This window comes from uncultured Draconibacterium sp. (assembly GCF_913063105.1).
GTDB lineage: Bacteria > Bacteroidota > Bacteroidia > Bacteroidales > Prolixibacteraceae > Draconibacterium.
On record NZ_CAJXYQ010000002.1, the window covers coordinates 288357 to 346027 of the forward strand.

The window sequence follows — 57671 nt, forward strand, 5'->3', positions numbered from 1 at the left end:
AGAATTGGAAAACGGTAATAAAATTAACGACCCCGGGCAGCAAGAACGGATTGAGCACCTGTTTAACAAGTACAACACTACTCGCGAGCGTCTTGTGCGAACCGGCAGTTAAGGTTTGATGTGTTTGAAACCAATAAATCAACAAGAAACTATGATTAAAAGAACCGGTGTTGTACTGCTACTTTTTGTACTTGCAACTATTGCCGGGGCACAAAGCGTCCAGAAGCCAAACATTATATTCCTGATGATTGACGACTGCAGTGCCGTTGAATTTTCGTGTTATGCCACCGAAAATCATCCTGCCGGTAACCATACCCCGGTAATCGATAAACTTGCAAAAAGTGGGGTGCAATTTACTACCTGTTGGGCATCGCCCTTGTGTAAACCAACGCGTGCCATGTTAATGAGCGGGAAATATGGCGCGAATACCAAAGTTTATGGCAACAAATTGAACCGCACTGATAACGATTTTGCCAAACAACACAAGCCGTTTTCAAAAGTTTTAAAAGATAATGGTTATGATACGGCTATTTCCGGAAAGTGGCATTTACCGGGCAATGCCGGACAAAACGAATACGGTTTTGATGAGTATTCGTTACTTGGCGGTTACTTTACTCCGTTTGAGAAAGAAGTTGTTTGGGATGGGCTTTGGTTTTCGTGGTCGAACGCTGCAGAAACCTTTTATGATACGGCGGTGATTGGTAAAAATAATCAAAAATACCCGGCGCTATACTGGAATGGCTGCGTAATTGAAAACGGAAAACTATTGCCCAGCGACTCTGATACTTTTGGTCCCGATTTGAATCAGAAATTTGCAGTGGAATATATTTCCCGAAAACGCGAAAATCCTTTTTTCCTTTATTATCCAATGGTTTTGCCACACGATCCCTGGCTTGGCACACCCGTTCAGGGTAAGCCGGGAGAAAGAACTGAGCCGGGAATAGATCCGCTGATTACCCGTGTGGAGTATTATGTGAATGAATTGGTAATCACCTTAAAAGAACAGGGCTTGTACGAAAATACCATTGTTTTTTTAACAGCCGATAATGCAACCCTGGCAAACGGAAAAGGAACCTGTTCGGAATTGGGTGTACGTGTGCCACTGATTGTTTTTGGTGGCCCGGTAAAAGCCAGGGGACTCAGCAATATAATGGTAGATTTTACTGATATGTATCCAACCGTATGTGAAATAGCAGGAGTTAATGTGGCCAACATGAATGAGCTGGATGGATTAAGTTTTAAAGCCGTGCTTGATGATAAACCTTTTCAGGAAAAGGAATTCGTTTTTAGTTTCCTTGATTTGGAACGTACTGTTCGCAACAAAGATTACATGATGGATGGCAGCGGAGGAATATGGAAATGCAGCGAAAACGGCAATATTTTGGATTATAAAGCCCTTGTTGAAACTGCTGAAACAAAAAACATCAGAAAATCATTTCTGCAAATAATTGAAAAATATGAATTGCCAACAAACGATTTTTTTAGTGGACAACGATTAGAGTCGGCAAAGCGAAATATTCTATGGCCAAGCCATGACCCGGCAACGGTTCGAGCTGTTAAAAATGGTGACAACTGGGTAAATCACGAACGACGAACAAGAGAATAAGCTAAAACAACGGATTAAATGAACAAGAAACTTTTTCTGATTATTGCTTTGGCAATACTGGCTTATGTAGGAATTGCCCAGAAAAAATACACCACCGACTGGGAAAACCTGAAACAACACAAGGCAGTACCCGAGTGGTTTGCCGATGCCAAGCTGGGTGTTTATTTCCACTGGGGCGTTTATTCGGTACCGGCAACCGATGGCGAATGGTACCCGCGCTGGATGTATGTTCCCGACCGCGACCCGAATCTTTGGGGAGGTAAAGTGTACAAAAAACACCGCGAAGCCTATGGCGAGGATTTTCATTACCACGATTTTATCCCCATGTGGAAAGCTCCGAATTTCGACGCCAAAGAATGGGTGGATATGTTTGAGGGAATGGGAGCCAGGTTTATTGGTTCAATCGCCGAGCATCACGATGGGTTTTCGCTGTGGGAAAGCGATGTAAACGAATGGAATTCGGTTGAAAAGGGGCCCGGAATTGATGTTGTAAAAGCCATTGGCGACGAAACAAAGGCACGTGGTTTGAAATTTATGGCTACATTCCACCATGGTTTCCATAATATGTTTTACCCCAAACCTGATATCTCTTATTTACGGCCGGTAACTTTAAACAAATACAACTATGTTTACGAAAATTGCGAGGTTCCGCAAGACGTAAAATACCGAACGCTTTACTGTAACATGGATTACAACGAGGCGAAGGATTTGTGGCTGGGCAAATTAAATGAAGTAATTGATGAGCATTGCCCCGATTATATTTGGATGGATTTTGGGCAGCGTTTTATTTCGGAAGATTACCGCAAGCAGTTTTTGGCTAATTATTTTAATAAGGCGCAAGAAGAAGGTAAAGAGGTAGTTGTGAATACAAAAGGCGACTTTTTCCCTACGGAGTTAGCGGTAGTAAATGTAGAGCGCGCAACCATGGAAGACATTACCCCGGAAGTGTGGATTACCGACTTTATTTTGGGAAGTAGCTGGTGTTACAACAAAGAAAAACGTACGGCCATCGACCCGAAAAAAGCCATTCGGGCTTTGGCCGAGGTGGTGAGTAAAAACGGCGTAATGTTGCTTTCTGCCGGGCCAATGGCCGATGGTACCATCCCCGAGGAACAGGTAAAAGCTATGCAAGGCATAGGCGCCTGGATGAAATTATATGGCGAGGCTATTTATGATACTCGTCCGTTTGTGGCTTTTGGCGAGGGTGAAACAAAACTGGTTCGCGACCCGGCAGATGCCTGGAACGAATATGGCGCCATAAAAAAAGGCATCTGGAATTTGAATGCCAAAGACGTGCGTTTCACTCAAAAAGACGATGTGGTGTATGCCATTCAACTGGGATGGCCGGGCTCACAAGCTGAAATAACATTAAAAACCTTTGCCGAAAAAGCTAAAGATGTAAAAATCAAAAAAATTTCGGTTTTAGGATGCAAAGAACAAATTAAGTGGAAAAAAACAGGGGAGGGTTTAACTCTTACCTCACCTAAAAACCTACCCGCTGAAGCAGATGCAGCATTGGTTTATAAAATTGAATTAAAATAGTTTATAACTCCCGTATGGGAAATGCCTTGTTTTAGGAGCAGAAGCCGAATGATGGACTGAGTCACAAAGAAGGGAAAAATCGAAACAAATGAGAATACTTTATTCATTACTTTTAATCGTGTTGTTTACATTTCAACTCCATGCTAAAAATTACTTCGTTTCCAAATCTGGTTCCGACGAAAATGCCGGAACACAGGAAGCTCCGTTTTTAACCATTGCCAAAGCTTCATCGCTTCTAGTTGCCGGCGATACCTGTTTTATTATGGCCGGAACCTACCGAGAGGAAGTAAAACCCTTGCAAAACGGTGAACCCGGAAATCCAATTGTATATACCAGTTTTCAGAATGAGTTAGTGCTTATTTCGGCCACCGAGGTGCTGAATAGCTGGCAGGTGCACCAAGGTGATATTTATAAGGCTTCTTATAAAATGATTTTGGGCGATAAAAACAGGGTGTTTTGTGGCGGCGAGGCGATGGATTGGGCACGTTATCCAAATAACTCGGATAACGACAGGTACACCGTTGAGGGCGCTGAAGTTTCTGGTGGTTCGGCTTCAACCATCGAAAGTTCGCACCTTGATGGAACAGATTGGACAGGCGGCTACGTTTGGTACCTGGGGGCACATTCGGGTGCCAGCTGGACAAGGAAAATTACGGCCTCGCAAGCGGGAAAAATTACCTTCACTGCGGTGGATATTTCAAAATGGCCTTTTAGCACCCACAATCCAACCGTTTGGCGCGAAAACGAGGGCAACCATCGTGGGCAGTTTTTTGTTTTCGGTAAGTTGGAAGCGCTTGATAAAGAGCAGGAATGGTATTACGACCAGACCAGCGAAACCGTGTATTTTCAGGCTCCCGGGAATGTAGATCCGACTAGTTTGGAAGTTGAAGTAACACAACGTGAAAGAACTTTCGATTTTAATAGTAAGAATTATATCCACGTTGTAGGTTTGAATGCCTTTGGTGGCAAAGCCGAAATTACCGGAACCGACTGCGAAATTAGGGATTGTACTTTCAAAAATTGTTTACAAGTGCTTGACGATTTAAATAATACCTCGGCTCAGGTTGGTAATGCACCTGTACATGTGCGGGCGGCACGTACACTCATTCATAACAATGTTATTGACGGAAGTTCGTTAAATGGTATTTTTATTCAAGGCTGGAATGGGGTTACCGAGGTTACCATCAGTAATAATTTAATTAAAAACTGTAACACGGTTGGCATTCATGCTTCGCCGCTGCGTTCGGCTGCTACCAATTCAAAATTTATCTCGAATACAATACAAACCTCTGGCCGCGATGGCATTTACTGTGGTGGCACAGGTTGCGAAATTGCTTACAACGATGTGTCGGATGTGATGCGAATAAACAACGATGGCGGCCTGTTTTACGTGGTTGGAAATGCCAATGATAAAAACAACGAGGTGCACCACAACTGGTTTCACGATTCGTGGGGGCCATCATATGCCGACGGACGCTGTGCCGGAATTTATCTCGACAACCATAGCAAAGGTTACTCGGTTCACCATAATGTGGTTTGGAACATCACCTGGGCCGGAATTCAGATAAACTGGGATAACTGGAATATTGATATTTATAATAACTCGATTTATAATATCGGTGGCGATGAAGATGGTGTAATGGGGCGCTGGGCCAATGGCTTTACCATTGATGATTTGGTAATTAAAAACAATTACGGCAGCCAGGGCGAATGGATTGGCACCGATATTTCTACAACAACAAATATTATTAGTGCCGGGTCGCCATTTCGCTCGGTAGCCAACCACGATTTTCGCCCGGCAGCCGGTTCTGCATTAATCGATGGCGGTGAAGTTATTTCAGGAATTACCGATGGTTACCAGGGAACTGCTCCCGATATTGGTGCCTACGAAGATGGCCTAACTCCCTGGATTCCCGGGGTAAACTCGCAAATGGGGGGCGAACCCGATACGCCCGTGGGAATAAGAAGCAATATCGATAACCCGAAAAAACTGATGATTTACCCGAATCCTTTAAAGACAGGGAGTTTGAATTTTCGTTTTCCGGGTTTTACAGGAGAGAAGGAAATTTCGATCTATAATAATCTGGGGCAAAAAATTTATAATAAGCAGTTAAACCAGAATGAAACAAAAATTTCGAGAAATACTTTTTTAAACTCGGGTGTTTATTTGGTAAGGGTTGAATCGGAAGATGAATCGGAAACGCAGAAGATTGTGGTGAATTAGGATTAAAAGAAATTTTGAAAAAATGAATAAAATGGTTTTGATAAACAAGCTAAAAACTATTGTAGCATTAATACTTTTGCTGCATATATTCTGCTGCTCGGCACCAAAAGAAGAACCCCAAAAGAGTAAACTGCAAACCTTAAAAGAACAGTTTATCGAACAGCGTTTCGGTATGTTTATTTGTTATAACATTATGTCGTACGGAGCAAAGTGGGGCGAAGAGAACTATCCGATAGACACCTTTAATCCGGAAAAACTGGATTGTAACCAATGGGCCGATGCTGCAATCTCGGCAGGAATGAAGTTCGGTTTGTTAACCACAAAACACCACGAAGGATTTTGTTTGTGGGATAGTGAATATACCGATTACGATGTGGCCTCAACACCTTACAAAAAGGATATTGTAAAACAATACGTTGATGCTTTCAGGGCAAAAGGACTGGGTATTGGTTTGTACTACTCCATTGGAGATAATACGCACGGAATTAAAAAAGGTGAAATTACACCCGAAAAAGTTGAGTTTGTAAAAGGACAAATTCGCGAATTGCTAACTAATTATGGCGAAGTTGAGTATTTTGTTATGGATAGCTGGAACTGGAGCATCGGACATAAAGATATTCCATATAAAGAAATTCGTGATTTAATTCGTGAGTTGCAACCCAATTGCCTGATAACCGATCACACACACTTGCAGGCACCTTATCACATGGAAATTCCATATTTTGAAGGGCCATTTGGGGCATTTCCTCCCGAAGGAAATATTATGGCTTCGGCATTGGGGCATTGCAGTGTAAAAGGAAATGGCTGGTTCTGGAGCGAAGCAACACCCAATGGAATGAAAGAGAATGATGGGGTAGATGTAGTGCTTGATAAACTTATAAAATGTGAAAGCCGTTATTGCAATTTTATGCTGAATTGTATGCCCAACCGCGATGGTTTACTCGATGATATTTACATAAATATGCTGGCCGAAATAGGCGGGAAATGGAAAGCTGATGCAACCCGCCCGACTCTTCCTGATCAAGGGCCGCAAATTTGGGAAACTATTCCTATAAAAAATGCAACAGCAAGCAGTGGTAACGCTGACAACTTATTTGATGAACGAAAAGCACAAGGTGGGAATTATAATGATTGGGAAGCAGATTCCGGTCTGCCACAAACCATAATTATTGACTTGGGAAGTGTGCAACAAAATGTTGATGTGCTTACCATTGTAAACAAACACATTTGTAAACCCGGCCCCGAAAGAGCCCTTGAAGAGGGAAATGTACTGAAATATCAACTGTCGGGGAGTGCCGATTACCAGTATTTTGAAAACGCCGTGATACAAAATGAAATCCGAAGTGCCGGTTATACCGATATTGGCTTTTCTCCGGCAAACTGGCGCTACCTTAGACTTGAAATAGTGGAAGCAAAAGGCAATACCGTTGTTATTAATGAACTGGAAGTAGGCAAAAGCCAATAACAATTGTGGCTAAGTGCTCCAAAAAAACTGTTCTTGTTTTAAAATAGGAACAGTTTTTTTTTAAGGATTGGCTTGCTGCTAATTTATCCCCCTTTTTTGAAGGATTTCACTACCACCACAAAAAGGATAAAAGGCTAATTTTGCGTGAACAACAAAACAGTAACCAGCGCTTGCTAAACCAATTGGTTTTAAGGTAGAGCACATTGGCGCAATAACTAAAACAAAATGCAAAGGATTTGCCTAACCCTGGATCTAAAAAACCAACACGAATTGATTGAGAAATATAAATTTTACCATGCTGCCGAAAATCATTGGCGCGAAATTAACGACGGTATAAAAGCTGCCGGCATTGATGTTATGGATATTTACCTGGTTGACAACCGAATGTTTATGATATGTGAGTTGGCAGACGGAAAGGATTTTGAAAAGTGTTGGAAAAATATCGGACAATATCCGCGCCAGGACGAATGGGCAGAATTAATGAATAGCTTCATTCAGGCTGTTCCGGGGCATAAAACCGAATGGGTTAAAATGCATAAAGTATTTGAATTAAAATAAGAACAAAGAAAGCGTGTAGCCAAATTATTTTTATAAAAGAATAACTTATAACCATACAATTTAAACCTATGACATTAAAAAAAATATTCATTCTGCTTGTAGCCCTTGTTGCTGGTTTAACTGGTATTTCTGCTGTAAAATCAAAACAAACAAAACCAAATATTATCATTGTAATTACCGACGACCAGGGTAAAAACGACCTGGGCTGCGAAGGTAATCCGTACATAAAAACTCCTAACATCGATAAGTTTTACAATAATGCCGTACGTTTTAATAACTTTCATGTATCAACCACCTGTGCCCCAACACGCGGAGCCCTTTTAACAGGCCGACACACCGATCGTTTAAATGTTTTTCATACCATATCGGGGCGCTCTTTGCTTTTTGAAGACGAAGTACTTTTACCCCAGATTTTAGCCCAAAACGGCTATGCTACCGGAATGTTTGGAAAATGGCACCTGGGCGATAATTATCCGTTTCGCCCAATGGATCGTGGTTTTCAGGAAGTTGTTCGGCATGGTGGAGGCGGGGTCGGTCAAGGTCCCGATTACTGGGGAAACGATTATTTTGACGATACCTACTGGCACAACGGCGAAACTCAGAAATACGAAGGTTATTGTACCGATGTTTTTTTCGCTGAAGCCCTTAAGTTTATGGAACAAAATAAAGAAAAGCCATTCTTTGCATACCTTTCAACCAATGCGCCCCATGGCCCCTTTAATTGCCCGGAGGAGTATATTGATTTATACGAAGGTGATGATAGCTTACCCGAATACATAAAACGTTTTTACGGGATGATTACCAACATCGATGATAATTTTAAAACCTTGCGAGATAAGCTTGCTGAATGGGGAATTGCAGAAAATACCATTCTTATTTTTATGACCGATAATGGTACCGCCGGAGGTCAGCGAATGTACGACGCCGGAATGACCGGCCACAAAGGCGAGGTTACCGAAGGCGGACACCGTACTCCATTTTATATGCAGTGGCCCGCAGGCGAAATTAGTGGAGGAAAAGATATTGATGAGCTTACCGCCCATTACGATGTGTTACCAACACTGGTTGATTTACTGCAGTTAAACTTTACACCAGCTAAGCCACTTGATGGAAAAAGCCTGGTGCCTTTACTGAAAGAAAAGATAGAAAATTGGCCTAACCGTGTACTGTTTATGGATACCCAGCGCATGCTAAACCTTACCAAATACAAAAACTACACGGTAATGGATAAAGATTACCGCCTGGTTGATGGCGATAAGCTGAATAACGTTACCACGGATTTAAAACAATCCGATAACATTATTAATCAACACCCCGAAGTGGCGGAGCGTTTGGCTTTGGGATACGAAAAATGGTGGCAATCGCTGGTTGACGAAGGCGTAAACGAGCGCTACGCCTACATAAAAGTAGGAACTCCATACGAAAACCCTTCACGCATAATGTCGCACGATATGCTAACGGGTAATCTTGGTCATGCCTGGCATCAGTTCGGAGCGATTACCGCAACACAGGCATCGGGATTCTGGAAAATTGAATTTGTTGAAGATGGCGATTACAAAATAAGTTTGCGTCGTTTTCCGCGCGAATCAGGATTGAAAATCAACGCCACTTTTCCGGCAGAAGAAAAAACACGACGAATTGAAAAGCCCGCTCCGGCAAGTACCAAAGACGATTTTACAAAAGCTTTTTTGTACGTGGGCAAACACAAAATAACTGCCGACATTGCAAAAGATGCTGAAGAGGTAAGCTTTACACTTGATGTTTCGGCTGGAAAATACGACGTACAGGCTGAATTAATTGATAGTTTGGGGCGAGTGTATCCGTCGTACTATCTGTACATTGAAAAGTTATAAATCCAACCGCTTCATAATAAAAACTACTTGACAAAAGACCTGCGGGGCAGTGTATCCCGTTTATTGTCGATACATATAATGAATTAACAGTCAGAAATAATGAAACAACTATTAATAATCTCAATTATAATTATTCACCTGGCGGGTAGTGCCCTGCATTCATGTGCACAACAAACCCAAAAGTACCAACAAAACTGGAGTTCGCTTCAAAAACACCAAACCCCCAATTGGTTTATGGGAATGAAATTTGGCATTTATTGTCACTGGGGCGCACAAACAGCAATTATCGAATTGGGTAACCGTGAAATGACTCATCTTGAGGGAATTGAATACTGGAAGGGAGAACGTTTTAATGCCAAGGAATGGGTCGATTTATTTCAGGCGGCAGGTGCACAGTTTGGTGGTCCGGTGGCCTGGCATGGTAGCGGATTGTTGCACTGGGATAGCGAGGTTACGGATTGGAATTCGGTACATCGTGGTCCGAACATTGATGTGTACGGAGAACTGGCAAAAGAGCTTCGTAAGCGCAACATGCCTGTAATTTCATCGTTTCATACAGGCGATTTCTGGAGCCGGATGTGGGGGCCGGTTTCTAAAGAAAATCCTACTTATTTAGATCCTGCACAAGATAACTCTAAATACGCAACGTCAAATAGCGGCCGTATTGATACCGTAATTTTTGATGCCTGGTATGCACGTATTTCTGAAGCTATAAATAAATACCAACCCGATCTAATTTGGTTTGATACCGGTTTTGGTGGAACCATTAAGGGGGATTTACGCGGCGGAGCCCTAAATGGGAGGCTGTTGCCCGGTGGCGACCACGAATTAATGGGAACAGCGCCTGAAAAATATCAGCAAAAACTTATTAGCCATTACTTTAACAAAAGTGTGGAATGGGGCAAAGAAGTGGAAGTTATTTATAAAACACACGATATTCCTGCTGGTATTGGAACCCGCGACATTGAAAACGGAAACCTGGTTGGTTTGCAGTACGATACCTGGATGGCCGATATAAATATGCAACACCATTACGAGTGGTGGGCAACCTGGTTTTATAATCCGGCGAACAAAACAAAAACTGCCGGAACTTTGGTTGACATGCTAATTGACATGACCAGCAAAAACGGCCGAATGTTGTTAAATGTACCACCTAAAGCCGATGGGACATTTGCCCCGGAAATTACAAAAGAATTATATGCAATGGGCGCTTGGCTGCAACTAAACGGCGAAGCTATTTACAACACTATGCCCTGGATTTTCTTTGGTGAAGGACCAACAGAAGTTACGCATCCCGGACATCATGCCCAGGGCAAAGACCACGGAAAAAATATTCCGGAATACACCGCTGAAGATATTCGCTTTACTCAAAACGGTAAAAACCTTTATGCCATTTGTATGGACTGGCCGGGCAAGGAACTTGTAATCCGTACTTTGGGTAGCAAAGGAAAATTGTATCCTGATGATATAAAGTCAGTTCGCCTACTTGGATGCAATAAAACCATTATCTGGGAACAAACTGAAGCGGGAATGGTGGTTCAGTTTCCGAAAAAGAAGCCTTGTGATTTTGCATATGTTTTAAAAATTGAGCGGAATTAATTTGTGACAATGAAATGATTTTCCGAAATAACAGGACAAACTGTTAACTACGAATGAGATGGGGTTGATGAAAAACCGGATTGTTATCCTTGTTCTTGGTTACAAGTCATCGCGAATTTGCCGATAGTTTCCTTCGAAATAAAAAATTATGGTATTTTTATTGGGTTTTAATCAAATCGGGGGCTTTGAAAAAAATACTTATATCCATACTGTTTTTGCTGGCTTGCATAGTGGTAATGGCGCAAAATTTACATTTTGAGCGAATTACAACTTCTGAAGGCCTATCCCAAAACGACATAAACGACATTTACCAGGATAAAAATGGTTTTTTGTGGATCGGTACAAACGATGGATTAAACCGTTTTGATGGATACAGTTTTAAAACATATCGCATTCAACCCTCGGCAGAAAACGGCCTGAGTTCTAATTTAATTTATTCAATCAGTGAAGATGAGCAAGGCGATTTGTGGCTGGGAACCTCCGATAAAGGACTTTTTAGGTTTGATGTTAAAACGGAAACATTTTATAATATCAACCGAGAAATTGATTATTCCGGACTTTCTGCTTTTGAACAGGTAACCTGTCTTATTGCTAAAAAGAATAAATCGGTTTGGGTAGGAACACCCGCCGGTTTGGGAATATACAAGCTCATAAACGGTAAATATCATTTTACAGCACTTAATAGCCCGGTGTTGTCGGAAATGCAAGCCAAAATAATAACCGAGTTAGAGGAAGATATTTATGGCCGGGTTTGGGTTGGAACACAATCGGGACTCTACGTTATTACAGAAAAGGAGAACAGCTACCAGGTGGTTACTATTAATTCAGGTAGTTATGTGCGCGAGATTCAGTTTAAAAATAATGCCGTATTTATTGCCAATAGCAACGGTATATTCAGGCTTCAACTTGATTTGGAAACGCTTTCCAATATCCAAACGTATCAAATTTCAAATCTCGCTTCAAACAGCATGCTTGTTACTCAAAACCATGATGTTTTTGTCGGAACTTACAACGGTGTATATCATTTAAAAAAAGAAGGATCGGGTACGAACGATTTTGCTGAGGCAACGCTGTACCAGCAAAACTGGGAAGTTAACAGCTTGAGCAAAAATGTGATAACCTGTTTGTTTGAAGATAAATCGGGTATTGTTTGGATTGGTACAAATGGCGGAGGATTAAATAAATATAATCCAAAACAGAAGAAATTCCTGCATTATGCAAAAACACGCGAACAGGGCAGTCTTTCCTACAATAAAATCCGATCGATATACGAAGATAGCAAGAACAACATTTGGATAGGAACCGAAGGCGGTGGACTCAACTTTTTAGCAGCTTCCCGAAACAAAGATTTTAGCAACGGATTTCAATATTACGATGTGAATTCTACCAGTAACCAAAACACTGTTTATGCCATTGTTGAGTTTTCAAATGTCAACAAATCGGGTATTTTACTTGGTACCGGGTATCCTTCGGTGGTGAAAATAGTTGCCGAAAAAAACGGCATAATCACAGAAAGCAACCAGGGCGTGCTTGCCTCTCTTACCAATTCACCATTTTGTGCAATAAAAGATCGTTTTGGAAATGTTTGGCTGGGAACATACGGCCAGAGCGGATTATACAAATATTATGTGGATGCAGACGGAAACGAAGGCCTATTAAATTACAAGTCTTCAGCAAATCCGGGGACTTTAAATTCTAATAATATTCGAAATTTGTACGAAGATAGCTATGGAAATATTTGGATAGGAACCGATAAAGGTTTGAATTTGCTTACACCCGAAGAACAATTCAGCCATACCCCGTATTTTTACTCTTTTCAAAAAGACGAAACAAAGCCCAATTCTTTAAGCCACAATTATATCCTGCCAATATTTCAGTCGAGCGACCAAACCATTTGGGTAGGCACCATGGGAGGAGGCTTAAATAAAATGTACTACCACGTAAATCCCGACTCCATATATTTTGAAGCCATAACCACACGCGATGGTTTGCCCAATAACTCGATTAAAGGAATTTTGGAGGACAATTATGGATTTTTATGGATTTCGTCGAACAAAGGCTTAACTCGTTACGACATAAAAGATAAGCTTGTGGTTAATTACGACGAGAGCGATGGTTTGCAGAATAACGAGTTTGGAGAATTGGCATGTGCCAGGTTAAGCGATGGCGAAATGCTGTTTGGAGGTGTAAATGGTTTTAATGCCTTTTACCCAAAAGATATTGTAACCGATATGACACCACCGGAAATTGCCCTTACTGATTTCCATATTCTAAACAAAACGGTTATTCCGGGTGAAGAGGTGAACGGCAGGGTGGTACTTCAAAATGTAATAAACTATACCAACGAAATTAAATTAAAATATGCCGAAAACAGTTTTGCCATTTATTTCTCATCTTTACATTTTTCGGCCCCTCAAAAAAATGTTTACAAATATAAGCTCGAAGGTTTTGATGAGGAGTGGATACGAAAAGATGCCTCAGACCGAATTGCCAAATACACCAACCTGCGTCCCGGCACCTACATCTTTAAACTGTTGGCATCCAACAACGATGGAATATGGACCAGTTCTCCCAAAACCCTTAAAATTATTATTACGCCACCCTGGTACCTAAGTGTGGTTGCCTGGGCAGCATACGTTGTTATTTTTCTGGTTTCGCTGTGGTTCTTTCAACGCTATTCGCTTATCCGCATTAAACAAAAAAATGAGCTGATTATGGAACATTTTGAGAAAGAAAAAATTCAGGAACTTTCTCAAATGAAACTGCGCTTTTTTACCAATATTTCGCACGAATTCAGAACCCCACTTACCCTGATAATTGGCCCACTTGAAAAACTAATTACTAAGGGAGGCTACAACAAAGACACCAACGATAGTTTTTTAATTATGCACCGTAACGCATCTATATTGTTGCGTCTCATCAATCAGTTAATCGATTTCAGAAGGTTTGAGCAGGGTAAAATGAAGTTAAATGCCACCGAAAGCAATATTGTTCCGTTTTTAGAGGGCGTTTTTCATTCGTTTAACGAGTTGGCCAGTGATAAAAAAATAGACTACAAATTTTCAACTTCTCGTAAAAACATGACGCTGTGGTACGACGACGACAAGCTGGAGCGAATAATGTATAACCTGCTGTCGAATGCTTTTAAATTTACACCCGAAGGCGGTGCCATTGAGGTGCATGTTGGCGAAGACGATTTTGATATTGTAATTGAGGTAATTGATAATGGAATAGGGATACCCAAAGAATTTCAAAGCCATATTTTTGAACGTTTTTACCAGGCCAAACAAATTAAAAACCGAAAAGTGGGCAGCACCGGTATTGGCCTGTCGTTTATAAAAGGGCTGGTGGAGCTGCACAAAGGCGATATAAGTTTTGAAAGTGAAGAAGGAGAGGGGACAACATTTTTTGTAAAGCTGAAAAAAGGAAATGCCCATTTACAAGCCGATGAAATGCAGGGACAAGAAGACTCACTTCCGGCCGGCAGAATTGTGGTGCCCGAGCCAAGTATTTCTGATTCGGTTGCAGAAGATGAAAGCACCGGGGAAGAAAAACCAAGGATATTAATTGTTGAAGACAATTTTGAACTGCGGAAATTTATTAAGGATAGCCTAAAGGCAAAATACAAAATTGTATTGGCCGATAATGGTAAAGAAGGTATTGACAAAGCCAGGGAGCTAAATCCTGATCTCATTGTCAGCGATATTATGATGCCGGTAATGTCGGGCTTTGAATTATGCGAAACCATAAAATCCGACAAAAATATTAGTCACATTCCCATCATTCTTTTAACTGCCCGATCAACAGCCGAAAACCGAATAAAAGGTTACCAGCTTGGTGCCGATGCCTATATCTCAAAACCCTTTCAGATGGATGTACTTGAAGTGCGTATTCAGAACCTGATTGATAGCAGAAACCAACTTCGCGACAAGTTAAGAACCACTATAAATGTTGAACCTTCGGAGGTAACCACCACCCGAATGGATGAGAAATTCCTGAAAAAAATGTTGGATACCATCGAAGCGAATATTTCCGACCCTCAGTTTAAAGTCAGTCAGCTGGCAGCCGAGTGTGGAATGTCGCAAATTAGCCTCAATAAAAAAATTAAAGGACTAACCGGCCAAACCCCAAAAGTATTTATCCGAAGCATTCGCTTAAAACGGGCGGCCCAACTTTTATCTACCCAAAAATACTCTATTTCAGAGATTGCTTTCGAGGTGGGATTTCTTGATATAAAGTACTTTAGGTCTTGTTTTACAGAAGAGTTCGGGATGTTGCCATCCGAGTTCGTAAAACAAAATTCCGATCAGGAGTAAAAAAATTCCCGCTAAATTTTGCAATAAATTCCCCTCTGCTCAAAAAAAGTCCCCCTTGTGTCTTCAATTCTTTTTCCTCCTTATTCTTGCTTTACCGGTACTTTTGTTTCGTAAGTAATTGAACAAACGGTAGACGAAAACCTATGCGACTACCGAAATGAACTAAAATTTATCATTTATGAAAAGAACAGTTAATTGTTTTTGCAAGAAATTGCTTCTAACAGTTCTAACGGTTTTGTCGTTTTGGGCAATAGCTCAGGCGCAAAACGTTACAGTTACAGGAACTGTTACCGGCGATGACGGTGAACCCATTCCGGGAGCCAACATTGTATTAAAAGGTACCACAATTGGTACAATCTCTGGTGCCTCGGGCGATTATTCTATTGAAGCACCAGCTAACGGAACCTTAACCTATTCATTTATCGGTTATGAAGCGCAGGAAATTGCGATCAACGGAAAATCGAAAATTGATGTGGAAATGCAACTTAGCTCAATTGGTATTGAAGAAGTTGTTGCCATTGGTTATGGTACAGTACGTAAAAAAGAAGTAACCGGTGCGGTTGCCCAGGTATCTTCAGATGTGCTTCAACAAAGTGCAACATCTGATTTGGGTACCGCTTTGCAGGGCCAAATTGCAGGGGTAAGCGTTCAGGCCAGCTCGGGTTCTCCGGGTGCTTCATCAAACATTCAAATTCGTGGTTTAAGCTCGGTAACAGGTACCAATGCGCCACTTTTTGTAGTTGATGGTATTCCTTACGATGGTGATCCGAAGTTAAGTAACAGCGAGATTGAAACCATTGATGTATTAAAAGATGCGGCATCGGCTGCTATTTATGGTACACGTGGTTCGGGTGGTGTTATTCTTATTACCACCAAACAAGGTAAAGCCGGAACAATGAAAGTGGGCGTTGATAGTTACTACGGTATTCAGGACATTACGTCAGGAACACCAATTCTGAACTTCGAAGAAACTTTCTTTGCACGTTTTATCTGGGCCAACAATATTAATGGTACCCATTACGATAATACGTGGTCGGCACTCGAATCGAACCGTTACCAGTTTACAAATAGTACCGATTTAGAAGAAGTGCTGGTTGTTGACAATGCTGCTATTCAAAATCACAGTATTAACATTTCGGGTGGTAAAGCTGGTTTAACTTATAATGTTGTTGCCAACTATTTTAGCCAGGATGGATCGATTATTAATTCGGGTTACGAGCGTTTTAACGTGCGTGCAAATACCAATTACGTAAAAGACAAATGGACCTTTAAAACAAGCCTTGGTTTTTATGTAGAAGAAAAAGAATCGGAGCCATGGCAGTTGCTTTTAGAGGCTTATAAATACAAGCCTTATCAAACAGCTGTTGATCCTGATGCCGAAATTATTCAGGACGGCGGTAACGCTGGTAGTAACGAAGCAGTAGGCATGAGTAACCTGATGGCTAAGCTAAAACAAACCGATGTTCGCGATGGCGACCAGTTTAACGGTAGTTTACAAGCCGAATACCAGTTGCATAAAAATGTAAAAGTTACATCGCGTGTTGGTGCAAGTTATAATAACAACACACGAGTTAGAATTAATCCATTGTTTAAAGCCTACGATAACGAAGGCGATTTAATACCGATGCAGGTTCGCTCGGGAGTTTATAACTACAGCGACCGTTCGCATAAATTTACCTGGGAAAACACCATTAATTTTGATAAGAAATTTGGCGCACACCGTGTTCGCGCATTGGGTGTATTCTCAACTGAATCGTATAGCTTTACTTCATTCTTCGCACAGAAATTTGATTTATTAAGCAACGATATTACTGTACTTAACGGTGCTACTTTAGATCCGAATGCCGGTTCAGGTACTGGATGGGGCCAGGATAAAACAAACAGCCTGGTTGGTATTCTCGGACGTTTACAATACGACTATAAAGGCCGCTACCTTTTAAGCGTTAGTGCACGTCGCGATGGATCTTCCCGTTTTTCTGAAAAATACCGCTGGGGTACTTTCCCTTCTGTTTCTGCAGGATGGAACGTATCAGACGAAGCCTGGTGGTCGGGGCTTAGAAATACGGTAAACGGATTTAAAATTAGAGCAAGTTATGGTACAACCGGTAACCAAAACTTCCTCGATTACAGCAATGCATCGGGTATTACACTTGAAAAAGACTATGTTTTTGGTCCGGAAGAAGCTGATCGTTTAGTATTGGGAGCAACACAAACAGCTTTCTCTAACAAAAACGTAAAATGGGAAACAACCATTCAGCGAAATATTGGTTTCGACATGGCATTTTTTAATAACAAACTGACCTTTACCGGAGATTTCTATAACACCGATAAAGAAGATATGTTATTCCCATTGTTGGTGCCTCCATCAACTGGTGCCGGACAAAATGCAACGGTTATTCTTAACGTGGGTAACATGAACAATAAAGGTTACGAGTTTGCAGCCAACTACCGCCACAATGGTAAAGTTTCGTGGTATGCAGGTTTAACCTACTCGAAAAACGTAAATGAAATTACCAAAATGAGTGGCTCGAATAAAATTGCCTACATGCAAAGCGGAACTGTAGTGGATGGTGTTCCAAACTCTGACCGTGTTACCGTAATTACTGAAGGTTACGAAGCCGGAGCTTTCTTTGTAATGGAAACAGATGGTCTTATTAGAAGCGAAGCCGACTTGCTTAAATACCAGGAGCTTGTTCCAACTGCTAAATTGGGTGATTTGCGTTACGTTGACCAAAACAAAGATGGTTTGCTTACTGACGACGACCGAATTTATGCCGGAAGTGGTGCTCCTGAATTTGAAATGGGTTTAAACCTTGGTGCAGATTATAAAGGTGTTGACTTATCAATGCAGTGGTACGGATCATTCGGTAACGAAATTATTAATGGTACCGAAATTTACACCTACATGCACGGTACCCACAAAGATATGCTTTACCAGTGGACTACTCAGAACGTAAATTCTGATATACCTGCCAACCGTGGCCGCGACCATTGGAACTACCGTGGTTATACCGATTATTGGATTGAAGACGGATCGTTTATTCGTTTACGTAACGTAACCTTGGGTTATACTCTTCCGAAAAACCTTGTTAAAAAGGCAGGTCTTGATAAACTACGTATTTACGTAGCAGCTCAAAACCCAATTACCATTACCGATTATAAAGGTTTCGACCCAGAAGTTGGTAACGACGGATTATCATCGCGTGGTATTGATAAAGGTAACTACCCGATCAGCCGTCAGTGGAGAGCTGGTGTTCAATTCGATTTCTAAAAATTTAAATGAATTAAACGATGAAGAAATTAATAATAAAATATATGGCAATCGGGTTGATTCTATTTACAGCCTTTGCCTGTGAGGATTTCCTAACGGAAACGAATCCGAACATGATGTCGACCGACAGTTTCTGGAAAACTTTGGACGATACAGAGATGGGACTAAATGCAGTTTACAACTCGTTTAAAAACGGGAGTGTAATGCGCACAAGCGACGAATACAACAGAAGTGATATGACCTGGCCGGGTTGGGGACGCCCCAACACCACCAATTCGTATTACCTGCAAACGTTTACCAATGCTTCAGATGGTCCCAACAGTAAATGGGATGCTTTGTACAAAGGTATTTTCCGTGCCAACCAGGTAATTGAAGCCTTAACAGCTTTAGAAGGAACAGGCGTTGACGAAGAACGTTGGACAGAACAAATGGGACAGGCAAAATTTTTCCGTGGCCTGTTTTATTTTTACCTGCATAGTTCGTTTAACAACGGTAGTGTATTAATTTACGACTTTGTTCCTCAGGATGAAGCTGATTTCTACCAAACTGTTCGCCCGGCTGATGAGGTACGTGCTTTCTTTACTGCCGATTTGGAATATGCCCACCAAAACCTTCCCGGAAAATGGGAGGCCAGAGATTTGGGTAGAGTAACAGCAGGTTCGGCTGCAGCAGTGCTTGGCAAAAGCTACCTGTATGCCGAAGAATATGCCAAGGCAGCAGAATATTTTAAAGATGTAATTGAAAACCCTGATTATGGTTATGCTTTAGCAGATCATATCGGCGATAACTTTACCACTCAAAACGAGTTAAACAGTGAATCGATTTTAGAAATTGTTTACTCGTTAAACTATAAAGCTGAAGAGTCGGTTTGGGCAGAAGAGAACACTTCCTCTACCTTAAACTTCACCGTTAGCCCGGTTGGAGGTTGGCGTTCAATATACCCAAGTTGCTGGTTAATTATGGCTTACAAAAACGATGCAATGGATGTAAACGATCCGCGTAACTACGTTACCGATCAGGATGGCAATTCGCGCCTGCGTACTTATAATTTACGTACTTCATACTCAATTGCATTGGTTGACGATGTTGATATGCAGTACTATGGGGTAATTACTGCCGAAGGTGCTAATTTCAACAATAAAGAAACGGCCTACTGGCGTAAACACAGTAACTGGGACATTTGCGAAAACGAAAAAGACATCTCGCAGGCTACGCCACGTTCGGGTGTTAACTACCGCGTTATTCGTTTGGCAGATGTTTACCTGATGTATGCCGAGGCCTTAATTCAAGGTGGAGCAGGTGGCGATGTTGAGGAAGCTTTGAAATTTGTAAACCGCGTTCGTCATCGTTCGGCACTGCAATTATTAGGAATGGACGGTACAGGTGAATTCCCAGGTGCTGATCACGACGATGTAACCTACGATGCACAAAGTTTAATGCACCACCTAATGTATGTTGAGCGTCCGTTGGAACTTTCTGCCGAAGGTCATGCAATACGCACAATTGATATGCGTCGCTGGGGTATTACTCATCAGCGTTTTCAGGAACTATCTCAATTGCATTATCACACAGAACACTACCCATTTGTTGATTCAAAAGGTGAAAATAGAACACGTTGGGGGTCTATTCTAATTGAAGGAGAGAAAGATGCAAATGACCTGGTTGATTATGTACAGGCTGCACAAAACTACAACGAAGCAGCACATGCATATTGGCCAATACCAAATAGTGAAACAACCACTAATCCTGAAATTAACTAAAAAATGAAGATTATGAAGATCAAAAATATATTGCTCCTGGCTGTGGCCTTTCTTGTGGTCTTTACTGCTTGTCAGGACGACGAATACGAAATGCCGAATGATATGGCAGGTATTGGTTGGTACACCAGTGCATTCCGTAACGAACAAATTATGATCGGGATAAATGACTTCGTATCATTTTCCGATGTTTCTCAAAATGCAGTATCGCACACCTGGACAATTCCAGAAGGATCATTCCTGCTCGAAGGTCCTATCTCTCGCACCGATTCGGTTTTGGAAGATTTTATTATCCCGGATGCCGGACTGGAAACAACCGATCTTACTATTCACGTACTGTTTACCAAAGGTGGATTGCAACCGGTACGTTTGTACAATACGTTTGATAAAAAGGTAACTTTTTTTGGCCGCGACACGCTTGAGGCTAAAAAAGAAGGCGATTTATGGGTTATCGATACCACTTTTATGGTAGATGTTTTCGATACTATTGTTCCATCTGTTCTAATTCGCCAGGAAGGCGTTGAAGTACCTGTAAATGAAGATACAATCTATGTGGAAGCAGGAGGTACGCTGGAATTTGTTGATGTATCAACCGTTGGCAGGGCAAATAGCTGGGAATGGCGTGTTGCCGGCGAAATGAGTACCGACTCGGCTGCAACCATCGTTTTCAAAAAACTGGGTGTTTTCGAGGCTACTTTAAACATCAGCCGCCAGGGCGAAAGTTTGCCGGGCGATTATCAGTTCTACCGCATTCCTAACCCAATTAAGGTAATCCCATCGAGCAAGCCATGGGAATTGGCCGGCGATATTGTGGAGTTGGAAGACGAAACCATACAGTTACCATTTAATGGCGAATTCCTGCCATTTATGAATAAGAACGATTTCTTTGTGGTAAAAGTAAATGGCGAGGCTTTCCCAATTTCTTCAGTGACTATTGATGCAAACGATGCAACATTGCTTAATATTAAGCTTGTTGATCCAATCTACCGTCCTGATGTAATAACAGTAAGTATATTGGACGGAAGCGGCATTAATTCAAGCGATTATCGCTCCCTTACACCATTTGAAGATGAGCCGGTTATGATGCACGATGTAAACTTACTGAGCGCTACTGGTTATGGCTTTGAAGACGGAGGTTCGGCCTGGTCTCCAAGCTGGGATAATGCTTCTACAATTGAATTTACTACTGAAAAAGCTGCCAGCGGAAATTATAGTATGAAAATTACGCGTGAAGGTGCGAAGGCAAAAGTTGAAAGCTTCAATGAGAAATTCTCATTTACCGGTGGAAAAGTATATACCATTAAGTATAAGATTTTTATTGAATCAACAGCAGGTGGTGCATATGGAGTTTGGTTAATTCCAAACTGGAAGCAGTTCTGGCAATCGCTTGATAATAAGCCAACTGGTGAGTGGGTTACCGTTGAAACCGAATGGGCTCCTTCTGCCGACGAACCGGATCGTCACTTCCTGGTTCAAATGAATGGTGATGGCGTATTCTATTTTGATGATTTCTATATTGTTGAAAAAGAAGTACGTCCTTAATAAACTAAGTTGTCATATTAAGCGGACTTGATCTGTCTGGTCCGCTTAATATGCTCCTTTAAAAGGAGAAGAATAAGACAGCTAATACCATGTAACTCGCAAGAGGAAAAAACAAACAGCATGCATAAAATGTATACGATGTTGCTTTTGATAGCTATTCTTGTAAACGGCTGTCAATCATCAACACAACAAGAAAATGATATCCGGTTTGAAGCAAACTGGGAGTCGCTCAAAGAATATAAAATTCCGGAGTGGTTTGCTGATGCTAAATTCGGAATCTTTATCCATTGGGGGGTTTATTCTGTTCCTGCCTATGCTTCAGAATGGTATCCACGAAATATGTATCAGGATTCTGTGCTCTGGCATCAAACCGATCCGGAGAAATCAAAACCCGGTACCAATTCAGTTTATACACACCATGTTGAAACATACGGGCATCCATCAGAATTTGGCTACAAAGACTTTATCCCGATGTTTAAAGCCGAGAAATTTGATGCCGACCAGTGGATTCATTTATTTAAAAAAGCCGGGGCAAAATATGTAATTCCGGTGGCCGAACACCACGATGCTTTTGCCATGTACAAATCCAATGTCACCCGCTGGAATTCGGTAGAAATGGGGCCAAAGCGCGATATTGTTGGCGAACTGCAACAAGCTTCTAAAAAGGAAGGTATGCATTTTGGCGTTTCATCGCACTTTGCATTTAACTGGGACTATTTTAACAAAGAAGAACGTTTTGATACCTGGAACCCGGAATACGAAGATTTATACGGACCAAAACACGAACGATATGCACCGGTTAGTAAAGAGTTTATGGATTTGTGGTGGCGTAGAACAACTGATATAATAGATTCGTACCAACCCGAAATTTTATGGTTCGATTTTTACATCGACCGTAAAGAGTTTGCTCCGTATCACCCAAAACTTGCCGCTTATTATTACAATAAAGGCTTAGAAACCGGGCAGGAGGTTGTACTGCAAACTAAAAATATGTACTTCGAATCTTTTCCGGCAGGTTCAAATGTGCTGGATATTGAACGCGGAAAACTTTCGGACATCCGAAGCGCCGTTTGGCAAACCGATACTTCAATTGGTAAAAATTCGTGGTGCCATACCGAAGGCTGGCAAAGCAAATCGGCCAATTCGCTCATCGATGATTTGATTGATATTGTTAGTAAAAACGGTACCATGTTGTTAAATGTTGGTCCAAAAGCCGATGGTACTATCCCGCAAGACCAGGTAAATGTTTTGCTTGAAATGGGAAAATGGCTCGATGCAAATGGCGAAGCAATTTATGGCACCCGCCCATGGGATAAATTTGGCGAAGGCCCTACCATTGTAAAACAAGGGCATCACTCTGAAGGTAATAACAAAGCTTTTACAGCTGAAGATATTCGTTTCACAAAAAAAGATAAAATATTATATGCTATTACCCTTGATGTGCCTGAAGATGGAAAGGTACTGATTCGTTCGCTGGCAAATCATCCGAAAATAAATGCAAATACAGTTAAATCGGTAGAATTTTTGGGTGAAGATGCTGTGGCAAGTTGGAATTTTACCGGGCAAGGACTGCTTGTTGAAACAGAAACAGGCCTGAAGGCCGAGAATGCATTAGCCATTAAAATTGAAGTAGATACGAACTTATAACGATTTTAAAATACATAGGTTTTAATAGTTTGGTTAGTAGTTTAGTTAGCAAATGTAGTGGAGCCTGTGCTCCACTCATTTTTTTAAAAAGAAAAATATGAGACTTATTTTATTATCCTTTATCGCTTTATGTTTTTGCATTTCGGTAACCGCCCAGGAACGAAATATCTCCGGGAAAATTACAGCTTTTAATACCTACGAGTTAAGTGGTGTAAAAATAACTGCCCGTAAAGCTAAAACAGAAGTACTCACCAACGAGCAGGGTAACTTTCAAATTAAATGCAAAAAAAACGATGCACTTAAAATTCAGGCTGATGGCTTTCAAACGCAGGTAATTAAATTAAGCGATGACAACGTTTTGAAAATTAACCTGATTTATCTAAACTCTGGTCCGGCTTTTAAAAGTGCGGTTGAAGCCAAACATATTACCGAAAACGATTTAGAATATGCCATTGAAAACCTGATGCAGGAAAACAACGATTACTCGCGTTACCAAAATATATTTGAATTAATACAAGCCATATCGCCACTGGCCAAAGTGGTAAACAGCGATGGTTTTAATCGTATTTATTTAACCTCGCAAGGCCCAAACACCTTGGCGGCCGGAGCACATGCGCTACTGGTTCTCGACGGAATGATTACCGAAAACATTTCATCTGTTCAGCCGGTTCAGGTCGCATCCATTAAAGTTATAACCGGAGCCGATGCATCAATGTACGGAACGCGCGGCGGTAACGGTGTAATCGAAATTGAATTAAAACACTAAACGATGTTTAAAAAAAATAATAACCCCCTAATTCTTATGTTGTTGCTCTTCGGATTTATTAACCCTGTAGCTGCACAGCAAAACATTAAAGTTGATGTATCGCCAACAGTAAAAAAATACATTAAGGGACACTCTGAACTACAGCGCGAAAAATATTTTAACCTGGCTGCCCGGTCCAGCGAGTTAAACAAAAATCTCGACAACGAACTTTTTAACCGGTACATGCACGATTTGGATATGACGGTTGGCCGAAAACTGTTTGTGGTTTATTCCGAAAGCCGCTGGGGAAATGGTTACCGCGAAGATGCCACCCGCCCGGGTTTTATGGATACCACTTATTTTGTTAGCCAAAAAGCCCCCAACGACAACGGATTGGAAGAATACATTAACCTTTGGGGCGAAAACGAGAAAGTGGCTGCCCACGACGGCCATAATGCTTACCCCGATTTTATTGACAAATACATTAAAGACGGCAGTACCGAAAGTTTTCCGGAGAATGCCGACGCCGCAGCAGAAATGGCTGCTTATACCTTAAAATATGCTTATTCCGATTTTCAGCGCCCAAAATATTTCGAGTTGGTAAACGAACCCGATTGGCGGGTTTGGAGCGACCAGCGTTTTATCGACTGGCACACCAAAACGCATCAGAAATTCAAAGCTATGAGCATTCCAACCGAAGTTGGAGGGCCTTGTTTTTCAGTGGGGTATTTCTATAAAAATGACTTTGATGCCATGAAATCCATACGAGATTTTATGGATGCTACCAATTTTCAACTCGATTTCTATTCCTTTCACATATACGATTATATGAAGTGGAGCGACGATGCAAATGATTTTGTGGGTCGTGTTTCGTCGGGACTGCCCGAAGAGGCTGTTTTTGATGCCCTGGCAGCGCACTCTAAAAATAAATACGGACAGGAATTTACCTATGTGAGCAGCGAGCATGGTGGTTACGTTAGCGATAAAACCAACCTTGAAGCTGCCCAGAATGCCCTCGCCGACCAGTATTTTCCCGGTAGTGGCTTTTTACACGAAATGGAAAAGCGCTCCATCTCAAATTTTATAATGGTAAACAGTGCCATTACCAATACCCTGGTTTTTATGAACCATCCACACGTGGTTAAAAAATCGGTGCCGTTTATTTTACTTGAGTCTGCCGGCTGGGATCCGAAATATTATTCGAGCCTTTTGGTGAAAGAGAACTTTGATAAAAACAGCAATGTGTGGCACGAAGCCAAATTGGGGTATTTCTATGAGTTTTTTAAAGATGTAAAAGGGCATCGGGTGCATTCGGTTTGCAACGACAACGATATTCAGCAAATTTCGCTGGTCGACGGTAATCGCCTGATTATGATTTTTCATAACCAAAGTAATACCGGTGGTTTACTTGATTTGAATGTGAAAATTTGGGACAATAATATTCAACAGGTTACAACCCGGAGGTTGGGGCGTCAAAATGATTTTAGACCCTATTTTTCGGAAGAAACAAGTTCGTCGCTTTCTGATTTTTCAATTGACGGACAAGAGTCGGTTGTGGTTTTTGTTGACTATGAAAAAACGGTGGAGCAGCGCAGCGAAATAGAGGTAATTCCTTATTACAGCTCAGAAGTTGCCACACAGTTTACAGGTGCTAAAGAGTTTACCGTTGCGGTTGAAAATCCAACAACAGTGCAAAGTGCCGAACTGCGAATTGGCTTGGCACGTGATGCTTCTGAAAGTAAAGAAATGCTGGTTGAATTAAACGGAACCACGCTTAATTTACCGGTAGAAGATTGTGCCGGTCGTTTAACCAACGAAAACGAATATGGGTCTATGCGTTCGATTGAGATTGACCCGGCGCTTTTGAAAACCAACAATACCGTAAAAATTTCTTTTACCGATGGAAAACAAGGGGGAATTGGTGCGGTTGTAATTCGTGCTGCTACCTTAAAAAGTGGCATACCCTTGTCGGCAAAAACCATTCAAAAAGGAACTTTTAAATTATTCCCCAATCCGGCTTACGAGCAACTTACTATTGAATCGGGAGATAGCGGCAAGGTTTCAATCGTATCCATGGATGGAAGAACAATCATGGTTCAGCAACTTTTTAAGGGCCAAAATCAGCTTAACTTAAGTGGCCTTAAAAATGGCAGCTACATAGCGCATGCACAATTCCAAAACGATTCGATTTCAGAGAGATTCAACGTAATTAAATAATTGCTACTGCAAAATAAAAAGATTTAGAGATGAGGAGATTGAGTTTATTATTTATTGTGCTGGTTTTTGCCGGTACGGCAATGGGCCAAAACATGCTTACTAATCCGGGATTTGAAGATGGTTTAAACACCTGGACCTATGGCTCGTGGGGAGATGCAACGGCAAATTTTTCCACAAGTACCTCCGATAAACAGGAAGGAACGAAGGCCGCAAAAATTGATGTTATCACGGCCAATCCAAACGATGCAGGCCAGGTTTACCTGCGCAAACAGTCACTTCAAATAGAAAAAGATAATTTATACAAACTCGACTTTCATTTGATGAGTAATTCCGGAGACGCAGAAAGTATTGTGGTTTCCATGTACTCGCACTCTAATATGGGTTCTGCCTCGTGGGGAGGAGCCTATAAAAACAATGATGTAAGTTTCCAGGGCGATGGGCAGTGGCATAAGATTTCGTTGGACATTATCCCAACAATTGTTGAAGGTACGCCTGATTTTAATGCTTTGGCACTGATGTTTGGTTTTGCAAAAAATACCGGAACATATTATATCGACAGCGTTTCGCTGGTATCGGAAAAAGGAATTGCAGGTAACAACTATTATGTGAGTAAAGATGGAGACGATGGCAACAATGGGGCTTTTGAAACACCTTTTTTAACCATTTCGAAAGCAGCTGCCGCTGCCGGGGCCGGCGATACTGTTTTTATTCGTGAAGGAAACTACGAAGAAACTTTATCGCCGACAAATTCCGGCTTGCCCGGATTCCCCGTGGTGTTCACATCCTATCCCGGCGAGAAAGTGGTAATTTCTGCCATGCAGGCCCTAAACAACTGGCAGGCCGACGAAGGCAGTATTTACAAAACATCAGTGGATTGGAGCCTGGGACAGGAAAATTTTGTGATGCACGAAACTACTGCACTCGATTTAGCACGTTGGCCAAATAATACCGATGGCGATGTTTTTACACCCAACTCGAAAAGAAACACAGGAGGTAGCAATGGCGATGTCATTATCAATGCTTATTTAACGCATAGTGAGATTCCCAACTATAACTGGGGAAATGGAGGCTCAATTTGGTTTTATGGTGATCGGCCTGGATCTGGATGGACGGCCTGGAAAGCCTTTATAAAGAGCAGTTCGACCGGGAAAGTAGTTTTTGATTTGGATAAAAATCCGGACTGGATTCGCACTTACCATTCACCAGGCGACAAAGGTGACTACTTTCTGGAAGGTGTAAGAGAAGCGCTTGATTATGAAAATGAGTGGTATTTGGATGAAACGACTCAAACACTCTATGTTCAGTTGCCCGGAGGGGCAAGTCCGGAGGATGGCAAAGTGCAAATGAGAAAACGTAGACTATGTGTTGACCTTAACGGAAAAAGTAACATCGAGATTCGTAATCTGGCCATCTTTGGAGGCTCAGTAGAAATTGGAGGAGCCACTAATAAACTTTATGGCATTTCCAGTCTTTACGGCAATTATACGAGAGGTGTAACTACTGGATTTCGTGCTAATTCTCAGAGTATATACGTAAAAAGCGGAGCAGGGAACACCATAGAAAAATGTGAGATTGGCTTTGGCTCCGGAAGCGGTATTTGGGATCAGGGAACAGGAACGAGAATTCTGGATTGCTATATCCACGATTTCAATTTTCTTGGCTTCTACGATGCACCTGTAAATGCCAGAGGGGAGTCTACCATTGTTCAAAATAATATCATAACAAGGGGAGGTCGTGACGCGCTGCAGATACCGGCAAAAAACAGTACCGTAGCTTATAACGATATTTCGTACAGTAACTTGCTGGCTGACGATTGTGGTTTACTGTACACTTTAGGAGCTGATAAAAACATGAAAATCCACCACAACTGGTTTCACGATGCCCAAAGTCGTGGAAGTTTGTACAAGGCCGCAGGTATATACCTGGATAACGACGCCGGCGATGTGGAGGTGCACCACAATGTGGTTTGGAATACTGAATGGACCAACATTCAGATAAACTGGAACGGTACCAACCTCGATATTTTTAATAATACACTCTGGAATGGCAAGGAAGTGATGGGCGCCTGGCATATGGCAGGAACCGCTTTCTCGAATGTGCGGGTGTGGAATAACCTTTCAGACGATTCGAATTGGGAAGAACAAGCCGACAAGAAAAACAACCTGACAGTAGCCGTAAATCCTTTTACCAACAGCAACGAGGGCGACTTTACCCTAAAAGCCAACTCACAACCCATTGATGCGGGACGTGTAATTGAAAACATAACCGATGGCTATAAAGGTTCGGCGCCTGATGTGGGGGCATACGAATTTGGTGGAGATAACTGGGTGCCCGGAATTACCTGGGACAAACAATTGGGGCCAACCGGGAATGGTTGTTATGGTTTGCCGGGCGAAAATTGCTCGGGAGTGCCAACAAGTGTTTCGGGCTTTTCAAAATCAGAACTGCGCGTTTATCCAAATCCGGTTACGGGAAGTGAGTTGCAGGTTCAAATAGCAAGTGATTCAAAAGAAACCAGCTGGCAGTTGTACGCTATAAACGGAGCTTTAATGGTTAATGGCAAAGAACAATTTAACAGCGAGTTTTCCATAAATGTAGCATCGTTAAAAACAGGTATTTATTTGCTTAGGGTCAATTCAGATAAAGAAAGTTTGACAACTAAAATTATAAAGAATTAAATAACGAATAATCATTTTATCAAATGAATAACGAATAAACTGATTCTGCCCTGATGATCCTATATGGTTCAACACAAAATAGAAAGCATGAAAAAACTAAGTCTGACACTAATAATTTTGCTTGCCCTAAAAACGGCAATTGCCCAAAACCCCCTGGTAACACACATGTTTACAGCCGACCCCACTGCGCGTGTTCACAATGGTAAATTGTATATTTATCCATCAAGCGATACCTATCCGCCGGCAGGAAGAGAAGCCGAATTTCCCCGTTTTTGTATGCCCGGATATCATGCCTTTTCATTGGAGAATGGCGCAACTTGGAAAGACCACGGCTGGATTCTGAAAGAAAATGATGTGCCCTGGGGCGACAAAGATACTTATGCCATGTGGGCGCCCGATTGTATTGAAAAAGACGGGAAATTTTACTACTACTACCCGGCCAAACCAAAGGATGGCTCTTCATTCCGAAGAATTGGTGTTGGCGTTTCCGACAGTCCTACCGGGCCTTTCGAATGGGAAGAAGATTATATAAAAGGCGTTTCAGGAATCGACCCCGGTTTGTTTATCGACGATGATGGTAAAGCCTACTTGTTTTTTGGTGGAGGTAAAGAATTGTTTGTGGCACCGCTAAAAGACAACATGAAAGAAATTGCTGCAGAACCAAAATTGGTTGAGCACTTGCCCGCTGGTTATAAAGAGGCTTCGTTTATGTTTAAACGAGATAGCATTTACTATTTTACTTATGCTCACGTTTTTACCGATGAGGGCTATACCATTGCTTACGCTACTGCCGACAAGCCAATGGGGCCATTCACCTATGTAGGAAAAATGATGGACAACCTGGGCAACGGTACCAATCATCATTCGGTGGTGGAATACGAAGGGAAATGGATTCTTTTCTACCATTGGTGGGAAATTAGCGGCTATAACAAGCTTCGTTCGATGCGTGCCGATTACATTGAGTTTAAAAACGATGGCAGCGTAAAAAAGGTAAAACCAACTTTGCGGGGAATTGGAACACCAACCCTGGGCGATACCATTCAGGTTGACCGTTACAACGAAATAAGCGGCGCTCAAACAGCCTTTGTTGGTGGTAACGAACCGCCAGGTTGGATGGTTTGCGAAACCAAAATGATGAGCCATGTACGATTTAACCGCGTTGATTTTGGCGATGGCCAGGCGCAAAAAATTGCTGCGAGAATTGCTTGCGGGCAGCGCGTTGGTAGTTTTGAGGTGCGTTTAAATAATTCGAAAGGTAAGCTAATTGCAGAGTTCCCGGCAGAATATACAGGAGGATGGAACAGCTGGAAAACAGTAGAAACCACACTTCTCGAAAAAGTAGAGGGGGTTCAGGATTTGGTGGTTGTGTTTAAAGCCGATTGGGGTTCTGATAAGGTTGTAAATTTGAATTGGCTGGTGATTCAGTAAGAAATAAAAGAACCGATCTTTCTGTATTTAGAAGAGAAAGAACGGTTCTTTTTTTATGTGACTAAAAAACTCCCGCAACAATCCTTGCTTTTATCGCCTGTAAAAAATCTTATTTCAGCTTATTTTTACTCTTGCTAAAACAAATTAGAAATGAAACCAATAAACCTATCTATAATTCTGATTAGTCTTTTAGTCGGATTTGCATGCAACCAAAACGAAACAACAAGCCCGCGTGTTGAAGACGATTTTAATTTCAACTGGAGATTCCACTATGGCGATATCGACGGCAATGCTATTAATGAATCAAATACCGCAGATTGGAACGAAGTACGTTTGCCGCACGACTGGAGTGTAGAGCAATCATTTACACAAGAAAACACGGCAGGAGCAACCGCCTTTCTGCCCGGAGGAATTGGCTGGTATAAAAAAACATTTTCTGTTCCGAAGGATTGGAGTGACAGAATTACCTGGATTGAATTTGATGGCGTTTATTCCAACTCCGAAGTGTGGATAAACGGGCAATATCTCGGCAAACGCCCATACGGTTACATTCCGTTTAAATACGAATTAAGTAAGTTTTTAAAATATGGCGAAAAAAATGAAATTACCGTAAAGGCCGACCGTTCTGCTTATATCGATTGCCGCTGGTACCCGGGCTCGGGCATTTACCGAAATGTAAAGCTGGTTAGTGCTAATAAAGTACACATTCCGCAGTGGGGGGTGTTTGTTTCAACACCCGAAGTAAATGCAAAAAAAGCGACCGTTTCGGTTCAAACGGATGTGGCAAATCGTTTTGCTTCGGAAAAATCAATTACGGTAAAAAGTTCGGTTTCCCGGGGAACAATGAAGATTACTTCCAGCGAAACAAAACTACAATTAAAAGGAGATGCACAACAAACTGTTCAGCAAAAAATGGATGTTGGAAATCCTGAGCTTTGGGATATTGACTCTCCGAATATGTACCACCTGCTTTCCGAAATTATTGTCGATGGAAAAGTAGTTGATTCGAAAGAAACAACATTCGGAATTCGTTCGTTTTCGTTTGATAAAGAAAAAGGCTTCTTTCTGAATGGAAGGAATTTGTTGCTAAAAGGTGTGTGCCTCCATCACGACGGTGGTTTGGTTGGGGCAGCCGTACCCAAAGGTGTTTGGGAGCGTCGTTTGAAAAAGCTAAAAGCAGCTGGTTGTAACGCCATCCGTACTGCCCATAATCCGCCATCGGCAGAGTTTTTGGATTTGTGCGACGAACTGGGTTTCCTGGTGCAGGATGAAGCTTTCGACGAGTGGAACAACCCCAAAGACAAACGCCACAATTATAACCAGCAGGAAGCTAATCCGCTTACCAGCGGATACACTGAACATTTTACCGAGTGGAAAGAACGCGACCTGAAAAGTATGGTGCTGCGCGACCGAAATCACCCATCGATAATAATGTGGAGCATTGGCAACGAAATTGAGTGGACTTACCCGCGTTACGGGCAAGCAACCGGTTATTGGGGCAGCAACAAAGTTGGCGATGTAAACTACTACTGGGACGAGCCACCTTTGTCGGTAGAACAAATAAAAGACAATTTTAACAACGCGGAACCGGGAGAATATAACCTGGCAAACACTGCAAAAGAATTGGCCGATTGGGTACGCGATATAGATACAACTCGGCCCGTAACAGCAAACCTGGTAATTCCATCAGTAAGTAATTTTTCAGGGTACGCCGAGGCTTTGGATATTGTAGGATTAAGCTATCGTCAGTCGGTTTACGATTATTGTAAAAAGCATTATCCCGATATGGTTTTCCTGGGAACTGAAAACTGGACACGCTATCACGAGTGGAAACCGGTGATGGACAAAGACTTTATTTCAGGCATTTTTTTATGGACCGGAATAAATTACATGGGCGAATCGCGCAGCTGGCCAGTGAGGGGTAGCGGCAGCGGCTTGCTCGATTTTGCAGGCTTTGAAAAACCATCTTATCAATTGTTTAAAGCTTTGTGGAACGATGAACCGCATGTATTTATTACTACCCAAACGCTGGATAAATCGCCTTATAAAACGGTTGGCAAATCAAATAATCTGGTTGAAAAAGAAGCGAATTGGGCCGTTCGTCAAAAATGGGGCTGGCAAGAGGTAAACACTCATTGGAATTACGAAGAAGGAGAGGAGATAGCTGTTGAAGTTTATACCAACCAACCCGAGGTGGAACTATTTCTGAATGGAAAATCATTAGGCATAAAAAAGTTGGCTCATGTTAACGATCATATTTTAAAATGGATGGTTCCTTTTTCTGCCGGGAAACTGGTAGCACGTGCAGTAAATAATTCAGCCGAAAATACTGTTGTAACTGCCGGAGCTTTTGCCGGAATAGAAATAAAGGCCGATAAAACTACGCTTAATGCCAATGGCTACGATGTGGTCCATTTTGTGGTTCAACTACTTGATGCTGATGGAAATCCGGTTCGGCATTCAGAAGAAGAGCTACGATTTGAAATTGAGGGCGATGCCAAACTATTGGGTGTCGACAACGGATCTCCGTCAAATGTTCAGGATTACCAAAGCAATAAAATAGTAACGTCTGAAGGAAAGGCTTTGATGATTTTGCAGGCAAATTTGGATACTACAACAGTGACTGTAAAAGCCGTTTGCGGAGAAATTACAAGCAAAGAATTGAAGATAGCAATTCGATAAAAAATCGCGACATGAATTAAAATATACCCTATTTTATTTCATGTCTGCTTTTGTGACTTTTACGAAGTATTCAAATAAACAAGCGCGTTTCCTTTTTCCAACTTGGGCCAGTATATTCAAAATGAATAATAATAATGCCGCTAATTAAAGAAAAAAAAATAGTGAAAAATAATCCATCTTTATTCAGTAATACACCATTTTTAAACTTTTGTATTGATTGTATTTTTGTTGAATAGGTTGTGATATTCTGGTTGGCAAAGTTCAAAAAAAAAGATATTCAAAATATTACAAATCAAAACATTAGAAAAACCATTTCCCATGAAGTTTATGTTATTCGTTGCTTTATTTCTGGCAATATTTTCCATAAAAAACAATGCACAGCAATTCCGCAGTAAATATTGGCAAAATCAACATATTTACGAAGAAAATAAATTGCCGACAAGAGCCACATCTTATTCCTACTCAAATCCTGAGCATGCTTTAAAAGGTGATAGGAATGATTCACGAATTAAGCTACTTAATGGCGATTGGTACTTCAAATTTGTTGACAAACAGGAAGATAAACCAACCAATTTTTATGAAGCAGGTTTCGATTTTACAGCATGGAAAACCATTGAAGTTCCTTCGTGTTGGGAAATGAAAGGTTACGGTACCCCAATTTATACTAACTCTACTTATCCTTTTACCTGTAATCCGCCTTACATCGACAGAGACAATCCTGTTGGTTCGTATGTAAAAGAATTTAATTTTCCTGAAAATTGGAACGAGCATGAAATTATTCTTCATTTTGGTGGGGTTAGCTCGGCAATGTATGTATGGATAAACGGCAAGTTTGTTGGTTATAGCCAGGACAGTCGGTTACCGGCGGAATTTAATATTACTGAATTTGTGAAAAAAGGAAAAAACATTCTGTCAGTGCAGGTTTTTAGATGGTGCGATGGCAGTTACCTGGAAGACCAGGACCATTGGCGTATGAGTGGAATTCACCGCGAAGTGATGTTGATGGCGCAACCCAAAGTGGCTTTAAACGATTTTTTCGTTCGTACAAAATTAGATTCAAACTATACAAACGCCACCTTGCAGGTTCGTCCAGAAATTGTTATTGACGAAACTTTAAACCCGAAAGATTATACATTGTCAGCTCAACTTTTCGATGCAAACAATGTGTCTGTGTTAGAAAACGTTTTGGAAGTAAATGTAAACAATATTGTGAATGAATTTTATCCACAACGCGACAACGTTTACTTTGGTTTGTTAGAGGTTGAAGTAAAGAATATTACAGCCTGGAATGCTGAAAACCCCTATTTGTACACTTTGGTTTTTAACCTAAAAGATAAAAATGGAAATTCTTTAGAGGCACGAAGTGTAAAAGTAGGTTTTAGAGATGTGCGTTTTAGCGATAAACAGCAATTATTAATTAATGGCGAACCGGTAAAATTGATAGGTGTTAACCGTCACGACCACAGTCCTACCGGTGGAAAAACGGTTACCCGCGAAGAAATGGAGCAGGATGTTTTTATTTTAAAACAAAATAATTTTAATACCATTCGCACATCGCATTACCCAAACGACCCATACATTTACGAATTGTGCGATAAGTACGGCTTGTATGTGATGGACGAAGCTAATATTGAATCTCATGGTTTACGAGGCGAACTGGGTAACACTCCTTCGTGGGCTGCAAGTATGATGGACCGTGTAATTCGTATGGTAGAACGTGACAAAAACCACCCTTCAATTATTTCCTGGTCGTTTGGAAACGAGTCGGGCTGCGGACCAACATTTGCCGGAATGGCAGGTTATGTAAAGGATTTCGATCCAACACGATTTATCCACTACGAAGGAGCACAAGGCGATCCCAATCACCCGGAATATGCCAAAATTAACTCCGATAAATACAAGGCGGCCATGGCCAAATATTATTCAAATCCTACCGACCCGGTTTATGTTGATGTGCTGAGCCGGATGTACCCCAGTCTCGAAGAACTGGAAGGAATGGCCACAAGCCCTTACATTCACCGTCCTATTCTGATGTGCGAATATGCGCACTCCATGGGAAATTCATTAGGCAATTTGAAGGAGTATTGGGATATGATTTATTCATACGACAATTTGATTGGCGGATACATTTGGGATATGATTGATCAGGGGATTGAAAGGACTGCCGAAAATGGAAAAAAGTATTATGCTTACGGTGGCGATTTTGGTGATACCCCTAACGATGGAAATGTGAGCATCAATGGAATCTTCAATTCCGATAAGGGATTCCGGCCACAAACATTTGAGTGTAAATACGTAAATCAACCAGTAGTATTTAGGGCTTTTGATATAGAGAGTGGAAGCCTTGAACTGGAAAATCGATTCAACTTTACCAATCTGTCGAAATTCAATTTTACCTGGGAACTGTTTGAAAATGGAGAACCAATTGATTATGGAGAATTTAAGACTTCGGAAATTGCACCGGGAGATAGAAGCAGAACGACAATAAATTTTAAAAAACCAAAAATTAAGGCTGAAAAAGATTATTGGCTGCAACTAAAAATGTATTCTTCGCAGGCAACGGATTGGGCAAGGGCTGGGTACATAATCGCTCAGGATCAATTAACTATTGTTGACAGTAAAACCATCTGGAAAGAAATAAAATCGACCGTTCCGGAGTTAAAAGAGGATAAACAGAAATTGACGTTGACGGGTAAAAAATTCACCGCTATTTTTGATAAAAAACAAGGAGCTCTTACCTCTCTTCAATACAATGATAGAAAAGTTATTGAAAAAGCCTTGCTTCCTAATTTATGGCGTGTTCCCACAGACAATGATGACTGGGGATGGAAAACAGATGAAAAACTAAATGTTTGGGCAAATTCAAAATCTCAATTGAAACTGGAAAGCATTGATGCTCAGAAACAGGATAGTACGATTGTCGTAAAGATAACCCGGATGATACCGGAGGCCGCTAGAATAGAAGAAAAGTACACCGTTTATGACAATGGAACCATAGATGTTCATTTTGATATCACTGTAGATGAGTCGGCTCCGGAACTAATACGCGTCGGGATGCAAACCGGTATTAACAGATCTTTTGAGAATGTTCAGTTTTATGGTAATGGGCCCCATGAAAACTATATCGACCGCAATTGTTCGTCATTAAAAGGAGTTTATTCAATGAAAACCGACGAATTGACCAAATCATATGTTCGGCCTCAGGAATGCGGGAACAGAACGGGAATAGAATGGGTGAAGCTAACAGGAGAAAATGGGCAAACAATAAAAATCACAGCTAGTGATAAAATAGCATTTTCAATATGGCCCTTTACCGAAGAAAACCTGAGCAAGGCGAACTTTACATGGCAGTTGGAGGATGCTGATTATTATACCTTGAATATTGATTTAATTCAGGCCGGCGTTGGTGGGATCGATTCATGGAGTATAAAAGCACGCCCGCTGAATAAATACCGATTGTTAGAAAAGCATTATTCATACGGTTTTAGATTGACGGAAAGATAGTTTTTTATTTATAGTCATTCAGACTGTACCTTTACCTATTTAAAATGAATATATTATAATTGCTGAATATGAAACTAAAACTAAACGCAATTTTTTGGGTAGCCATCCTTTTACTGCACTCATGTGAGAGCAAAAAATCAGTTTTTATTGATTTTGAGAAAACAATTCCTCAGGTTGAATTTGCGGTGGAAGATATGGAAAAAACCTTGTTGGAAAAAGACTATGAGCTAAAAGAGAATGCATCGTTTCGAATTTTGATTGCAATTGATACAGCTTTTAACCAACCTGAAGGATTTCGGATAACAAAACCAAATAACAAAACTTTACAACTGTTATCGGGTGATGCCAATGGTTTAATGTATGCTTGTTTTGAGTTAAATGAGCTGATTCGTACCGGTGAAATTCTGGAAAACATCAATCATATTGAAGAAAAACCATACATCCCAAAACGCGGTATAAAATTCAACATTCCACTCGACATACGAACCTCAGCCTTTGATGATTCGGGTGATGCCGCCCAAAACAACATCGCCGAAATGTGGAACTATGATTTTTGGGTAGCTTTTTTCGATAACATGGCACGTTACCGTTACAATGCAATTTCATTTTGGAATGCACATCCTTTTTCTTCGATGGTAAAACTGGATGATTACCCCGATGTAGCTTTGCAGGATGTTTGCGGAACTACCATAAAACCTCAGGATGAACCATGGGCATGGAATGTTCCGGAAATGGCAAGTGCAAAACCTGTTGCCAATCTGAAAGTGCTGAAGAAAATGAGTATCGATGAAAAAATTGAGTTTTGGCAAAAGGTAATGAGGCATGCAAAAAACCGGGGAATTGATGTGTATTTTATTACCTGGAATATTTGTTTAAACGGTGCTGCAGTGCCCGGCCCAAACGCTGAAGTAGGTGATAAAAAGGGGAAATATGGCATCAGCAACGATTATCAAAATCAAACCAGTATCGATTATTTAAGAAAATCAGTAAAGCAATTTATACTGAACTATCCCGATTTAACAGGTTTAGGAGTTACTGCAGGCGAAAATATGCGCAAACCAATGACCGACGAGGATAAAGAAAAATGGTTGTGGGATACCTATGGCATGGGAATACTGGATGCAAAAGCCGTTCAGCCTAAACGCGAAATAAAGTTTATTCACCGCTTTTGGTGGACCGACATGGAAAAAATTATGAAGTACTGGGGCGATTATCCCGACCAGTTTGATATGAGTTTTAAATATGCAAAAGCCCGTTTGTATTCGCATGAAAATCCTCCATTTGCCGACCCATTATTGGATTGGATGGCGCCACAAAATCTAAAATCGTGGTGGAACCTGCGAAACGATGATATTTTTATCCACCGCTGGGGCGACCCGGCATACGTCAGCGGATTTATAAAAAACATGCCATACGAGGCTACGGCCGGTTACCACATGGGCTCCGACGGTTACGTTTGGGGACGCGAATTCATTAGCAAAAACCCGGAGTCGCCAAGAATGTTGGAAATTAACAAACACTGGTTCCGCTTTTTGTTGTGGGGCCGTTTGGGTTACAACCCGGATATTCCTTTGGAACGTTTTGAAAAAATTCTGGCAGCCAGATTTCCAGAAACGGATGCAAAACTACTGTTGAAAACCTGGCAACATTCCTCCAAAATTATTCCGCAAATTAATCGCTTCCACTGGCGCGACTGGGATTACATGTGGCAACCCGAGGCTTGTATGTCCGGAGGTAAGGATTTGGTAACGGTTGATGATTTTCGAACTAACCCGACCATGCAGGGAAGCGGAATTTTAAACCCTTTCGATTTTGTTAAGGCAAGTTTGGCAAAATCGGAAATCAAAAAAATCACACCGTTGGATGTGGCTGCTAAGCTTGAGCAGAGCGCAGCTGCCGCATTAAAAGGTGCAAACGAACTGCTGAATTCAGAAACAACAAAGGAGTTGGAACAGACTTTGCTTGATATTCAGGCCATGGCGCATTTGGGTAGATATTATTCAAACAAAATAAAAGGAGCGGTTGAACTCGAATTCTTCAAACAAAGAGGCAATGAAGAACATAAACAAAAAGCAGTGGAATTTTTAGAGCAGGCAACTAATTCGTGGCAGGAGTACCGCGATGTGAATATTGACCGGTACGAGAAACAAAATTTTGCACGTTTACGGACTTTTGATTTCGATAAGAATCTCGAATTAACAAGGAATGATATTGAGCTGGCTGTAAAGGCACTTAGCTATGCATCCGAAAAATAACGAGATTATGATATTTCTGAAATATTTGGTACTTGTACATTGTTTATTAACGGTTAACTTGCTGGTGTTTGCACAGCAATCACCAGCAACCTTTACAAATCCAATTGTTCCAGGATTTCATTCTAACCCGTCGATTTGCAGGGTTGGCGACACCTATTACATGACCCATCCAACTTTGGAGTATTTTCCGGCGCTACCAATTATGCGAAGCGAAGATTTGATGAACTGGGAGAAAATTGGTCATGCCATCCACCGTGTCGACCAGATGAATTTTCCCGATGGGCTTGACAATTCTTTGGGAATCTTTGCGCCAAGTATCCGTCATCATAACGGTATTTTTTATGTGGTTTGTACCTGCGTGGGCTGTAAAGGCAATTTTATTGTACCGGCAATAAATTCCGAGGGACCATGGTCTGACCCGATTTGGGTAAAAGTGCCCGAACTGGATTTAGAATACCAGAATGGATGGAAGGGCAGGAATGTACACAAACGACCGCGATAGCATTATTGTTCCGGCACATGGTATTTATGCCTGTAACGTTGATGGCCATTTTATTAAAAATACGCAAATGCATACCCTGCATAATGATGAACGGCCTTCCATTACCTTGGACGAAGTTAAAAATTTCAACCAAACCAATGTGTTTGATGAAAGAGTGCCATTGAAAACGAAAGATATAAATGTGGTTAACAATCAAAAATAAAAAACATACAATGCCCGCGTATTCAAAAAAAATAGCAATTGCGATACTGTTCATTTTAGGTGGATTTTTTCAATTATTAAATGCTCAAAATCAGCCCAATGTTGTGCTGATTGTTACCGACGACCAAGGGTATGGCGATTTAAGCTGCCATGGCAACCCGGTGATTAAGACTCCACATCTCGATAAGCTGCATGAAGAATCGGTAAGGTTTACAAACTTCCATGTCGACCCCACGTGCGCAGCCTCGCGCGCAGCATTAATGACCGGAAAGTACGCGCACAGAGTGAGGGTATGGCGTACTGTTTCAGGAGGTAACCACTTGCGAGCTACGGAAACCACCATGGCTGATGTTTTTAAAGCCTCAGGTTACCGTACTGCAGCTTTTGGAAAATGGCATTTGGGCGCCAACTATCCTTATCGGCCTATGGACCGGGGTTTTGGCGAGTGGCTCGGACATGGCGATGGCGGAACCGGAACCACCGATGACTGGTTTGACAACGACCGGGTAAACGATTACTATTGGCATAATGGCGAACGGATACAAAAGGCCGGCTATGCTCCGGATGTGTTTTTTAATGCAGCCATCAACTTCATTCAGGAAGATAAAAAAGCCCCATTCTTTATTTACCTGGCTACCTATTTGCCGCATAGTCCGCATACTATTCCCGACACATCGATGGTGCAAAAGTATAAGGGTAAGATACACGATAAAATGGCCTTTTTTTTTGCGGGAATCGACCGTATTGACCAGAATATTGGCAAATTACGTTCGGCACTTGAGGAAAGCGGAAAAGCCGACAATACCATTTTTATTTTTATGACCGATAACGGAGGAACAGAGGGAGTACCTTTATTTAATGCAAGCATGCGTGGCTCAAAAGCCATGGTATATGATGGTGGTCACCGGGTTCCGTTTTTTGTTCATTGGCCAAATGGAGATATAAAACATGGTAGCGATGTAAATGATTTAACGGCTCATTTCGACGTTTTACCAACGCTTATCGATTTATGCGATTTAGTTGATAAAAAGAACATAGACTTTGACGGACGCAGTTTTAAGCAGCAGCTAAAAGAGCCTGAACTAAAGCAGGCAGAACGTACCCTTTTTGTAGAAAAGCAATGGCTTTTTAAACCGAAGGAATGGCTTGGCACAGTGGGAATGACCAACAGGTGGAGATTAGTAGATAACAAAGAACTTTATGACATCCAAAAAGACCCGGCTCAGAAGAACAATATTATAAATGAATACCCCGAAGTCGTAAAAGATATTCGTGAATCGCATAAAAAATACTGGGCAAGAGTTACTCCTGGCGACCGCGACAAACCACTTGTTATTATAGGGCATAAAAACGACCCTGAAATATTCCTGAGCCCATCCGATTGGTTTTTAACTGATGGCCCATGGAACCATGGACAAGTTGCTGTAGGAAGGCCTGAAACCGGAGCGTGGGACATTGCGGTTGCCCAAAAGGGTACCTATCGCTTCGAAGTACGACGTTGGCCCCGCGAAGCCAACGCACCAATACAAGGCATTCCAACCTTTACAAAAAAAGTTGATGCTTACGATTTTAATGGGGAAGTTGATAAACTCATTTACGGAAAAACGATGAAAGCCTTGCCGGTAGCATCAATTAAGCTGAAAGTGGGAAAATATGATGAGTTGAAAGCAGTAAAGGCAAAAGATACGCACATTACCTTTGATGTAAAATTGAAAAGAGGCGACACCTTTGTAAAAGGCGTTCTGCTCGACAAAAACAATGAAATAATTGCTGGGGCGTATTACGTGTATGTAACAAAACTTAAATGAACGATTCCATTTGCTCAATGCATTAAAAAAGCTGCAGAATCCTAACTCTTTTCATTGTTTCGAAACTGGCTGGGCGACATTCTGATGTGTTTTGAAAACAAACGCGAAAAATAATATTGGTCGTCATAACCCAGTTCCATGGCAATCTCCTTAATTCTTTTTTCTGAATTCACTAGATACCTGCAGGCCTTTTGTATTTTCATTTGTAAGAAATAATCCATTGGCGAGCATTTTAGTTTTTTCATGAACACCTTATAAAGGTTTGCACTTGAACAGCCACAAATTTCACCGAGTTCGCTTAGGGTAATCCGCTTGTTGGTGTTGTTGTTCATAAACGATAAGGCCTTGCTAAAATAATCGCCGGCAGGTTTATCTCCTGTAAATCTGAAATTTTCAATTTGTCTGATTGAAGTTAAGTAATATTTTAAACAGGTGTTGGCATAAAGCACATTCTCGAAATTATTATACTGCTCGAGGTTTTGCAGCATCTGCTCGAAAATGAGCATCCGGTCTTCAATGCGCGAATTTATGGTTTCCTCAATTGACAATAAAACTTCACACGGAGGTGTGTATAAGTCAGCATTCTTCCCGGTAAAATGGATCCAGTAATTATCCCAGGGCTGGGTTTCCGATGAGCTGTAGCGGCACATTTTGTTGGGCGGAATAATAAAAACATTATTGCTTTTTACCAATGTCTCATTGCCTTCAACGCTAATTCTTCCCTGGCCCGATTTGCAATAGAACAGAATATACTGTTCGCTGCCTGTTGGCCGGTCACGGTATTGCCCTTTAGCGTTAGGGAAATGGCCAATGTGAGTAATATAAAGGTCGCTAATTCGAGGATCTTGTAAAATCTGTTTTTCTACATGATCAGGAATATAAACCATACGTTGCCCGGTAAAGCCATCTTGTCTTTTTTGAATGTTCATAACGCACTGGAAGTAAAATATAATCCATCAAATTTACACAAAATACTATTTCCAAACGCATCAAGGACAGGTATTTTTGTATTCATTAAAAAGTAAACACTTTTTCTTCGCTTATGCTTAAAATGTTGGTTTAAAATTAGTTTTATAAAACTTGAGATGTGAGTTTACAAAAACAGATTGCAATGAAAAGATATTTATTTGCATTAATAATGCTCATTTTCTTTATTGGTTCTTGTTCAGACCAAAAGAATTCCAAGGATAAAATGAGGAGGTTTGTTTTTGTGTCATTGGATGCAAAAAAATACATTGATATTTCTGAAGTAATAAAGGATAAGAAAGCTTATGATTTGCTTCTGGAAAATGGTTTTGTGAATGTGGAGACCTATAGCTCAGATTCAATTAATATAATTATTGTTGATGCAGAAGCAGATTTTGATTTGGATACATGTAAGAAGGTAATAAATAATCTATCAAAAGAATCTGCAGAATTTTTACCCTTTGCAAAAGTAATTAATGGCGAGTATGCACTTATCGATCGAATTTACAAGATGGAGCAGAAGCGGGTTTATACAGCTGCTCAAGGTCAGTTAATCCGAAGAACACCAAAAGAGTATGCCCGTTTTGTCTTGACATTAGAGATCATTAATGATCCCGAATTGGCAAACGAATATGTTGCTGTTCATGCACCAGGAAAGGCATGGCCTGAGATTACTCAGAATATGAAAACTGTTGGAATCAAAGATATGGAAATATACCTAACCGGATATAGAGCCTTTTTGATAATGGATACAAAACATGATTTTGACTGGGATACAGATGGCGAAAAATGGGGGACATTACCTCGCGAAAAGGAATGGCAGGCTTATGTGGCAAAGTTTCAGAAAACTAACCCGGAAAGTAAAGCAGCCGAGAAGTGGAAATCAATGAAATAGTTGTTATTGTCAAAAAGTATAATACAGTAAAACCAAGGGGATATTAACGATTAATTACACTGCTTTTAATAATGTAAGTATTGTGTTATCTGTAATCAAACTATCATGCAAAAAATAAAAAGTTATAAGGTTTATTCCACTAAAGCAAAACTCGAAAAGCCTATCTCGGATGCGACACACACTATTACCGAAATTTCGTTTTTGGTAGTACGAATACAAACCGAACAAGGAGTTACCGGAGAGGCCTATTTGTTAAGTTTTCAGTACAGCCCAAATGCAATAATTGGTGCTATTAAAGACCATGGCGACAGATATATTGGCGCGTATGTTAACGAAACGGGACGTATGTTTACTGAGGTAGACTGTGATAATGAATACTTCGGGAAAGAGGGGATTAACCGCTGGGCACAGGCTATTTTTAATATGGCCATGTGGGATGCGCATTGTAAAATTCTGGGTGCTCCTATTTGGAAAGTATTGGGGACATATAAAACTGAAATTCCAATTTACGGCAGTGGCGGATGGATATCTTATACTGTTGATGAATTAAAAGATGAAGTTACCAATTATGTAAAGCGCGGTTTTAAAGCGGTTAAAATTAAGGTGGGTAAACCCGATTGGAAAGAAGACCTGGAGCGTTTGAGTTTGGTGCGCGAATCGGTTGGCAAGAACGTTGAAATTATGATGGATGCCAACCAGGGAATGTCGTTACCCAATGCAATGAGCCTGTCGAGTGCAGCCCGTGAAATTGGAATTACCTGGTTTGAAGAGCCGATAAATCATACCAACTTCCGCGGATTTGAATCCTTAAAAAACAAAACCGGGATTTCGCTGGCAATGGGCGAACGCGAGTTCAGTTCACTGCCTTTGCGCGAACTTATTGAACGAAGTGCACTGGATATTTGGCAACCTGATATTGTGCGAATTGGAGGCGTTGAAGCCTGGAGGGAAAGTGCTGCTTTGGCTGGAGCTTATGATATTCCTGTTCTGCCGCATTATTACAAAGACTACGATATTCCACTGTTGTGTACCATCCCCAATGGTGTTGGAGCAGAATCATTTGATTGGATTGATCCGCTAATTGATTACCCACTTGAAATTAAGAATGGTATGGCAAGGCCTCATAATCGTCCGGGCTGGGGATTTTCTTTTAAGGATGAATGTTTAACCGAAATTGTATAAACAATGCAAGCATTTCAAATAACAGAAAAAGAAAAAACACGCTTCACCGAAATACCAAAACCTGCTGTTAAAGAAGGCGAAGTATTGGTGAGGATTAAAAAAGCTGGCTACTGCGGAAGCGATTTAAATTCTTTTCGGGGATTAAATCCACTGGTAAGCTATCCTGTAATTCCGGGGCACGAGTTAAGCGGAATTGTAGAGGAAATAGGAGCGAATGTCCCCGGTGAAATAAAACTTGGAGGGCAGGTTGCCATAATGCCTCAAACAGCTTGTGGGAAATGTGCCTCGTGCCGGAATAAACGCTTTAATGCCTGCCAGTTTAACGAAACCCTTGGAGTGCAGCGCGATGGGGGATTAACTGAATACCTTGCCGTTCCATGGGAAAAATTGATAGCCGATGATTCGTTAAATTTAACCCAACTGGCTTTGTTAGAGCCGCTGGCAGTGGGTTTTCATGCAGCCAAACGTGGGCAGGTAAAAACGAAGCAAAATGTGGTGGTAATCGGGTGCGGGGTAATTGGTTTGGGAGCCATTGCCGGGTCAAAAGCTTTTGGCGGAAAAGTAATTGCAATCGATTTGGCCGATGACAAACTAGACAAAGCCCGCATAGCCGGCGCAACATATACCATCAATTCTTCTTCTGAAAATGTTTCTGAGAAAATTGATGAGATAACCGAAGGTTTTGGTGCCGATGTAGTAATTGAGGCGGTAGGCTTGCCTGCTACTTATAATTTGGCTGTTGATATTGTGGGTTTTACCGGCTGCGTAGTTTTTATTGGGTATAGTGCAAAACCTGTAAGTTTTAATACAAAATTGTTTGTTTTAAAAGAAATCGACATCCGTGGCTCGCGAGGTTCAGAGCCCGAAGATTTCAAAAATGTTATGAAAGCGGTGAAGGCCGGTGCCGTAAATCCCGAGGATATTGTATCGCATACTTTTGATTTTAATGAAGCTGACAAAGCTATTGAAATGTGGTCGGCCGACCCTTCAAAAGTTACCAAGGTTGTAATAACTATATAACAAAACTGAAATGAACAAAATAGAACAATTATACGGACTCAGTGGCAAAACCATTATTGTAACCGGAGCCTCAAGTGGTTTAGGTTTGTCAATGGCCATTCTTTTGGCTCAATGTGGGGCAAAGGTTTATGGATTCAGCCGCCGGGGAGTGCCCGAAAAAGAGCTTGATGTTGAGCTTCCAGGAGAAATTATCTTCGAGAAATTGGATGTGACCGACAATGAAGCACTTGCGCAGAAGTTTAAAGAAGTTGCCGATGCCAACAACGGAACTATCGATGTGTTGGTAAACAATGCTGGCGTAACCATAAAAAAACGTGCCGAAGATTTTACCGTTGATGACTGGAAATACATACACGACATCAATGTAACGGCACTGTTTCAATGTTGCCAAAAGGCTTATCCCTACCTGAAAATGTCAAAAGATATTGGTCGCATCATCAACATCTCATCTATGGCCTCCTTTCTGGGGTTCTCTGAAGTTGTTCCTTATAGCTCCAGTAAGTCAGCCGTACTAGGCATTACCAAAGGTTTGGCAGTAGAATGGGCACAAGACAATATCCTGGTTAACTCGGTTTCGCCCGGTTGGTTCCCTTCAGAAATGACTCAGGGAGTGATGGATGAAAACCGAAAAGCGAAGATTTTAAACCGCATGCCACTACATCGTTTTGGGAAACCTGAGGAGTTAGCAGCTATGATTGGCTTTCTTGCTTCTCCAGCAGCATCGTACATTACCGGTCAGGATTTTAGTGTAGATGGGGGAGCATTGGCCTATGGATTTTAAAATAAAGTAAAAATGAAAATTGACGCACATCAACATTTTTGGAAATACAATCCCGAAGAATATTCGTGGATTACAGATGAATTAATGGTCATAAAACGCGATTTTCTTCCTCAACATTTACAACCATTATTGAAGGCTAATGGCTATGATTCCTGCATTGCTGTGCAGGCCCGACAAACCATTGAAGAAACCAATTGGCTGTTGGGTTTAGCAAACCAGAATTCATTTATAAAAGGAGTAGTTGGTTGGGTTGATTTAAGAAGCAATATTCTTGAGCAAACCTTGGAAGAATTAGCTGAAAACAAAAAGCTGGTGGGCGTTCGGCATGTAGTTCAGGATGAACCTGATAATGACTTTATGCTTCGCCAAGATTTTAAGAATGGCATTGCTTTGTTAGAGAAATTTAGCTTAACATACGATATTCTGGTTTTTCCAAAACAATTATCGGCTGCAATTGAACTGGCAAAAACATTTCCCAATCAGCCATTTGTTATCGACCATATTGCCAAGCCAGATATTAAATCTGGAAGAACTGAAGAGTGGAAAAAAAATATACGCCCATTTAAAGATTTAGACAATGTAAAATGCAAAATATCGGGTATGGTTACCGAGGCAGATTGGGCAAATTGGTCAAGCAGCGATTTTACTCCCTACCTGGATGTAATAGTTGAGACTTTTGGTACAAAAAGGATAATGTATGGTAGCGACTGGCCGGTTTGTTTGTTAGCTGCTGATTATGCAAAAATGTCGAAAATCACAAAAGAGTATTTTGCTGCTTTCAGTCAGACTGAACAAGATGATATTTACGGAAAGAATTGTGAACGGTTTTATTTAAACAGATAAAATGGAGTACAGAAAGTTAGGAAATACCGATATGCTGGTTTCAGCATTAAGTTTTGGAGCTTCAGCATTGGGGGCTGTTTTCGGAAAAACAGACGATAAAGAGGGAATTAAAACTGTTCATGCCTCAATTGATAATGGAATCAATTATATCGATGTGGCTCCATTTTATGGCGACACTATGGCCGAAAAAGTTTTGGGAGAGGCTTTAAAATCGGTTCCTCGCGATAAATATTTTTTGGCCACCAAAACCGGACGTTTTGCCAACGGCTATTTTAATTTTACTCCCGAGGCTATCGAAAAATCTTTACACGAAAGTTTAGAACGTTTGGGCGTTGATTACCTGGATGTGTTGCAATTGCACGATGTTGAGTACCAGCAAAAAAAACACCTCAATGTGGTTATTAACGAATCGCTTCCTTATCTGGAAGAACTAAAAAGTAAAGGTTTAATTCGCTACACAGGCTTTACCTCTTATCCCATCGAGGTATTTCAATATGTATTTGAAAATGCCGGGGCCGATACCTTATTGTGCCACAACCATTACATGTTAAGCGACACCAGTATGTTGCAATTATTACCTTTGGCTAAAAACCGTGGAGTTGGTTTAATTGCAGCATCACCGCTGGGAATGGGCTTGCTCACCGAAAGGGGAGTGGCAGATTGGTTTCCGGCCACAGAAGAGGACAAACGAACGGTGCAAAAAGCGGCTACATTTTGTAAAGAAAACGGAACAAGCATCGAAAAACTGGCCTTGCAATTTGGCTGTGCAAATCCGGAAATACCTACCAACCTTGTTTCTTCTTCAAAACCGCAACGAATGATTAATAACATTAAAGTAATTGAAGAACCTTTGGATATGGAACTGGTTTACACTGTTCAGCAAATTTTAGCTCCCATAAAAGATAAAGATTTTGATTTTGCAAATGAATGCGAATTGATGTAAAAATGAATTTGAAGAATCTGAATAATATGAAACAAACACTATCTATTTTTTGCTTATGCCTGTTAATGGCTTGTACATCAAAACCAAAACAATCTGAAAAGGACGGTTTTCAGCAAAAGGAAAAATTTGAAGAAAGCTGGGAAAGCCTGCAGAATTACGAAATTCCACAATGGATGAAAGACGCTAAATTTGGCATTTTTATTCATTGGGGGCCAAACTCGGTGGCAGAATTGCATACCGATTGGTATCCTCGCTGGATGTATTCCGATAAAGGGCATATCAATATTCAAACGGGCGAAATTAAAGCCGGAGAACCGCACGTGGCTTACTTGTATCACAAAGAAAAATTTGGCGACCAAAAGGAATTTGGCTACAAAGATTTGATTCCAATGTGGACCATGGAAAATTTTAATCCGGAAGAGTGGGTGAGTCTTTTTAAAGAAGCTGGTGCACAATATGTAATTCCGGTAGCCGAGCATCACGATGGTTATGCTTTGTATGAATCAAGCTACACCCGTTGGAATTCTACAAGAATAGGTCCGAATTACGATGTCTTTAAGGCCTTGGCCGACGAGATTAAAAAACAAGGTTTAATTTTTGGAGCAAGCTCGCATTTGGCCTTTAACTACAACTACTACAACCAGCAAGATTATTTTGATACCGGCGACCCGCAATATGCCGATTTGTACGCACCTCCACACGAAATTGGTGATTCGGTGAGCCAGGAATGGCTGGCCGATGTTTGGTGGCCGCGCACCAAAGAAATAATAGATAAATATGATCCGGACATTTTGTGGTTCGATTTTTATTTAGACCGCCCCGAGTTTGTTCCCTACCATAAAAAACTGGCTGCGTACTATTACAACTCAGGAATTGAACGTAACAAAGATGTGGTTCTGCAAACAAAAAATTTCAATTTCGAGTCCTACCCCGAAGGTACCCACATGTTCGATTTAGAAAGAAGTAAGTCGGATAAAATCCGCAAAGAATATTGGCAAACCGATACCTCAATTGGTAAAAACTCGTGGTATTATTCAAAAAACTGGATTCCAAAATCAGCACAGGAATTGGTTGCTGATTTGGTAGATATTGTAAGTAAAAACGGTTGTTTATTGCTGAATATCGGACCGAAAAAAGATGGTACCATTCCGGAAGACCAGAAAAAAACTTTATTGGACATAGGAAAATGGCTTAAGGTAAACGGCGAATCGATTTATGGTGCAACTCACTGGGAAGTTTTTGGCGAAGGCCCCACAAAAACAAATACCGGTCATTTGGCCGAAATCAAGGACAAAAGCTATACCGAGCAGGATTTCCGTTTTACTAAAAATGGAGATAACCTTTACGCCATTGCATTGGTACCTCCAACTAACGATATTGAAATTAAGTATTTAAACACATCGAATATCAACATTAAATCTATCGCGCTTTTAGGTTATGATGGCAAGATTGAGTTTGAACAGTCGGCCGGGAAGTTAAGCATAAAACTTCCTTCCGACGCGGAACTGGATTATTCCTGGGTGTTTAAAATCAAGATTTAATTACAGCATTAGATGTCCAAAACAAGATAAAATTTTCGAAATCATAAAGGAATTCAATTTGTTTAAATACAAACCTCTCATGGCTTTGGCTATGGGAGGTTTGTAGTTTTAGTATTCGAATTATGTATTTTTTTTAAAAGACCTCCCGGAAAGCGTTTGTTTTGTTCGAAGCCGGGTGAACTATTCATTAAAGCTAAAAAATCCCCCAATAAACAGCCATTTTATCTCTTCCTGTATAAATGTTTGAGCTTAACTTTGAAAATTATTGAAGTCAAAAAGTGGAATGTAGAATAAATCGGAAAATACAGTTTCATGAAATGAGCAGGAGAAATGATTCATACCAATCGGAAACGAATATAATTCAAGCGAAACAACGTTCAATGGAGCGCAGTGGAGTTAATTCCATGTGTTTTCGTTAAAAAACAAACAATTATAAACACATGAAAAATATTTTTATTGTTTTTTGTATTGTAGCGATAAGTTTTGGCAAAGATATATTTGCTCAACATGCACCCGGTAGCTTCAAAAATCCAATCGTTTCAGGTTTTCATTCCGACCCATCGATTTGCAGGGTTGGTGATACGTATTATATGACCCATCCAACTTTGGAATGGTTCCCTGCACTGCCAATTATGAGAAGCAAAGATTTGGTGAACTGGGAGAAAATAGGTCATGCCATTCACCGTGTCGACCAGATGAATTTTCCCGATGGGCTTGACAATTCTTTGGGAATGTTTGCGCCAAGTATCCGCCATCATAACGGTATTTTTTATGTGGTTTGTACCTGCGTGGGCTGTAAAGGCAATTTTATCGTTACGGCAGCAAATCCCGGGGGACCATGGTCTGACCCGATTTGGGTAAACGTACAATGGTGTATCGACCCCTGTTTATTTTGGGATGACGATGGTAGAAGCTATTTTCTGGCTGCCGGCATTGTAAATGGCAATAAAAACAAGTGGCCCGGAATTAATGGTGTTTTTATGGCCGAAATCAATTTGGAAAATGGAGAGCTGTTAAGCGAGCCAAAACAGCTTACCCACGGTCATGCTTCAAATGCACAGTGGACAGAAGGACCTCGTTTGTTTAAAATTGATGGAGAATATTTGTTGATGGTTGCCGAAGGAGGAACCAATGAATACCATGCCATTACGGTTTTTAACAGCAAAACGCTTTGGGGGCCTTACGTTCCGAACCATGCCAACCCGGTGTTAACACATCGTCATTTAGGTTACACTTACCCAATTGTTAAAACGGGGCATGGCGATTTGGTACAAACGCAAAATGGCGATTGGTGGGCAGTTCAGCATGCGAAAAGGCCAATAAACGGTTATTCGGTTTTATGCCGCGAAACGTTTTTGGCCGAGGTTGAAATGACAAAACAGGAGTCGGGAATTACGCCCATTTACAATCCGGGCATTGGCTTGTTGCAACCGGAGCAAAAGCGCCCCGATTTGCCCTGGACACCTGTTCCCAAATTAAAGGAACGAGATAATTTTGAGTCAGATAAATTGGGATTGGAATGGATTTGTTTACGTTCGCCACTTGAGAAATGGCATAAACTGGATGATGGGAAGTTGGTTCTTAATTTACGCCCACAGGTTCTCGATAGTTTGGTAAACCCGTCTTTTTGGGCACAGCGCATTCGTTCGCATCATTTTGAAATCAGCACCGAACTTGAATTTCAAACAGAGAAAGAAAACGAGTGCGCCGGGTTGGTCGTTTATCGTAAATCGAGTACGCATTATCAATTGCTAAAAACGAAAGATGAAATTCTACTCATAAAAACCGTTGCGAAAGATGAAATTGGCACCGAATCTTTTAAAGAAATTATAGCCACTGTTCCATTCAACCAAAACAAAGTTTACCTGAAAGTAAGCGGCAAAGGTTTGGATTTGCAGTTTTATTTTGGAGCCTCGCCCGAAAACATGAAACCCATTGGCGAAGCACAGGATTTTTCAATTGTTAGCGATGAAATTGCGGGCCGCTTTAACGGAACAGTTGCCGGTATTTATGCCACATCAAATGGGAAACCAAGCACAAATACAGCTTCTTTTGAATATTTTGAAAACAAACAGCTTACTAAATAAATGTTTATGAACAACAAGTATATCCTTTTTATATTAGCTTTCTTATTCTCCCTAAATCTTTTTGGACAGAAAGCTCCCGAGAATTATAAAAATCCTATTCTTCCAGGCTTTTATCCCGACCCATCCATTTGCCGTGTTGGCGATACTTACTACATGGTAAATTCGAGTTTTGAGTGGTGGCCAGGGCTGCCCATTCATAAAAGTAAGGACCTGGTGAACTGGGAAAAAATCGGGTATGGATTGCATCGCCCCGACCAGATTGTTTACGAAGATGGCTTAAGAAATTCAAACGGGATTTTTGCGCCAACCATCCGTTACCACGAGGGCACTTTTTACATTATTACAACCATGGTGGGGCAAAAAGGAAATTTTATCATCACCGCAAAAGACCCGGCCGGCCCATGGAGCGACCCAATGTGGATAAAAGACGCACCGGGTATCGACCCGTCATTGTTTTGGGACGACGATGGTAAATGTTACTACACCGGAGCCGGAGTAGTGGATGGAACACAAGGCGAATGGCCCGGGAAAAATGGCATTTGGATGCAGGAAATCGACCCGGATAAAGGCATTCTGTTTGGCGAAAAGAAACAACTGACTTATGGTCATGCGTCCAATGCTCGTTGGGCAGAGGGGCCGCACTTGTTTAGAATTAATGGCGAATACCTCTTGCTAATTGGTGAAGGTGGAACCGGCGAATACCACGCGGTTACTGTTTTTAACAGTAAAAATCTGTGGGGCCCCTACATCCCAAATCATGCCAACCCGGTGATGACACACCGTCACCTGGGGAAAACACACTCCATTGGGCAAACCGGACATGCAGATTTGGTGCAAACACAAAACGGCGACTGGTGGAGTGTAATGCTGGCAAAACGCCATGTGGATGGTTTTGTAACCCTTGCCCGCGAAACTTTTTTGGCAAAGGTGATTATGACACAACAAGAAAGTGGTGTAACCCCAATTTTTAATCCGGGTTTAGGTTTGTTGCAGAAAGAACAAAAACGCCCTGATTTGCCCTGGACGCTTGTTCCTGAGATTCCGCAACGCGACGATTTTAGTGCTGAAAAGCTGGGCTTGCAGTGGAATTTCCTGCGATCGCCACGATACCAATGGTACTCGCTTAACAACGGACAGCTAAAACTTGAACTTAGGCCCGGGCAGGTAACGGAGTTAGTAAATCCATCATTTATTGCGCAACGTACCCGCCATTTTAATTATCGGGCAACAACAAAACTTCAGTTTAAAACAAAAAAGGAGAATGAAAAAGCAGGCCTTGTAATTTATCGCCGGCATGGAAATAACTATCAACTGCTAAAAGCAAAAGAAAAAGTAGAGTTGGTAAAAGCTTTTCAAAAAGACAATAAAGGTGAATTTATTCCTGAAATTTTGGCCACTGTACCTTATAAAAACGAAGGGGTTGTGTTAAGCGCCAAAGTAGATGGTTTAAAAGTGCAGTTCTATTTTGGCGAGTCGGAAGAAGACTTAAAATCGATTGGTGAAATTCAGGACTATACCTTGATTTCGGATGAAGTAGCCCAGCGTTTTAACGGAGTTTATGTTGGAATGTATGCCACATCGGCAGGCGAAGAAAGTAAAAATGAAGCGGTATTTGACTGGTTTGAGTTAAATGGGAATGATTAGTAAAAACACCCCCAACTATTAAACTTTTTCCCCTCTTGAAAAATTGGGGAAGATTGTAGTTTTGAAAAAAGAAAATTCAGAAAATGGTTCGATTAATTTTAGTTATTATTCTGGTTCAGTTGGTGAGCGTAACAAGTGCACAAAAAAAGTATGACCCTACCTGGGAATCGCTTTTGCAATACGAAATTCCGCAATGGTATAAAGATGCCAAATTCGGTATTTTTATCCACTGGGGGCCTACAACAGTCCCGGCAAACGGTGCCGAGTGGTATGGCTTTCATATGTGGAACGAGGGTGAAGTGGATGCGTTGGGGAATCCGGCCAAGCAACCATCAAGTGCTTACAAATATCATGTCGAGAATTTTGGCAAGCCTGAAGATTACGGTTATACCAAATTTATTCCGGAGTTTAAGGCCGAAGATTTTAATGCCAAAGAATGGATTGATCTGTTTGTTGAGGCGGGTGCAAAATATGTAGTGCCGGTTGGAGAACATTGCGATGGATTTGCCATGTATAATTCGAAAATAACGCGGTGGAATGCAGTGAACATGGGACCGAAAACTGATATTGTTGGAGAGCTTTTTTCTGAGGCGCGAAAGCAAGGGCTGAAAGTGGGCACATCGTCGCATTACGCTTATGGCTGGCATTGGTGGACTTACAAAGACAAATTTGAAACCACCGACCCTGAGCTGGAAGATTTTTACTGGAAAGCCCATGACCGTTGGGAGCCGGCCACCAAAGAGTGGGTAGAAAACTGGTACAACAGAACCATGGATATGATGGAAAGTTACCAGCCCGATTTGCTGTGGTTCGACCTGGGTTTTTGCGAACCTGCCTACGAAGAAGCACGCAAAAAAATTCTGGCTAACTATTACAATCAAGGCCTCAAAAATAATCAGGAAGTAGTGTTGAATTACAAAAATATTAAATGGAAACCGGTGCCTGACGGTGCTGCGGTTTTAGATTTGGAAAGCGGAAAACTGGACCGGATAAGAAGCGAAGTTTGGCAAACCGATATGAGTTTGGGTGGCTGGCGCTGGGGGTACTGCGAACCCTACGAAATGCGCTCGCCCAATAAGTACCTGCAGGATTTGATTGACATTGTGAGTAAAAATGGGGTACTTTTATTAAACGTTGCACCTAATAAACATGGTGTTATTCCCAATGACCAGCAAGCTATTCTTCGCGAAATGGGAAGCTGGCTAAAAACAAATGGCGAGGGCATTTACGAAACGGTTCCGTTTACGGTTTTTGGGCAGGGGCCAAGCAATGCCGAAATGCGCTTGCATGCCAATATTCACGAAAAAGGATTTACGCCAAACGATTTTCGTTACACCCAAAAAGGACAAAACATTTATGCCTTTTGGTTGGAACAGGACGAACGAAAAGTTGTTGAACTGGATGCTTTAGGTGCCGAAGACCGAATTATAAACGACCCTATCGTAAAAGTTACTTTGTTGGGGTGCAATGAAGAAATAAAGTGGATTCAGCAAAATAATGAACTGGTAATTGAAGTTCCAAAGTCCTTTAAGTCAAAAAATCCACTTTGTTTTAAAATTGAATTAAAAGAAATACCAAGTGACATATTTGGTTTGTAGAGAAGATTTGAAATGAAGAATTTAATTACATTTTTATTTTTAGCCCTCACGTTAAGCGTTAACGCACAATCAAATCTAATTCCTGATGGAAGTTTTGAAGAAGGCGTAATTGATGGAGATAACAGCGCTTATTACAAATTAAACTGGGAAACCGTTTGGCGCATTTGGCCACATATGCGTTTTGATTACGAAAGCGAAAATGTAAATAGCGGCGAGCGGGCTTTAAAACTTTCGTATGAAGTGTATACCGGCTCGGCAGAAAATTACCAACCCACTTTTCGTTGCGAAGCCTTTCCTCCGCTTGAAGATGCCAGCTATCGTTTTTCGTTTTATTATAAAACCGATACCGATCGCTCGGGCGAAACCTTCGATTTGCGTTTTAGCGAAGGTACACAGTTGGCTGGCAATCAGAATTTTGCCAATTTTTCGGTGCCCATCGAGGCCGCAGCAAAAGATGGATTTGTGGAACTTGCCATTGAGTTTCAGACCGGTAAAGAAATGGCCGGCTTTTTACCTTTTATTGAAGTACCCTGGCTCGACGAAAGCGCCTGGTTTTATTTCGATGATGTAAGCCTGGTAAAAGTGGTTGATACCCCGGAAGCATGGGGCCCAACACCCGAAAACAATGCAACAGGAATAACCACTACAACAACACTGAACTGGCAGAGTGGGAAAGGTGCCATTGCTCACAATCTTTATTTTGGTACTTCAGAAAACGAACTGGAATTGCGCGGTGATAGTTTAAGCTCTAATTTTTATAACCTGGGCAACCTGGAAAACGAAACCCAATACTTTTGGCGCGTTGATGAGATAGATTCGATGGGTGTGGTGGCTACGGGCGAAGTATGGAATTTTACCACACGAACCTACTACGAGGAATACATGTACAAAGTGAAGAATGAGCGCATGGAATCGGATAGTTTGATTACCTGGAAGCAGTTTGGCCCGGGTAATTCAGGTTTTGTTAATTTCTTGCGTTACCATCCAACACTACCCGATGTGTGTATTACCTCGCCCGATATGGGAAATACCTATCAAACCAACGACAACGGAAAAAGCTGGTACACCATAAAAGACATTGATGGTGATGGCAGTTTTTACCGCTTATACGATGCTTTTTATTCAACAAAAACTGCTGCCTTTGGTATTGCCATTGAAAGTTCACGTTTGTGGACGACCAGCGACACCGGGCGCCACTGGCAAAACATTAAACACTGCCCCTGGTACGATAACGATGCCGAAGGTAACGACACCCGCTCGTGGTACCGGAAAGTGTCAGCAGTGGCCATCGACCCGGCTAACGATGATACATGGTATGTTGGGGCCGGAAACTTTTGCCGCGGGCAGCAACAGCTTTGGGGATCAACAAAAGATGCCAACGCCGAGAATCCACGGGGAGTGGATTCCAACAATATGGGGCGCATTTGGAAAACCAACGATGCCGGGGCCACCTGGGCCGAACTGACCAGCGGAATAGATGCAAAAGCGCAATTCTCGCGAATTATCGTTCATCCGGAAAACAGCAATATGGTTTTTGCAGGTTCTAATTATGGCCTGTATAAATCGGTGGATGGGGGCCAAAACTGGACCAATATTGGTGAGGGAAAATTAGATAATAACACCATCATAAACATGGATTATTACTACAATGCAGGCACCGGAAAGTTTGTGTTGTATGTTGCCGACCAGGTGCGCTACTATCCTAATGGAAGCAGTACACGTTGCGACGGGGGTATTTTTAAATCAGAAGATAATGGTAATACATGGCAAAATATCAACGGGAATATTTACCTCGATATTAACCGTTTAACAGGTGGGGTGCCCTATAACTATTACCTGTATATTGCCCGTTGGTTTGGCATTACGGTTGCTGAAGCCCAACAGCAATACCCCGTTAAACCGGTAAAAGCATTGCAATATTTTAATTCGATTAACGTAGATCCAAGCCAGGAAAATACCTTATACCTTGGTTTTTACGATGCCCAGGTGCAGCAATCCATTATTCCGGGCCGACTTTGGAAAACCACAGATGGAGGCCAAAGCTGGATTAACACGGCCCGCGATTACGCAACAGCCTGGGAAGCTGACCAAAGTTACTGGCAAGAACGCAATAACCCGGTTAGCGATAATGTAGTAACCGGCCACAAGCCAACCAATCAGCAATGGGGAGTTAACTATCCGTTGCGTTCGTTAAGGTATGCAGCCGTTAATTCGCGCGGCGATGTAATGATTTTATATGCACACAACACGCTTTTAAGTACGGATGGTGGAGCCACTTTTAACCAGGTGGACGAAACCTATACCGGCAATGGAAATATTATGGGCACTGGCAACAGTAATCTGCCCGGGCAGTGTTTGTGGCAAGACAAACGTTTAGGTGAAGGAGTTTTGTATTGCGGCTCGGGCGAGCACAACCTTTGGCGAACAACCAACGATGGAAGCAATGGTAACCAAGCTGCCAAATTTATTGAAGGTACCCAGGAAAGTGTTTTTGCAGTAACAACACATCCCTGGGATGAAAATACGGTTTATACCACTTCGATGCGCCAAAAGGATTTGGACAGGATTTTTAAATCGACTGATGGTGGCGAAAACTGGGTTGATTGGGGGAAAGCTACCGAAGCAGAAGAATGGATGCGCACCAATCATTTACGCATCGACCCGGTTAATCCGGATAACATGTATTTTGCCGTAACCGAAGTTGCCGGCTCGGGTGGCGGAAGCGGAACCGATGGCCCCGACAAAGACAAGGAAGGTGGTTTCCATAAATC

At 41.4% G+C, this 57671-nt stretch carries 35 protein-coding genes (2 of these 35 cut by a window edge); 34 read left to right on the forward strand and 1 reads right to left on the reverse strand.

Annotation, left to right across the window (positions count from 1 at the left end):
- The 23 genes from QZ574_RS02790 to QZ574_RS02900 all read left to right on the forward strand — a co-directional run.
- Positions 1 to 112: the final stretch of an arylsulfatase gene (locus QZ574_RS02790; protein ID WP_297086545.1), read on the forward strand. The gene continues 1406 nt to the left of window position 1, outside the view; the window shows 112 of its 1518 coding nt (coding positions 1407–1518); its start codon lies off the left edge, out of view; it ends in the stop codon at positions 110 to 112.
- Positions 113 to 151: 39 nt separating this feature from the next.
- A complete protein-coding gene (locus tag QZ574_RS02795; protein WP_297086547.1) occupies positions 152 to 1606 on the forward strand; it encodes a sulfatase-like hydrolase/transferase in 1455 nt (484 codons plus the stop codon).
- An 18-nt stretch (positions 1607 to 1624) separates the two neighbouring features.
- The gene (locus QZ574_RS02800) at positions 1625 to 3148 is read left to right on the forward strand and encodes an alpha-L-fucosidase (RefSeq protein WP_297086549.1); all 1524 of its coding nucleotides are present in this window, start codon (positions 1625 to 1627) and stop codon (positions 3146 to 3148) included.
- 88 nt (positions 3149 to 3236) lie between these two features.
- Positions 3237 to 5372 (forward strand): T9SS type A sorting domain-containing protein, encoded by a 2136-nt coding sequence (locus QZ574_RS02805; protein ID WP_297086551.1) that lies wholly within the window; start codon positions 3237 to 3239, stop codon positions 5370 to 5372.
- Positions 5373 to 5394: 22 nt separating this feature from the next.
- Entirely contained in the window at positions 5395 to 6837 is a 1443-nt protein-coding gene (locus QZ574_RS02810) for an alpha-L-fucosidase (protein ID WP_297086553.1), read from the forward strand.
- A 225-nt stretch (positions 6838 to 7062) separates the two neighbouring features.
- Positions 7063 to 7395, forward strand: a complete 333-nt coding sequence (locus tag QZ574_RS02815) for an L-rhamnose mutarotase (protein ID WP_297086555.1) — start codon at positions 7063 to 7065, stop codon at positions 7393 to 7395.
- Positions 7396 to 7463: 68 nt separating this feature from the next.
- Positions 7464 to 9248, forward strand: coding sequence for an arylsulfatase (locus QZ574_RS02820; RefSeq protein ID WP_297086557.1), 1785 nt, complete (start codon positions 7464 to 7466; stop codon positions 9246 to 9248).
- Positions 9249 to 9347: 99 nt separating this feature from the next.
- Complete coding sequence (locus QZ574_RS02825; RefSeq protein ID WP_297086559.1) at positions 9348 to 10847, forward strand: alpha-L-fucosidase; 1500 nt, start codon at positions 9348 to 9350, stop codon at positions 10845 to 10847.
- A gap of 185 nt (positions 10848 to 11032) precedes the next feature.
- Positions 11033 to 15163, forward strand: coding sequence for a two-component regulator propeller domain-containing protein (locus QZ574_RS02830; RefSeq protein WP_297086561.1), 4131 nt, complete (start codon positions 11033 to 11035; stop codon positions 15161 to 15163).
- A 178-nt stretch (positions 15164 to 15341) separates the two neighbouring features.
- Positions 15342 to 18434 carry a TonB-dependent receptor gene (locus QZ574_RS02835; RefSeq protein WP_297086563.1) on the forward strand — a complete coding sequence of 1031 codons (3093 nt, stop codon included), beginning with the start codon at positions 15342 to 15344 and terminating at the stop codon, positions 18432 to 18434.
- Between the two features lie 20 nt (positions 18435 to 18454).
- Positions 18455 to 20194: a RagB/SusD family nutrient uptake outer membrane protein gene (locus QZ574_RS02840; RefSeq protein ID WP_297086566.1), complete on the forward strand. Its 1740-nt coding sequence runs from the start codon at positions 18455 to 18457 to the stop codon at positions 20192 to 20194.
- A gap of 12 nt (positions 20195 to 20206) precedes the next feature.
- Positions 20207 to 21733, forward strand: a complete 1527-nt coding sequence (locus QZ574_RS02845; protein ID WP_297086568.1) for a hypothetical protein — start codon at positions 20207 to 20209, stop codon at positions 21731 to 21733.
- Between the two features lie 120 nt (positions 21734 to 21853).
- Entirely contained in the window at positions 21854 to 23380 is a 1527-nt protein-coding gene (locus tag QZ574_RS02850) for an alpha-L-fucosidase (RefSeq protein ID WP_297086569.1), read from the forward strand.
- 97 nt (positions 23381 to 23477) lie between these two features.
- Positions 23478 to 24146, forward strand: coding sequence for a carboxypeptidase-like regulatory domain-containing protein (locus tag QZ574_RS02855; protein ID WP_297086570.1), 669 nt, complete (start codon positions 23478 to 23480; stop codon positions 24144 to 24146).
- A gap of 3 nt (positions 24147 to 24149) precedes the next feature.
- Positions 24150 to 26342, forward strand: coding sequence for a T9SS type A sorting domain-containing protein (locus tag QZ574_RS02860; protein WP_297086571.1), 2193 nt, complete (start codon positions 24150 to 24152; stop codon positions 26340 to 26342).
- 29 nt (positions 26343 to 26371) lie between these two features.
- A complete protein-coding gene (locus tag QZ574_RS02865; protein ID WP_297086574.1) occupies positions 26372 to 29020 on the forward strand; it encodes a T9SS type A sorting domain-containing protein in 2649 nt (882 codons plus the stop codon).
- A gap of 87 nt (positions 29021 to 29107) precedes the next feature.
- A complete protein-coding gene (locus tag QZ574_RS02870) occupies positions 29108 to 30448 on the forward strand; it encodes a family 43 glycosylhydrolase (protein ID WP_297086576.1) in 1341 nt (446 codons plus the stop codon).
- A 150-nt stretch (positions 30449 to 30598) separates the two neighbouring features.
- Complete coding sequence (locus tag QZ574_RS02875; RefSeq protein ID WP_297086579.1) at positions 30599 to 33130, forward strand: sugar-binding domain-containing protein; 2532 nt, start codon at positions 30599 to 30601, stop codon at positions 33128 to 33130.
- A 318-nt stretch (positions 33131 to 33448) separates the two neighbouring features.
- Positions 33449 to 36634 (forward strand): glycoside hydrolase family 2 TIM barrel-domain containing protein, encoded by a 3186-nt coding sequence (locus tag QZ574_RS02880; RefSeq protein WP_297086581.1) that lies wholly within the window; start codon positions 33449 to 33451, stop codon positions 36632 to 36634.
- A gap of 68 nt (positions 36635 to 36702) precedes the next feature.
- Positions 36703 to 38889, forward strand: a complete 2187-nt coding sequence (locus tag QZ574_RS02885) for a hypothetical protein (RefSeq protein ID WP_297086583.1) — start codon at positions 36703 to 36705, stop codon at positions 38887 to 38889.
- A 7-nt stretch (positions 38890 to 38896) separates the two neighbouring features.
- The gene (locus tag QZ574_RS02890; protein ID WP_297086584.1) at positions 38897 to 39391 is read left to right on the forward strand and encodes a family 43 glycosylhydrolase; all 495 of its coding nucleotides are present in this window, start codon (positions 38897 to 38899) and stop codon (positions 39389 to 39391) included.
- Positions 39351 to 39593 (forward strand): hypothetical protein, encoded by a 243-nt coding sequence (locus tag QZ574_RS02895; protein WP_297086586.1) that lies wholly within the window; start codon positions 39351 to 39353, stop codon positions 39591 to 39593. The genes QZ574_RS02890 and QZ574_RS02895 overlap by 41 nt, the downstream gene beginning before the upstream one ends.
- A gap of 10 nt (positions 39594 to 39603) precedes the next feature.
- Positions 39604 to 41400, forward strand: coding sequence for an arylsulfatase (locus QZ574_RS02900; protein ID WP_297086588.1), 1797 nt, complete (start codon positions 39604 to 39606; stop codon positions 41398 to 41400).
- Between the two features lie 41 nt (positions 41401 to 41441).
- Here the strand turns inward: QZ574_RS02900 and QZ574_RS02905 are convergent, their stop codons facing one another.
- Positions 41442 to 42329, reverse strand: coding sequence for an AraC family transcriptional regulator (locus tag QZ574_RS02905; RefSeq protein WP_297086589.1), 888 nt, complete (start codon positions 42327 to 42329; stop codon positions 41442 to 41444).
- Between the two features lie 182 nt (positions 42330 to 42511).
- On the opposite strand from QZ574_RS02905, the gene QZ574_RS02910 reads away from it, so the two are divergent.
- From QZ574_RS02910 to QZ574_RS02960, 11 genes are all read left to right on the forward strand, one after another.
- Positions 42512 to 43261 carry an L-rhamnose mutarotase gene (locus tag QZ574_RS02910; RefSeq protein WP_297086591.1) on the forward strand — a complete coding sequence of 250 codons (750 nt, stop codon included), beginning with the start codon at positions 42512 to 42514 and terminating at the stop codon, positions 43259 to 43261.
- A 105-nt stretch (positions 43262 to 43366) separates the two neighbouring features.
- A complete protein-coding gene (locus QZ574_RS02915; RefSeq protein ID WP_297086593.1) occupies positions 43367 to 44443 on the forward strand; it encodes a mandelate racemase/muconate lactonizing enzyme family protein in 1077 nt (358 codons plus the stop codon).
- Positions 44444 to 44446: 3 nt separating this feature from the next.
- Entirely contained in the window at positions 44447 to 45463 is a 1017-nt protein-coding gene (locus QZ574_RS02920) for a zinc-binding alcohol dehydrogenase family protein (protein ID WP_297086595.1), read from the forward strand.
- 10 nt (positions 45464 to 45473) lie between these two features.
- Positions 45474 to 46244, forward strand: a complete 771-nt coding sequence (locus QZ574_RS02925) for an SDR family oxidoreductase (RefSeq protein ID WP_297086597.1) — start codon at positions 45474 to 45476, stop codon at positions 46242 to 46244.
- Between the two features lie 12 nt (positions 46245 to 46256).
- The gene (locus QZ574_RS02930; RefSeq protein WP_297086599.1) at positions 46257 to 47087 is read left to right on the forward strand and encodes an amidohydrolase family protein; all 831 of its coding nucleotides are present in this window, start codon (positions 46257 to 46259) and stop codon (positions 47085 to 47087) included.
- 1 nt (position 47088) lies between these two features.
- Positions 47089 to 48030, forward strand: coding sequence for an aldo/keto reductase (locus tag QZ574_RS02935; protein WP_297086601.1), 942 nt, complete (start codon positions 47089 to 47091; stop codon positions 48028 to 48030).
- Positions 48031 to 48056: 26 nt separating this feature from the next.
- The gene (locus QZ574_RS02940; RefSeq protein WP_297086603.1) at positions 48057 to 49571 is read left to right on the forward strand and encodes an alpha-L-fucosidase; all 1515 of its coding nucleotides are present in this window, start codon (positions 48057 to 48059) and stop codon (positions 49569 to 49571) included.
- Positions 49572 to 50011: 440 nt separating this feature from the next.
- Positions 50012 to 51658, forward strand: a complete 1647-nt coding sequence (locus QZ574_RS02945) for a glycoside hydrolase family 43 protein (protein ID WP_297086605.1) — start codon at positions 50012 to 50014, stop codon at positions 51656 to 51658.
- 6 nt (positions 51659 to 51664) lie between these two features.
- On the forward strand, positions 51665 to 53302 hold the full coding sequence (locus tag QZ574_RS02950; RefSeq protein WP_297086607.1) for a glycoside hydrolase family 43 protein: 1638 nt from the start codon (positions 51665 to 51667) through the stop codon (positions 53300 to 53302).
- Between the two features lie 83 nt (positions 53303 to 53385).
- Entirely contained in the window at positions 53386 to 54900 is a 1515-nt protein-coding gene (locus QZ574_RS02955; protein WP_297086609.1) for an alpha-L-fucosidase, read from the forward strand.
- 12 nt (positions 54901 to 54912) lie between these two features.
- On the forward strand, positions 54913 to 57671 hold the 5' portion of the coding sequence (locus QZ574_RS02960) for an Ig-like domain-containing protein (RefSeq protein WP_297086611.1). Its footprint extends 1090 nt past the window's final position; the window shows 2759 of its 3849 coding nt (coding positions 1–2759); its start codon is at positions 54913 to 54915; the stop codon falls past the right edge of the window.

Bases quoted from the DNA above. Each gene is read 5' to 3' on its own strand.
- QZ574_RS02795 (WP_297086547.1), top strand. From the start codon at position 152: ATGATTAAAAGAACCGGTGTTGTACTGCTACTTTTTGTACTTGCAACT.
- QZ574_RS02800 (WP_297086549.1), top strand. From the start codon at position 1,625: ATGAACAAGAAACTTTTTCTGATTATTGCTTTGGCAATACTGGCTTAT.
- QZ574_RS02805 (WP_297086551.1), top strand. From the start codon at position 3,237: ATGAGAATACTTTATTCATTACTTTTAATCGTGTTGTTTACATTTCAA.
- QZ574_RS02810 (WP_297086553.1), top strand. From the start codon at position 5,395: ATGAATAAAATGGTTTTGATAAACAAGCTAAAAACTATTGTAGCATTA.
- QZ574_RS02815 (WP_297086555.1), top strand. From the start codon at position 7,063: ATGCAAAGGATTTGCCTAACCCTGGATCTAAAAAACCAACACGAATTG.
- QZ574_RS02820 (WP_297086557.1), top strand. From the start codon at position 7,464: ATGACATTAAAAAAAATATTCATTCTGCTTGTAGCCCTTGTTGCTGGT.
- QZ574_RS02825 (WP_297086559.1), top strand. From the start codon at position 9,348: ATGAAACAACTATTAATAATCTCAATTATAATTATTCACCTGGCGGGT.
- QZ574_RS02835 (WP_297086563.1), top strand. From the start codon at position 15,342: ATGAAAAGAACAGTTAATTGTTTTTGCAAGAAATTGCTTCTAACAGTT.
- QZ574_RS02840 (WP_297086566.1), top strand. From the start codon at position 18,455: ATGAAGAAATTAATAATAAAATATATGGCAATCGGGTTGATTCTATTT.
- QZ574_RS02845 (WP_297086568.1), top strand. From the start codon at position 20,207: ATGAAGATCAAAAATATATTGCTCCTGGCTGTGGCCTTTCTTGTGGTC.
- QZ574_RS02850 (WP_297086569.1), top strand. From the start codon at position 21,854: ATGCATAAAATGTATACGATGTTGCTTTTGATAGCTATTCTTGTAAAC.
- QZ574_RS02855 (WP_297086570.1), top strand. From the start codon at position 23,478: ATGAGACTTATTTTATTATCCTTTATCGCTTTATGTTTTTGCATTTCG.
- QZ574_RS02860 (WP_297086571.1), top strand. From the start codon at position 24,150: ATGTTTAAAAAAAATAATAACCCCCTAATTCTTATGTTGTTGCTCTTC.
- QZ574_RS02865 (WP_297086574.1), top strand. From the start codon at position 26,372: ATGAGGAGATTGAGTTTATTATTTATTGTGCTGGTTTTTGCCGGTACG.
- QZ574_RS02870 (WP_297086576.1), top strand. From the start codon at position 29,108: ATGAAAAAACTAAGTCTGACACTAATAATTTTGCTTGCCCTAAAAACG.
- QZ574_RS02875 (WP_297086579.1), top strand. From the start codon at position 30,599: ATGAAACCAATAAACCTATCTATAATTCTGATTAGTCTTTTAGTCGGA.
- QZ574_RS02880 (WP_297086581.1), top strand. From the start codon at position 33,449: ATGAAGTTTATGTTATTCGTTGCTTTATTTCTGGCAATATTTTCCATA.
- QZ574_RS02885 (WP_297086583.1), top strand. From the start codon at position 36,703: ATGAAACTAAAACTAAACGCAATTTTTTGGGTAGCCATCCTTTTACTG.
- QZ574_RS02890 (WP_297086584.1), top strand. From the start codon at position 38,897: ATGATATTTCTGAAATATTTGGTACTTGTACATTGTTTATTAACGGTT.
- QZ574_RS02895 (WP_297086586.1), top strand. From the start codon at position 39,351: ATGGATGGAAGGGCAGGAATGTACACAAACGACCGCGATAGCATTATT.
- QZ574_RS02900 (WP_297086588.1), top strand. From the start codon at position 39,604: ATGCCCGCGTATTCAAAAAAAATAGCAATTGCGATACTGTTCATTTTA.
- QZ574_RS02905 (WP_297086589.1), bottom strand. From the start codon at position 42,329: ATGAACATTCAAAAAAGACAAGATGGCTTTACCGGGCAACGTATGGTT.
- QZ574_RS02910 (WP_297086591.1), top strand. From the start codon at position 42,512: ATGAAAAGATATTTATTTGCATTAATAATGCTCATTTTCTTTATTGGT.
- QZ574_RS02915 (WP_297086593.1), top strand. From the start codon at position 43,367: ATGCAAAAAATAAAAAGTTATAAGGTTTATTCCACTAAAGCAAAACTC.
- QZ574_RS02920 (WP_297086595.1), top strand. From the start codon at position 44,447: ATGCAAGCATTTCAAATAACAGAAAAAGAAAAAACACGCTTCACCGAA.
- QZ574_RS02925 (WP_297086597.1), top strand. From the start codon at position 45,474: ATGAACAAAATAGAACAATTATACGGACTCAGTGGCAAAACCATTATT.
- QZ574_RS02930 (WP_297086599.1), top strand. From the start codon at position 46,257: ATGAAAATTGACGCACATCAACATTTTTGGAAATACAATCCCGAAGAA.
- QZ574_RS02935 (WP_297086601.1), top strand. From the start codon at position 47,089: ATGGAGTACAGAAAGTTAGGAAATACCGATATGCTGGTTTCAGCATTA.
- QZ574_RS02940 (WP_297086603.1), top strand. From the start codon at position 48,057: ATGAAACAAACACTATCTATTTTTTGCTTATGCCTGTTAATGGCTTGT.
- QZ574_RS02945 (WP_297086605.1), top strand. From the start codon at position 50,012: ATGAAAAATATTTTTATTGTTTTTTGTATTGTAGCGATAAGTTTTGGC.
- QZ574_RS02950 (WP_297086607.1), top strand. From the start codon at position 51,665: ATGAACAACAAGTATATCCTTTTTATATTAGCTTTCTTATTCTCCCTA.
- QZ574_RS02955 (WP_297086609.1), top strand. From the start codon at position 53,386: ATGGTTCGATTAATTTTAGTTATTATTCTGGTTCAGTTGGTGAGCGTA.